The following is a 57,671-nucleotide window of genomic DNA, read 5'->3' on the forward strand; positions in this document are numbered from 1 at the left end:
GGGGGGCGGCGGGCGGCGGGGGGCGCGCCCCCCGCCCCCCCGGCGGGGGGGGGGCCCCCCCCCCCCCCCCCCCCCGGGGGGGGGGCCCCCCCGGCGGGGGGGGCCCCCCCCCGGCGGGGGGCCCCCCCCCCCGGCCGCGTTGTGCCGGGGTCATGGGCGGGGGCCCTGGATTTCCACTGCCGCGCAGCGCCAGCGGAGGTCCGGGCCCTGTTCCAGGCGGAAGGCCATGGCCGTCATGCGGTCGCCCGTGGCGATGCGGGCGAAGGCCTCGATGACGCCCGGGCCCGGGGTGAAGCGGCCGCACTGGCGGACGACCGGGCGCAGGCGGTCGCGGAGGGGGTCGGAAGGGGCCAGGGTGACCAGCTGCTCGTACGCGGGGCCGACGGTGTGGCCCAGTAGCGAGTGGACCGGGCGGCGGCCGCTGAGGACCGCCAGGAGGCGTTCCGCGAACCAGTGGTGCGGGCCGAGGCGCAGGGCCCGGGGCGGTCCCGCCGGGCGCCGCGGATCGTGCCGTCCGGCGGGACGGGTCCGCGCCGGTCCGCCCGGGCGGCGGCGGCTGCCCTCGCCGCCGATCGTGCCGCGCATCGTGGTCTCCATGGTGGCCTCCCTCGCGATCTGCCCGTACCAAGCGGTAACTTGCTGGGGGATCTTCTACGGGTGGCCGAATGCGCTCCGCAACCGGCCCGGGGGCTCCGGCCGGGGCCCGCACGGGTTCACCTATCCGAGTTGCCCGCGGTCCCGGTCGCGGCCTCCGCGGTGCGCGTGCGCGGACGGGGGTGGACGGGGCCGCAGCCCGCGTGCGCAGCCCGAAGGGGTACGCGGGCCGTCACTCTGCCGGTGGTCCGGCGACCGGTCGTATCCTGAGGGGGTTTCCGACTACCGAAAGCAGCCGGCCATGCGCGTGTACGTCCCCCTGACCCTCCCCGGGCTCGCCGAGGCGCACGAGGCGGGTGAGCTGGGCCCCGCCCCGCTGCGGGCGTACGCCGTCACGCCCGGGCTGCGGGAGTGGTACGTCTCGGACGACATCGAGGAGCTGGAGTACGCGGCCCTCAGCCGGGCCGCCGCGGCCTCCCTGCGGCTGATCGCCGCCGACCCGGCCGCACCGCGCCGGCGCGTCGTCGTGGCCCTGGACGTCGCCGACAAGGCCGCCACCGCCACCCCCGGGCTCGACGAGGCCACCCTCGGCCAGGTCGGCCTCGCCGACGCCGTACGGCTCACCGTGGCCGCCGCCGTGCACGTCGACGCCGACGACGCCGAGGCGGACGTCGCCGCGGCCGCCGCCGCGATCGACGCCGCCGACCGCGGTGACGACGACGCGCAGTTCGTCGTCGACGGCGCCGAGGACCACGAGCTGCTCTGGTTCGGCGTCCAGGAGATTCCGGGGCTGCTGAAATGACCTCCGCACCCGCGTCCATACACGCGACCCACATCGTCTGGGACTGGAACGGCACGCTGCTCCACGACATCGACGCCGTGATCGTCGCGACCAACGCCTCCTTCGCCGAGCTCGGCTTCCCGCCGATCACCCTGGAGACGTACCGCGACCTGTACGTCGTACCGGTGCCGAAGTTCTACGAGCGGCTGATGGGGCGCCTGCCCACGGAGGCCGAGTGGGCCGTCATGGACGAGGCCTTCCACCGGCACTACTGGGTCGCGGCCGAGGACGCCGGGCTCGCCGAGGGCGCCAGGGAGCTGCTCCAGGACTGGCAGCGGGACGGGCTCACCCAGTCCCTGCTGTCCCTCGCGCCCCACGACAAGCTCGTACCGCTTGTACGCTCCCACGGCATCGACCGGCACTTCCTCCGCGTCGACGGGCGGACCGGGCCCTCGCACACCTCCAAGGCGGGGCACCTCGTACGTCATATGGCGGCCATGGAGGCCACCGGAGTGAGCGCCACCCGTACGATCCTCATCGGAGACGCGGTGGACGACGCGCTCGCCGCCGCCCACGTGGGTGCGCGGGCCGTCCTCTACACGGGTGGTTCGCACAGCCGCACCAGTCTGGAATCGGCCGGAGTTCCCGTCGTGGACACCCTGGCAGACGCCGTCCGCACCGCTCGCGAGCTGTCCGAATAGGTTCTGGCACGAGCGGGCGACCGCGTCACTGCGCACATCGTCAAACTTCCGTACACACTTTTGTACAGAACCGGCCGGTGACGTGGTGGGGGTCTGGCGAGATAGCCTTGTACCCGTGATCAGCGCGATAGTCATCGGGGGCGCCGAAGCCCCCGGCCTGCGCCCGGCGCACAACCGTGCCCGGGCCCTCGCTGATCCCCGCCACCGGGACCCGATGACGATGTCTCATTCCCTCCCGGTCGGCTCTCTCGACGGCATAGCGTCGACATCGATTCCGGACGGACACCCCGCCCCATCGCGGCGCTACGTCATTCCTTCCTTCACCTACGTCACGCAATGGCGCGCGACAGGAGCCAGAGGACATGCAGACCAAGCTGGACGAAGCAAAGGCCGAGCTGCTGACGCGGGCGGCCCGGGTAGCTGAGAACAGCCCGGCCGGGGGGCTACTTCCGACTGGGTCCGAGCAGGGGGAGCGTCCGGACCAGGACACCGTGCTCGCCTACCTCCAGCGCTACTACCTGCACACCGCCCCCGAGGACCTCTTGGACCGGGACCCGGTCGACGTGTTCGGGGCGGCGCTCTCGCACTACCGGCTCGCCGAGAACCGGCCGCAGGGCACCGCCAACGTGCGCGTGCAGACCCCCACGGTCGAGGAGAACGGCTGGACCTCCAGCCACTCCGTCGTCGAGGTCGTCACCGACGACATGCCGTTCCTCGTGGACTCCGTCACCAACGAGCTGTCCCGGCAGGGCCGGGGCATCCACGTCGTGATCCACCCGCAGGTCGTCGTCCGCCGTGACGTCACCGGCAAGCTGATCGAGATCCTCGGCCCGGACTGCGACGCCCACGGCCCCCGTACCGCGCGTCCGCACGACTCCCTCGTCGAGTCCTGGATCCACGTCGAGATCGACCGCGAGACCGACAAGGCCGACCTCAAGCAGATCACCGTCGACCTGCTGCGCGTCCTGTCCGACGTCCGCGAGTCCGTCGAGGACTGGGAGAAGATGCGCGAGGCCGCGCTGCGCATCGCCGACGGCCTGCCCGAGGAGCCCACCGCCCCGGACCTGCGCGAGTACGAGCTCGAAGAGGCCCGCGAGCTGCTGCGCTGGCTCTCCGACGACCACTTCACCTTCCTCGGCTACCGCGAGTACAACCTCGTCGACGGCGACGCCCTCGCCGCCGTCCCCGGCACCGGCCTCGGCATCCTGCGCTCCGACCCGCACCACAGCGGCAAGGACGACGGCCACCCGGTCTCGCCGTCCTTCAACCGGCTGCCCGCCGACGCCCGCGCCAAGGCCCGCGAGCACCGCCTGCTGGTGCTGACCAAGGCCAACAGCCGCTCCACCGTGCACCGTCCCTCGTACCTCGACTACGTGGGCGTCAAGAAGTTCGACGCCGACGGCAACGTCGTGGGCGAGCGCCGCTTCCTCGGCCTGTTCTCCTCCGCCGCGTACACCGAGTCCGTGCGCCGCGTCCCGGTCATCCGCCGCAAGGTCTCCGAGGTCCTCGAGGGCGCCGGCTTCGCGCCGTCCAGCCACGACGGCCGCGACCTGCTGCAGATCCTGGAGACCTACCCGCGCGACGAGCTGTTCCAGACCCCGGTCGACAAGCTCCGCGAGATCGTCACCTCCGTCCTGTACCTGCAGGAACGCCGCCGACTGCGGCTGTACCTGCGCCAGGACGAGTACGGGCGCTACTACTCCGCGCTGGTCTACCTGCCGCGCGACCGCTTCACCACCGGTGTCCGGCTGCGCCTGATGGACATCCTGAAGGAGGAGCTCGACGGCATCAGCGTCGACTTCACCGCCTGGAACACCGAGTCGATCCTCTCCCGCATCCACTTCGTCGTCCGCGTCCCGCAGGGCAAGGAACTGCCGGTCCTCACCGACGCCGACGTCGAGCGCATCGAGGGCCGCCTCGTCGACGCCGCCCGCTCCTGGGCCGACGGGTTCTCCGAGGCCCTGGTCGCCGAGCTCGGCGAGGAGCGCGCCGCCGAACTGCTGCGCCGCTACGGCACCTCCTTCCCCGAGGGCTACAAGGCCGACCACTCGCCGCGCGCCGCCGTCGCCGACCTGTGCCACCTGGAGAAGCTGGCCGCCGGCGACCGCCCGTTCGCGCTCTCGCTGTACGAGCCGGTCGGCGCGGGCCCCGGCGAGCGCCGCTTCAAGATCTACCGCACCGGTGAGCAGGTCTCGCTCTCCGCGGTCCTGCCGGTGCTCCAGCGCCTGGGCGTCGAGGTCACCGACGAGCGCCCGTACGAGCTGCGCCGCTCCGACCGGGTCAGCGCCTGGATCTACGACTTCGGCCTGCGGATGCCGCTCGCCACGGGCAACGGGGACTCCTACCTCGGCGACGACGCCCGCGAGCGCTTCCAGGAGGCCTTCGCGGCCGTCTGGACCGGCGAGGCCGAGAACGACAACTTCAACACCCTGGTGCTGGGCGCCGGGCTCACCTGGCGGCAGGCCGTCGTCCTGCGCGCGTACGCCAAGTACATGCGCCAGGCCGGCTCCACCTTCAGCCAGGACTACATGGAGGACACCCTCCGCAACAACGTCCACACCACCCGGCTGCTGGTCTCCCTCTTCGAGGCCCGGATGGCGCCCGTCCGGCAGACCGCCGGCAGCGAGCTCGTCGACGCCATGCTGGAGGAGCTGGACGGGGCCCTGGACCAGGTCGCCTCGCTCGACGAGGACCGCATCCTGCGCGCCTTCCTCACCCTCATCAAGGCCACCCTGCGGACCAACTTCTTCCAGCTGAACTCTGCGGGCGAGCAGCACTCCTACGTGTCGATGAAGTTCGACCCGCAGGCCATCCCGGACCTGCCGGCGCCCCGCCCGGCCTTCGAGATCTGGGTGTACTCCCCGCGCGTCGAGGGCGTCCACCTGCGCTTCGGCAAGGTCGCCCGAGGCGGCCTGCGCTGGTCCGACCGCCGCGAGGACTTCCGTACGGAGATCCTCGGCCTGGTCAAGGCGCAGATGGTCAAGAACACCGTCATCGTGCCGGTCGGCGCCAAGGGCGGATTCGTCGCCAAGAACCTGCCGGACCCGTCGGTGGACCGCGACGCCTGGCTCGCCGAGGGCATCGCCTCGTACAAGATCTTCATCTCGGCGCTGCTCGACATCACCGACAACATGGTCGCCGGCGAGGTCGTGCCCCCGAAGGGCGTCGTCCGCCACGACGAGGACGACACCTACCTCGTCGTCGCCGCCGACAAGGGCACCGCGACCTTCTCCGACATCGCCAACGGCGTCGCGGAGTCCTACGGCTTCTGGCTGGGCGACGCCTTCGCCTCGGGCGGCTCGGCCGGCTACGACCACAAGGGCATGGGCATCACCGCCCGCGGCGCGTGGGAGTCCGTCAAGCGGCACTTCCGCGAGCTCGGCCACGACACCCAGACGCAGGACTTCACCGTCGTCGGCGTCGGCGACATGTCCGGCGACGTCTTCGGCAACGGCATGCTGCTCTCCGAGCACATCCGCCTGGTCGCCGCCTTCGACCACCGGCACATCTTCATCGACCCGAACCCGGACGCGGCCACCTCCTACGCGGAGCGCCGCCGCCTGTTCGAGCTGCCGCGCTCCTCGTGGGCCGACTACGACACCTCGCTGATCTCGGCGGGCGGCGGCATCCACCCGCGTACCGCGAAGGCGGTCCCGGTCACCGCGGCGATGCGCGAGGCCCTCGGTATCGAGGCGGGCGTCACCAAGATGACCCCGGCCGAGCTGATGCAGTCGATCCTCAAGTCCCCCGTGGACCTGGTGTGGAACGGCGGCATCGGTACGTACGTCAAGGCGAGCACCGAGACCCACACCGACGTCGGCGACAAGGCCAACGACGCCATCCGCGTCAACGGCTCCGACGTGCGCGCCAAGGTCATCGGCGAGGGCGGCAACCTGGGCCTGACCCAGCTCGGCCGCATCGAGTTCGCCCGCAGCGGCGCCGGCGGCGAGGGCGGCAAGGTCAACACCGACGCCATCGACAACAGCGCGGGCGTGGACACCTCCGACCACGAGGTGAACATCAAGATCCTGCTCAACGCGGTCGTCGCGGACGGCGACATGACCGTCAAGCAGCGCAACAAGCTGCTCGCCGAGATGACCGACGAGGTGGGTCGCCTCGTGCTGCGCAACAACTACGCGCAGAACACGGCGCTCGCCAACGGCGAGGCGCAGGCCCCCAGCCTGCTCCACGCGCAGCAGCGCTTCATGCGCCGCCTGGGCCGTGAAGGACTGCTCAACCGTGAGCTGGAGTTCCTGCCCAACGACCGGCAGATCCGCGAGCTGCTCAACACCGGCAAGGGCCTGACCCAGCCGGAGCTGGCCGTCCTGTTCGCCTACACCAAGATCACGGTGGCGGACGAGCTCATCCACACCGGGCTGCCGGACGACCCGTACCTGGCCCGCCTGCTGCACGCGTACTTCCCGGGCGCCCTGGTGGCGAAGTTCCCGGAGCAGATCGACGCGCACGCGCTGCGCCGGGAGATCATCACCACCCTCCTGGTCAACGACACCGTCAACACCGGCGGTTCGACCTTCCTGCACCGCCTGCGCGAGGAGACCGGGGCCTCCCTGGAGGAGATCGTCCGGGCGCAGCTCGCGGCCCGCGAGATCTTCGGCCTGGCCGAGGTGTGGGACGCGGTCGAGGCCCTCGACAACGAGGTCGCGGCCAGCGTCCAGACCCGGGTGCGGCTGCACTCGCGCCGCCTGGTCGAGCGCGGTACCCGCTGGCTGCTGAACAACCGGCCGCAGCCGCTGGAGATCACCGGGACCATCGGCTTCTTCGCGGAGCGGGTGGCCCAGGTCTGGGCCGAGCTGCCGAAGCTGGTGCGCGGCGCGGACCTGGAGTGGTACCAGTCGGTCATGGACGAGCTCGTTGGCGAGGGCGTTCCGGAAGAGCTGGCGGCCAAGGTGGCCGGGTTCTCCTCCGCCTTCCCGACGCTCGACGTCGTCGCGATCTCGGACCGTACGGGCGTGGACCCGCTGGCCGTCGCCGAGGTCTACTACGACCTCGCCGACCGCCTCGACATCACCCAGCTGATGGACCGCATCATCGAGCTGCCGCGGGCCGACCGCTGGCAGTCGATGGCCCGCGCGTCCATCCGCGAGGACCTGTTCGCGGCGCACGGGGCACTGACGGCGGACGTGCTGTCGGTGGGCGACGGCGACTCGACTCCCGAGGAGCGCTTCAAGGCGTGGGAGGAGAAGAACGCCGCGATCATCGGGCGGGCGCGGACGACCCTGGACGAGATCCGGGGGTCGGACGACTTCGACCTGGCGAACCTGTCGGTGGCGATGCGGACCATGCGGAGCCTGCTGCGGGCGCACAGCTGATCGGTGCCGCTTGCGGAACGCTACGGGCCGGGCCCGGGACCTTTGTCGGTCCCGGGCCCGGCCCGTTGGCGTTGCGTACGGGCGCCGGTGCGGCGACGTTGCCGGGGCTCCGCCCCGGACCCCGCGCCTCAAACGCCGGCGGGGCTATTTTCTGGTGAAGGTCTCGTAGGCGGTGCAGACCTCGTCGGACGGGCCGTCCATGCGGAGGACGCCCGATTCCAGCCAGATGGCGCGGTCGCAGGTTTCGCGGACCGTGTTGATGCCGTGGCTGACGAGGAAGACGGTTCCGGCGTGTTCGCGGAGTTCCTCGATACGGGCCTGGCTGCGGCGCTGGAAGGCCGCGTCCCCGGTGGCCAGTGCCTCGTCGATCATCAGGACGTCGTGGTCCTTGGCGGCGGCGATGGAGAAGCGCAGGCGGGCGCCCATGCCCGAGGAGTACGTCCGCATCGGCAGGGAGATGAAGTCGCCCTTCTCGTTGATGCCGGAGAAGTCGACGATGTCCTGGTAGCGCTCGCGGATCTGCTGCTTGGTCATGCCCATCGCCAGGCCGCCGAGGACGACGTTGCGCTCGCCGGTCAGGTCGTTCATCAGGGCGGCGTTCACGCCGAGCAGCGACGGCTGGCCGTGCGAGAAGATCCGGCCGCGGGCCACCGGCTGGAGGCCGGCGATGGCGGCCAGGAGGGTGGACTTGCCCGAGCCGTTGGAGCCGATGAGGCCGATGGCCTCGCCCTTGTACGCGGTGAAGCTGACGCCCTTGACGGCGTGCACCTCACGGATGCCGGGGGCGGGCTTGCGGGAGAAGATCCGGCTGAGGGCCGCGGTGGCGCCGCCCTTGCGGCCGCCTCCGTTGACCTTGTAGACGACGTGGACCTCGTCCGCGATCACGGTGGGGGTCTTTGTGAGGGTGTCAGCCACGGCCGTACTCCTCCTCTGCCTTCCAGAAGTAGACGAAGCCGCCGACGCCGGCGAGCAGGGCCCAGCCGAGGGCGATCGGCCAGACGTGGTGCGGGAGCGCGTGCGCCGGGAAGCTGTCGATGAGGGCGAAGCGCATCAGGTCGATGTAGACGGCCGCCGGGTTGAGCTTGAGGGCCATCGAGACCCAGTGCGGCAGGTGGTCCGACCTGAGCATCACGCCGATGGACCACATGACGCCCGAGGAGTACATCCACGTGCGCAGGACGAACGGCATCAGCTGGCTGACGTCCGGGCTCTTGCTGCCGATGCGGGCCATGACCATGGCGCAGCCGGCGGCGAAGACGGCCATGAGGAGGAGGGTGGGGATCGCCAGCAGCCAGGACGGGCCGGGGGTCTGGCCGAAGGCCAGCAGCAGGATGATCAGCGCGCCCATGGTGACGAGCAGCTGCTGGAAGAGCTGGACGACGGTGGAGATCGGCAGGCTCGCGCGGGGGAAGTGCAGGGCGCGGACCAGGCCGAGGTTGCTGTGGACGGAGCGGGTGCCGGCGTTGATGGAGCTGCCGATGAAGTCCCAGACGAAGACGCCGGTGATCAGGAACGGCAGGTAGTCGGGCACGCCGTGGCTGGCGTGCATGACCATGCCGAAGATGAAGTAGTAGACCGCCGCGTTGAGCAGCGGTGTCACCAGGTGCCAGACCTGGCCGAGCTTCGCGGTGCTGTACTGCGCCTGCATGCGGGCGGTCGCGTAGGCGGTGACGAAGTGGCGGCGGCCCCAGAGCTGCGCCACGTAGCGGGGGAGCGTGGGGCGGGCGCCGCTGAGGGTCAGGCCGTGGGCGGCCGCGAGGGCCGCGCGTTCCGCGGAGATCGTGGGCTGCGCGGATGCGGTCGGGGGTGCGGTCGCGGTGGTCACAGGGATCGCTTTCGACGGGGGTCGGGGCGTCGCCGGCGATGGAACACGATGGAACGGGTCCGTATCGTCGCTACGGCGACAGTAGGGCGCCACGCGTCGGAACGCAACCGTATCGTCGTGACGAGTGAGTGACGGCGTGCGCCGCTATGCTCTGTGCATGACCACCGAGCCTGCCGCCGCCCCCGCCCGCAGATCCCCCGCCGGGGCCGCCGTCCTGCGCGAGGACGTGACCGAGGCGATCCGGGCGGCGGTGGTCGAGGAACTGGCCGCCGTCGGGTTCTCCCGCATGTCCATCGAGGGCATCGCGCGGCGGGCGGGCGTCGGCAAGACGGCCGTCTACCGGCGGTGGAAGTCCAAGCTGCACCTGGTGCTGGACCTGATCGGCGCCTTCGCGGCGGACGGCCTGCCGGTGCCGCAGACGGGGTCGCTGTACGGGGACGTACGGGCCCTGCTGGAGGTCATGTCGCACGTGCTGCGGCACCCGGTGGCCTCGGCGGTCATCCCCGACCTGCTGGTGGAGGCGGCGCGCAACCCGGAGATCGCGGATGCGGTGCGGGGGGCGTTGCTGGACGGGCAGCGGCGGCTCGCCGCGGGGATCGTCGGAGAGGCGGTCGCGCGCGGGGAGCTGCCGGAGGGGGCCGATCCGGACCGGGCGCTCGACCTGGCGATCGGGCCGCTGTACTGGCGGCAGGTGGTGGTGCGGGACACCGTCCCCGGGGAGTACCTGGACGAACTGGCCCGGTCGGTGGTGGCGGGGCTGCGGGCTGCCTGACCGGCCGCGGAGCTGTCTCCCCCACCCCGCACCTTCCCGAAACCGGGCTCCGCCCGGACCCGGCTGCTTCCTCCGGGCTTCATCCCGCGGGACTCCCGGGGAGGCGCCCTCTGGCGAGGCCGGATTCGCCCTCGGCGGGGCCGGGAAACCCGTTGGGCTGTCCGGGGGACGCGGGATCGATTCTTCGCGGATCGGAGGTTGGGCCGGGCGCGGGCGACGCGGGAGTGTGGCGACGGGAGTGGGCTCGGGGCCCGCTTCCTCCCTTTCCCCTTCCGTGCAAGGAGCAGTCCATGCGTATGCGCAACGCGGCTGTCGCCGCTCTCGGCGCCTTCATGCTGACCCTGACCGTCTCGGCCTCCCCCGCGGCCGCCGCGATCGGCGAGTTCACCTACTCGTACAACGATGCCAACGGCAGGCGGCACATCACCCTGCTGCTCGATCCGGTGAACGACGAGTGCATCGACCTGAAGGAGGTCGCCGACCCCGACGCCAGCGAGCCCGCGTACTCGCCGCGCAACCGCACCAACGAGTGGGCGACCGTCTTCACCGAGCCCGGCTGCGAGGGCGACTTCTTCCGCCTCCGCCCGATCACCGGGTACGGAAACGCGAACCTCAAACTTCGGTCGGTTGCCTTCGGCGGCAGCTGACCTACGGCCAGCGCGACGGACTCACACCGGCCAGCGGCAGGTCGGCGGCCGGGCCGCCCGCCGCCGGGCAAGGGCGGCGGTCCTCCAACGGGACGACCGCCGGGACCGGGTTCGGTTGGCCCAGGAAGACGCGGCGGACCACGCGTTCCGCCGCGTGCCCGTCGTCGTGCGTGGTGAAGCGGGCCCGGAAGGCCGCCCGCAGCTGCGCCGAGCGGGAGCCCTGCCAGTGCCCGGTGGCGAAGATGTCGACCAGTTCGTCCTCGGTCCGGGCGATCGCGCCCGGCGGGAAGGCCCGCAGATCGAAGTAGGTCCCTCGGGCGGCCTCGTACGCCTCCCAGTCGTCCGCGTGGATCACGATCGGCCGGTCCAGCGCCGCGTAGTCGAACATCAGGGACGAGTAGTCCGTCACCAGCGCGTCCGAGGCCAGGCAGAGTTCCTCCACCGAGGGGTGGGAGGAGACGTCCAGCAGGCGCGGGTGCGGCTCGTGGGAGCGGTCCGTGTTCGCGTACGTGAGGTGCGTGCGCGTCAGGATCGTGTAGCGCGGGCCCAGGTCCCGCAGGACCCGTTCGAAGTCCAGGTGGTCCGGCTGGCTGCGCCGGTAGTCGCGGTGCGTCGGCGCGTACAGGATCGCCGTGGTCCCCGGCGCGATGCCGAGGCGCTCGCGCAGCTCCACGACGTCGGCATGGCCCGCCCGGTGGAAGAGGTCGTTGCGGGGGTAGCCGTATTCGAGGGTCGTGTACGAGGACGGGATCGCCTTCTCCCAGACCAGGGTGGAGTGGCGGTTCGCCGAGAGCAGGTAGTCCCACTGGTCGGCGCCGCGCAGCAGGCCCGCGAAGTCCGTGGTCGGGGTGGCCGCCGGCCGGTCCTGGAGGTCGAGGCCGACCCGCTTCAGCGGGGTCCCGTGCTGGGTCTGGAGCAGGACCTGGCCCGGGCGCTTGACGAGCGCGCGGTCGAAGTTGACGTTCGTGACCAGGTAGGTGGCCCTGGCCAGGGCGGTCCAGTACGCCGCCGAGCCCGGCCGCAGCGCCGCCGTCTCCCGGGGGAGGGTCGAGGCGTGGGCCGGGTCGCAGATCCAGGCGGTCCGCATCCGGGGCGCCAGCTCCCGCAGCTTCGCCTCGATGGCCGCCGGGTTGCAGGCGTAGCCGCCGTGCCAGTACGCGGAGAAGACCGCCAGTTCGGGGCGCAGGGGCAGGAGCCGCTGGATGCGGTAGTGGAGGCGCAGGGCCGCTTCGCGCAGGCCCCGCCAGAGGGAGGAGGCGCCTCCGGCCGTGGTGACGGCGGCCGAGCGGAGCGCCGACAGCACGGCGTACGTGCGCCGGACCCCCAGCCGCATCAGGGTGTGCCGCAGCCGGTCCGTGCGGGACAGGGAGAGCGGGAGCGCCCCGCCGCCCGGGACCCGGTAGTGGCGCAGCAGGGCGGAGGCCCGGCCGAAGAACTCGGCGCGGGCGGCGCGCGGGAGGCGGCGCGGGTCGGCGTACATGGCGCAGAAGTGCTCGGCCATCCGCCGGTGCAGGGCGGGGCGCCAGCGCTCCAGCTCGGGGCGGCCGGCGAGGTAGCCGAAGACCCGGTCGTACTGGTCGAAGACGTCCAGGTGGCGGCGGCTGGTCGTGGTGAGGATCGAGCCGGTGCGGCGCTGGCGGTAGTGCACGCAGACCCGGTCCAGGACGGCGACGGACTCCGCGGCCAGCAGGGCCGGATAGGTCCAGGGGGTGTCCTCGTAGAGCCCGGGCGGGAATTCGAGGCCCTCGCGCTCCACGTACTCGCGGCGGTACGCCTTGTTCCACACCACCATCAGCATGCCGAGCAGGGAGGGGCGGTCGGCGAGGCGGAAGCTGGCCGGGCCTTCCTCGGAGAGGTGGTGGGAGAGGCTGTTGCGGACCAGTTCGCCGGTCCAGAAGGTACGGGCGTAGTCGTAGACGAGGACGTCGGGGGAGCCGGTGGCCTTCAGGCGGTCGGTGATGGCCTGCAGGGCGCCGGGGGCGAGGGTGTCGTCGCCGTCGAGGAAGACCAGGTAGTCGCCCGTGGCCCGGGCCAGACCCGCGTTGCGGGCCGGGCCCAGGCCGAGGTTGTCCGCCAGGTGCACGGCGGTGACCCGGGAGTCCCGCGCCGCGTACTCGTCGATGATCGAGCCGCAGGCGTCCGGGGAGGCGTCGTCGACCGCGATCAGTTCCAGATCGGGGTACGACTGCGTCAGGACCGAGTCCAGACTCTCCTGGAGGTACGCCTGGACCTTGTACGCGGGCACGATGACGCTGAACCGGGGCACGGCACATCCAGGGGTCGGCGGGCGGGCATATTGCCCAGCAACCTCCGGCGTGGTGTTCGGGTTACGCAGCGTGTGGCATTCGGGTTACTCAGCGTCAACACCGCATGTCGGGTCGCTCGTCGGTCACTTGATGGCGCCCGCCATCACCCCCGAGACGAACTGCCGCTGGAAGGCGAAGAAGACGACGAGCGGGACCACCATCGACAGGAAGGCGCCGGGCGCGAGCACGTCGATGTTGTTGCCGAACTGGCGGACCTGCTGCTGGAGCGCGACGGTGACGGGCGGGTGCGCCGAGTCCGCGAAGACGAGCGCGACCAGCATGTCGTTCCAGACCCAGAGGAACTGGAAGATGCCGAGCGAGGCGAGTGCCGGGCCGCCCAGCGGGAGCACCACCCGGGCGAACAGCCGGAGTTCGCCCGCGCCGTCGAGGCGGGCCGCCTCCAGCAGCTCGCGCGGGATCTCCGCGAAGAAGTTGCGCAGCAGGAACACGGCGAAGGGCAGCCCGAAGGCGGTGTGGAAGAGGACCACGCCCGCGGTGGTCTCGAACAGCCCGATGGAGCCGAAGAGTTCGGAGACGGGGATCAGCGCCACCTGTACGGGGACGACGAGCAGCCCGACGACGACGAGGAAGAGCCAGTTCCGTCCGGGGAACTCCAGCCAGGCGAAGGCGTATCCGGCGAAGGCGCCGAGGGTCACCACGAGCAGGGTGGCCGGTACGGCGATCGCGATGGTGCTCAGGAGCGAGCCGGTGATCGTGTCGTTGGCCAGCAGCCGCTCGTAGTTGCCGGCGGTCAGCCGGGAGGGTGCGGTGAGGACCTGCCACCAGCCGCCCTTGTTGAGGTCGGTGGGGGAGAGGAAGGAGGAGACGAGCAGTCCGAGCGTGGGCAGCAGCCAGAAGAGCGCGGCGCCGACCAGGAAGAGCCGTAAGGCTCCGCCGGAGAGCCGCGCCACCAGGCCGCCGGAGGTGCCGCCTGCGGCGGGCGCGGCGGCCGGGGGGCGGCCCCCGGCCCGGCCAGCCGGCGCCGGCTCGGCTGCGGCCGGTTGGGCTGCGCCCGGCTCGGGCGCCGTGGCTTCGGCTGCCGTCGGCTCGGGCGCCGTGGCTTCGGCTGCCGTCGGCTCGGCTGCCGCCGGTTCGGCCACGGCGGGTTCGGCTTCCGCCGCTTCGGCCGCGGGCCGGTTGGCTGCCGCCGGGTCGGGCTCGGTCATCGGGAGCCTTCCTTTCGGAGGCGGCGGATGTTCACCAGCATCACCGGGATCACCAGGACCAGGAGGAGGACGGCGATGGCGCTGCCCAGGCCGGGGTCGGCGTCCGTGCCGAAGGAGGTCCGGTACAGCTGGAGCGCGAGCACGTTCGCGTCGTCCTGGACCGCGCCCGGCGCGATCACGAAGACCAGGTCGAAGATCTTCATCACGTTGATGACGAGCGTGACGAGGACGACCACCAGCACGGGCGCGAGCACCGGCACGGTGATCCGGCGGAACACCTGCCACTCGTTCGCCCCGTCCACCCGCGCCGCCTCCAGCAGCTCCCGCGGTACGGCCGCCAGCCCCGCCCCGATCAGCACCATCGCGAAACCGGCCCACATCCATACGTACGCCCCGATGACCGCCGGGGTGACGAGCGTCGGGCCGAGCCACTCCACGCCCGCGTACGCCTCCCGGAAGTTCGACGCGGGCAGCCGCAGCCGCGCCCCGTCGGCCGCCGCGGGCAGGGTGAAGGTGCCGTCGGCGCGGGCCCGGGCCGAGGCCACCACCCTGCCGTCCTTGACCGCCTCGATCCGCATCCCGGAGAAGCCCGACTCCGTGGGGTCCACCACGTTCACCCGGCCGCCCCCGCCCCGGGTGAAGTCCTGCCAGACGGTGCCGGTGACCTTCCCCGGCTCGGGAGCGGAGTTCCCGGCCGTGCGGGTCCCCTCCGGCAGCGCCTCCGGGGCCACCCCGACCAGCGGGAGCAGCGCCGGCACGCCCGCCCGTACGGGAACACGGGTCACGAAGGCGCCCCCGCCCGCGTCCTCCAGCGGCGAGTCCCGGCCCGGGCGGGCCTTGGGGAAGGCCGAGGACTCCGCGAAGGTGTCGTGCACCCCGACCCAGACCGCGTTGGCGACGCCCCGGTCGGGGTCGTGGTCGTAGACGAGGCGGAAGATGATGCCAGCCGCGAGCATCGAGATCGCCATCGGCATGAAGACGAGGAGCTTGAACGCCGTTCCCCAGCGCACCCGTTCGGTGAGCACCGCGAAGATCAGGCCGAGGGCGGTGGCGGTGGTGGGCGCCAGGACCACCCACACCGCCGTGTTCTTCAGGGCCGTACGGATGGTCTCGTCGCTCAGGATCTGCCGGTAGTTGCCGGCGCCGACGAAGGTGCCGCCCGACCGGTCGAAGAAGCTGCGGTAGACCGAGTACCCGATCGGATGCACGACGAGCGCGCCGAGCAGCACGAGGGCCGGCAGGAGGAACGCCGCCGCGATCAGGCGGCGGCGCCGGGCCTCCGCCGAGCGCGCGGTCCGCCCCCTGCCGGGGCGGGTGGCCGTGGCCGTCACGGGGCTAGTTCTCGTAGGCCTTGGCCGCGTCCGCCTCCAGTTTCGCCTGGGCGCCCGCCACGTCCGACGGGTTCGCCAGGAAGTCCTGGAGCGCCTTCCACTCGCCCGCGCCCGGGGTCCCGCCGAAGGCCGCCGGAGCCTGGTCCGACATGTCGAAGCGGAAGTCGTCGCCCGCCGCGATCAGCGCCTTGGCGATGCCCCGCTGGATGTCGTTCGGGTACGCGGACGGGTCGACCGCCTTGTTCGGGGAGACGAAACCGCCCTCGCGGGCCTGGATCTCGGCCGCTCCCGGCGACGCCAGGAAGGTCAGCAGCGCCTGCGCGCCCTTCGACGGCTTCAGCGCGACCGCCACGTCACCGCCCGAGACCACCGGCGCCTTGGCCCCGACCGCCGGGAAGGGGAAGACCAGGGCGTCCTTGCCGACCTTCGCCTCCGTCTGCGCGATGTTGACCGCCACGAAGTCGCCCTCGTAGACCATCGCGGCCGCCGGCCGGTCCCCGCCGGTGAAGGTCTGCGTCACCGACTTCGGGAACTCGGTGGCCAGGGCCCCGCTGGGCCCGCCCGCCAGGAAGTCCTTGCGCCCGAACAGCTCGGCCAGCGTGGTCAGGGCCTGCTTGACGCTGTCGTCCGTCCACTTGATCTGATGCTTGGCCAACTGGTCGTACTTCTCCGGGCCGGCCTGGGAGAGGTAGACGTTCTCGAACCAGTCGGTGAGGGTCCAGCCGTCCGCGCCCGCCACCGAGACGGCCGGAGTGCCGGAGGCCGAGAGGGTGTCCGCCGCGGTGATCAGCTCCTTCCAGGTGGTCGGGGGTTTGACCCCGGCCGCCTCGAAGGCCTTCGCGTTGTACCAGATCAGCGACTTGTTGGCGGCCTTGTAGTAGACGCCGTACTGGGTGCCGTCGACCGCGCCGAGCTTCTTCCAGCCCGCCGAGTAGTTCTTGTCGAGCTGCGCCTGGGCCTCCGGGCCGACCGGCTGCGCCCACTTGTTCTGCACCGCCGAGACCAGCGCCCCGACCTGCGGGAGCAGCGCCACGTCCGGCGGCTGCCCGCCCGCGATCTTCGAACCGAGGAAGGTGACGATCGGGTCCTGGGCCGGTACGAAGGTGACGGAGGCGCCCGTCCGCTTCTCGAACTCCTTCAGGACCTTGGTGAAGTTCTGCTGCTCGGGGCCCGTCCAGACCGCCGAGACCTCCAGCTTCTCGCCGGTCAGCTGCGGTAACGCCAGCTCCGGGGCCGAGGCCGGGGCCGTGCCGCCGTCGGTCGGCTGCTTCGCCTCGCCTTCCCCGCCGCACGCGGTGAGGACGAGGGTGCCCGCCGCCGCGAGCGCCGCCCAGCTGAGTGTCGTACGGCTCGTTCCGTGCCTGCGCATGGCTGTGCCCCCGATGCCCGTGGTGTGTCCCGGACCACAAGGTCTACGCCGACCCGCGCGCCCCCGCAATACCGCCTCGCGGGGGCGCGGCGGGGGGTTACGGCGCGGGCGGGAACAGCACGGGTATCGCCGAGACCAGGTGCGAGGCCCGGTCCAGGGCGCTGGCCAGCAGCGCGAGGTCGGTCGGCCCGTTGCCCAGCTCACGTACCGGGCGGCGGGCCGGCGGATCGCCCATCCGCTCCCACTCCACCGGGACCACGGTCGGCCTCTGGGTCGCCGTCCGCGGGATCCGGCCGGTGACCCGGCCCGCCTGGAACGGCACCGTCCGGCCGTCCGCGTACCGGAGCAGGCCGCGGCCCGGGCCCGGCTGGTCGGGGGCGTCCAGCTCCACGCGCAGGGTCGCCAGCCGGTCCGGTCCGGTGTCGGCCGTCCGGTCCGGGCGGGCGGTGGTCGCCACCAGGTGCACGCCGAGCCGGGCGCCCTCGCGGGCCACCGCCTCCAGGATCCGGACCACCGAACCGGCGGCGGGCCGGCCCGTACTGCCGAGACCGGGCGCGACCAGCGCGTCGAAGTCGTCGACCAGCACCACCAGTCGGGGCAGCGGACTGGCCCCCGCCGGATCGGACCGGGCGCCCGTCGACAGCGACGCGCGCAGCCGCAGCGTTCCGGAGCGCATGGGGTCGAGGTCGCCGAGCAGCTCGCCGGGGGAGGGCTGTCGGGGCGAGACCATCCGGTCGGACAGCTCGCGCCCGGCGTGCCATTCGGAGAAGGGCACACCGTCGAGGAGTTCGTGGCGGCGCTTGAGCTCGGCGCCCAGGGCCTGGGCGAACTCCCGCATGCGCAGCGGATCGGAGGCCACCAGGTGGGCGGAGACGTGCGGGAGTTCGGTGCAGGGCAGCAGCCCGTCGCCGCGCTCGCCGCCGGCCCCGTCGAGGAGGACCAGCCCGAGCCGGTCGGGCCGGGCGGCCGCGGACAGGGAGGCGGCGACCGAGCGCAGCAGCTCGGTGCGGCCGCTGCCGGCGGGTCCCTCGATGAGCAGGTGCGGGCCGTCGTGGACCAGCTCGGCGCCGACCGGGCCGCGCCGACCGCTGCCGAGCACGATCTCGGCCAGGCCGCCCACGCCCTGCCCGTGGTCGGTGGCGGCGGCCCAACGGGCCATCAGGGAGGCCGGGGTGGCCCGGGCCAGCCCGAGCTCGTCCAGCAGCCGGGCCGTGGCGGGCAGGGTGGCGGCGGCGGGCCGGTAGGACTCGGCGGGGCCGCCGTCGGCGCGCAGCGGCGCCAGTGCCCGGGCGAACCGCTCGGCCCAGGCCGCGGAGACGGCGTCGGCGGTGGCGGTGTCGCCGACCGGGGCGGGGCGGCCGCTGCGGACCGCGAAGGTCCGTACGGCCGTGGCCACGTCCCCGCTCAGCAGGGCGACGGAGGCGCAGTCCCGGAAGGCGGGGCTGCTCGCGCAGGCCGCCTCGTACGTCTCGGAGACGGGGGAGGCGGCCGTGGCGGCCGGCGCCTCGGCGAGCGCCAGCACGTGGATGCCGGCGGCCGGGCCGTGCGAGGCAAGCCGCCCGGTGATGTCGCGCAGGGCGCCCGCGCCGGGGTCGCCGTCGACGACGACGAGCGTGTACGGGCCTTCGTACGCGTCGGCGGCCTGCCGCACCTGCTCGGCGTCGGCGGCGGCCCACTGCGCGCCGAGCGGGCTGTCGTCGAGGCGCCGGGTCAGCTCACCGGTGCGGGCGGCGGCCTGGTCGCGGTCGTACGCGAGGAGCAGCCGGCAGTCCTGCCCGTGCCCGGGGCGTACGTGGGGCAGCCAGCCGAGCCAGCCCCAGTCGCGGCGGCGGTCGGCGAGGGGGCGGGCCCGGTCGGTGGAGACGAGCACGATCTCCAGCTGCCCCGGGGCGTGCAGGGCCGCGAGCTGGGAGACGGCCCAGCGGGCCACCCCGGTGAGGCGGGGCCGGGGGCCCGCGATGCCGAGGGCGCCGACGGCGCGCAGCGCGACCCGGCTGCCGGCGCCGAGCCCCAGCTCCAGCAGGGCGGGGTGCCCGGGGGTGCGCGACCACAGCCGACCGGTGGGCCCCAGCGCGGCCAGCAGCAGCGCGGCGGGATCATCCGGATCGGGCACTGCCGCGACGGCGGCGGCCGGCTCGGCCACCGCCTCCGCGACCTCCTCCCCCCGCACCCACTTCCGGGCCCAGGCACCGATGCCCTTCCGCCGCCCGGCTCCGCCGTCCCGGCCCGCGTGGTCGGGGTCGGGGGCGGAGCCCCCGTTTGGGGAAGGGGCGGGGTGGGGGAAGGCACCGTGCGGTTCGCCGCTGCCGCTGCCGCTGCCCGCGGCCGAGCCCGCCCCGCCGTGCGCGCCCGCGCCCCGCGCATCCGCGCCGTGCTCAAGCCCGCTCCCGGGCCCCCAGCCCGCGCCGGAGGCGCCCGGCGCCGAGCCGGAGCTGTGTCCCGCGCCGGAGGTGCCCCCGGCCGGGCCGGAGCCGTATTCACCGCCGGAGGTGCCCGGCGCCGAGCCGAGGCCCCCGCCGGAGGCGGCCGGTGCCGGGCCGGAGGCCGCGGCAGGGGCGGGCCGCGGGAGCGCGAGGTGGCCCTCCAGGTCCGAGGACACCGGCAGGGGAGCGGCGCCCGTGCCCGCCGGGGCGAGCCGCAGCGTGGACTCCCCCACCCGCAGCAGCGCCCCCGGCGGCAGAGCCACCGGCTGGGGGCCCACCGGGGCGCCGTCCAGCGTGGTGCCGTTCGTCGACTCAAGGTCGGCCACCGCCACCCGCCCGTCCCCGAGTACCGTCACCGCGCAGTGCAGCCGCGACACGTCGGGGTCGTCCAGCGGGACATCGGCGTCGGCGGACCGGCCGACCCGGATCTGCCCGCTGTGCAGCAGGTGCACCCCGCCCGCGTCCGGCCCGGACACCACGTGCAGCTGGGGCGCGCCGAGGCCCTCCTCCGGCAGGACGTCCGGCACCGGCCCGTGCAGCGCGAGCACCGCCCCGTCCACGAGCGGCGGCTCCCCCAGCACCCGCCGCTGGGGGTCGAGCCGCTCGGCTCCGGCGTAGAGGATGACCGTGCCCCCCGTATCGGGCCCGCCGACGGTCGCCGCGAGCCCGGAGGCGACCGCGGCCAGCGCGGTCCCGGCGGGCGCGGTGACGAGTACGTCACAGCTCACGGGTGCGGTCGCGGTCTGGTGGCCGCTGCGCGACCCAAGGACGGTCAGCCGGATCTGCATCGCCGTCAGCGGTCCCTTCTGCGCGGTGCGCGGTGTGTGCGCCCGGCAGGGGAAGTACACGGACATGGCTGCCCGCTCACACCCCCCACCCGGCACGGACGCGTCGTCCGGTCAGGTCTGCCGGAAGGCGGGGCTCCCGTCCCGTGCCGTTCCGTACGGGTGCATCCTCGCACCTGCCGCCGACAACACGCCCGGCACCCGCCAACAAATGATCTTGATCGGTCGCGGACCGGCACGGAGGCGAGGAAAGCAGAGGAAAATCGCCCCCGGCATACCCCCCAAACATCACCCTTCGTACATATGTGCGGCAACCAACCTTCGGTACCCGGCGTCTTCCACAGGGACACCCCCTAAAGTGGGCCGGACAGCAGACAACAGCAGGGGAGCGCGAGACGTGCGGCCAGTCGGCAGCAAATATCTGCTCGAGGAGCCGCTCGGGCGCGGCGCCACGGGCACTGTCTGGCGTGCCCGCCAGAGGGAGACCGCCGGCGCCGAGGCGGCCGTCGCCGGACAGCCCGGCGAGACCGTGGCCATCAAGGTCCTCAAGGAGGAGCTGGCCCAGGACGCGGACATCGTCATGCGCTTCCTGCGCGAGCGCTCGGTCCTGCTGCGCCTGACGCACCCCAACATCGTCCGCACCCGCGACCTCGTCGTCGAGGGCGACCTCCTCGCCCTCGTCATGGACCTGATCGACGGCCCGGACCTGCACAAGTACCTCCGCGAGAACGGCCCCTTCACCCCGGTCGCGGCGGCCCTGCTCACCGCCCAGATCGCGGACGCGCTCGCCGCCAGCCACGCCGACGGCGTCGTCCACCGCGACCTGAAGCCCGCCAACGTGCTGGTGGACGAGCGCGGCGGCCAGATGAAGCCGATGCTGACCGACTTCGGCATCGCCCGCCTCGCGGACTCCCCGGGCCTGACCCGCACCCACGAGTTCGTCGGCACCCCGGCCTACGTGGCCCCCGAGTCCGCCGAGGGCCGCCCGCAGACCTCCGCCGTCGACATCTACGGCGCCGGCATCCTGCTGTACGAGCTCCTCACCGGCCGCCCGCCCTTCGCCGGCGGCACGGCGCTCGAAGTCCTCCACCGCCACCTCAGCGAGGACCCGCAGCGCCCCCCGACCGTGCCCGAGGCGCTGTGGACCGTCATCGAGCGGTGCCTGCGCAAGGAGCCGAACGAGCGCCCCAGCGCCGAGAGCCTGGCCCGCGGCCTGCGCGTGGTCGCCTCCGGCATCGGCGTGCACAGCGCCCCCTCCGAGGTGGAGGCCGCCCTCGGCGTCGGCGCGCTGCTCGCTCCCGACCCCTCGCCCGCGCCCGTCCCCGTCACCCCGGGGCCCGCGGACGCCACCCAGGTCCTGCCCGGCGGCGGGGGCGTCGCCTCGCCCATGGGCGCCTACGACCCGAACGCCATGACCAGCGTCATGCCGCCGGTCGGCGCGAACGACGCCACCTCCGTGCTGCCGAGCACCGGCCCCGCCGGGGCCGACCCGACCTCGGTCATGCCGCCGGTGGAGCGCCCCGACCAGCCGCACCCGTGGCAGTCGCAGATGGCCGCCGCCCGCGACCGCAACGAGCAGACGCAGATGCAGTACCTCGACCCGAGCGAGGACCCGCTGCGCCGCCGCCCGCAGCGCCAGGCGCCCCCGCCGCCGCAGTACCAGCCGCAGCAGCCGCCTCCGCAGCAGTACCGGCAGGGTCCGCCGCAGCAGTACCAGCAGCAGCCGCAGTACCGGCAGCCGCCGCAGCAGCAGTACGCGCCGCCGCCCCAGCAGTACCAGCCGCAGCAGCACCAGCCCCAGCCCTACCTGGGGGCACCTCCCGGGCCGCAAGGCCCAGGGGGACAGCCTCAGGCGCCCCGGCAGCAGCCCCCCCAGGGTCCGCCGCCCCGGCAGCAGGCCCCGCGCGAGCCGCGCGAGCCCCGCCGCCGCAGCGCCAACCCGGTGCGGATCCCCGGCCTCGGCTGCCTCAAGGGCTGCCTGGTCATGATCCTGATCTTCTTCGTGGCCGGCTGGCTCATCTGGAAGCTGACCCCGCTCCCGGAGTGGATCGGCACCGGCAAGAGCTGGTGGGACCAGCTGTGGACCTGGGGCTCCGACATCGTCGACTGGATCGGCGCCATCGGGGACGCGGCGGGCTCCGCGGGCTCGGGGCCCAACAAGCCCTGACCGGACCCCTGTAGCGCCGAGTTCGTGGATTTGTCGACTTCCAGGGCAGGTTTTCGCCCGCAGAAGTGAAGGTCACCACGAATCCGGCCCCCTGCTGGCCTCCAACCCCCACCCGGCCGCGTAGCTTTGGGGCGTAGGCCAGCCGCTGAGGGAGCAGTCGTGGCACGGAAGATCGGCAGCCGGTACACCGCGCACCAGATCCTGGGGCGCGGCAGCGCGGGCACGGTGTGGCTGGGCGAGGGGCCGGACGGGCCCGTCGCCGTCAAGCTGCTGCGCGAGGACCTCGCGTGCGACCAGGAGCTGGTCGGACGCTTCGTCCAGGAGCGCAGCGCGCTGCTCGGCCTGGACCATCCGCACGTGGTCTCCGTCCGCGACCTCGTCGTCGACGGCAACGACCTCGCCCTCGTCATGGACCTCGTACGCGGTACGGACCTGCGCACGCGCCTCGACCGCGAGCGCCGGCTGGCCCCCGAGGCGGCCGTGGCCATCGTCGCGGACGTGGCCGACGCGCTGGCGGCGGCGCACGCGGCGGGGGTGGTCCACCGGGACGTCAAGCCGGAGAACGTCCTGCTGGACATGCAGGGGCCGCTCGGGCCGGGCGGCGCGCATCCGGCGCTGCTGACCGACTTCGGCGTGGCCAAGCTGATCGACACCCCGAAGCGGGCCTCGGCGGGCCGGGCCGCGGCCCCGACCACCCGCATCATCGGGACCCCGGACTACCTGGCTCCGGAGATCGTGGAAGGCCTGCCCCCGCGGGCGGCGGTCGACATATACGCGCTGGCCACGGTCCTGTACGAGCTGCTGGCCGGTTTCACCCCCTTCGGCGGGGGGCACCCGGGTGCCGTCCTGCGGCGGCACGTGACGGAGACGGTCGTTCCGCTGCCCGGGATCCCCGACGAGCTGTGGCAGCTGATCGTGCAGTGCCTGGCGAAGGCCCCGGCGTCCCGGCTGCGGGCCTCGGAGCTCTCGGTCCGCCTGCGGGACCTGCTGCCGCTGCTGGCCGGGATGCCGCCGCTGGACGTGGACGAGCCGGACGAACCGGAGCCGGAGCCGGGTCCTTCGGACGAGCCCGCCGCGGATCCGGTACGGCGGCGGGGCGTGGTCCCGCTCGTCCCCGGCTCCGCGACGGACTCCAACCGGGACACCCACACCTCGATGCGGGTGCCCGGGCCGGACGAGCTGGCGGGCGGCGCGCTGGGCACGGCCCGGGTCCCCCGCCCGGCCGGGGGCCACCGGCCCGGCTCCGCCCGGCACCGGGCGGAGGCGGCCCGCAAGCGGCGGCTCGTGCTCAGCGTCTCGGCGGTGGCCCTGGCGGCCGCGATCGGCCTGGGCACGTGGTTCGCCGCATCCGGCGACGACTCCCCGCCCCCACCCCAGGACGGCAAACACTCGGCCCCCGCCAAGCCGTAGGGCTGCCCCCGCGCGCCGCTCCCGGGGCTCGCGCCCGCCCCCCTACGCGGCGATGAGTTCCGGGTGCCAGCGGCGGGCCACCGCCGGGTGGGCGCGGACCCAGCCCTTGAGCTCATTGCGGCCGTACTCCGCGTGGAGGGGGTTCGACGCGTCATGGGCGACCCCCGGCGCATGCCGGAGGTAGTCGCCCGGGACCGTCTCGACGACCGCGTCGAGCCGGGGGTTGTAGAAGAACGGCACCGAGTACCGCTCCACCGCACCCGGCGGGCTGACCACCCGGTGGTCCGTCGCCGTCAGGTAGCCCTCCGTCGCGATCTCCAGCAGCTCGCCCAGGTTCACGACGAAGGCGCCGGGGAGGGGCGGGATGTCCACGTAGCCGCCGTCGCGGACCACCTGCAGGCCGCCCACCGAGTCCTGGAGCAGCAGGGTCAGGAAGCCGTAGTCCTTGTGCGCGCCGACGCCCTGGTCCGCGCCCGACGGCGCCGATCCCGGGTAGCGGATCAGCTTGGTGTGCAGGTGGGGGCGGTCCGCGAAGGCCGCGTCGAAGAAGTCCGAGGGGGCGCCGATCGAGGTCAGGAGCTCCCGGAGGAGCCGGTGGGCCACCCCGGCCAGGCGGGACTGCCAGTCCAGGACCGCCGTACGGAGCTCCGGCAGCGCGGCCGGCCACTGGTTCGGGCCCTCCAGCCACAGGTACGGCGGGTCGTCCGGGCCCACCACCGGTGCCGGCCGCTCCGCCCCGACGTCAAGCTGGTCCCGCCAGTCCGAGGCCCCTCCGGTCAGCTCGTGGCCGATGCGCGTGTAGCCACGGAAGTGCGGGGAGTTCAGATTGCTCACGGCGAGCCGGTCGGCCTCCGGGAGCGCGAAGAAAGCCCTGGTCAGGTCCAGGATGCGGGCGCTTTCGGCGGCGGTGACGCCGTGCCCGGTGAGGTGCAGGAATCCGGTGTCCCTGGCCGCTGCGTGCAGCTGCTTCAGGAAGCCGGCCCGCTGGACCGGGTCGTCGGCCTGGGAGAGGTCCAGGACGGGGAGGGTGGGCTCGGTGTGCGCGGACGGCATGACGGCTCCGTTTCGGGATGTCACGGGGTCCTGTTCCCCAGAGGTGGCGGGGGCCGCGGGTGGGGTGGGCCGCCGGCAGGGTTGGCGCCGGGACCGCGTGAGCCGCGTACAGGACCAAGTCGGATCGGTGTGGATCAGGCTTGGGGACGGTCCGGCGGCTGACAGCTCGTCGTCGTGACACGCATGTGGTCCACATGGCGGCGCTTCACGAGGCGCGTGACGAGGTGAACGGTCATACCGTGAGCGTACGCCCGTGCGAGCGTCCGTCAGTACGGGTGAATCGGCCTGCCCGGACGGCCTGGCCCGGGGACCGGCTACGCTGGACCCGTGGCAGTCGTCGATGTTTCCGAAGAGCTGAAGTCCCTCTCCTCGACCATGGGGTCGATCGAGGCCGTCCTGGACCTCGAGAAGCTGAGGGCAGATATCGCCGTGCTCGAGGAGCAGGCCGCCGCGCCGTCCCTGTGGGACGACCCGGACGCCGCTCAGAAGATCACGAGCAAGCTTTCGCACCTCCAGGCCGAGGTCCGCAAGACCGAGAGCCTGCGCGGCCGCATCGACGACCTCGCGGTCCTCTTCGAGCTGGCCCAGGAGATGGAGGACGCGGACACCCTGGCCGAGGCGGAGGCCGAGCTGGTCGCCGTCCGCAAGGCGCTGGACGAGATGGAGGTCCGGACCCTGCTCTCCGGCGAGTACGCCGAGCGCGAGGCCCTGGTCAACATCCGCGCCGAGGCCGGCGGCGTCGACGCCTCCGACTTCGCCGAGCGCCTCCAGCGCATGTACCTGCGCTGGGCCGAGCGCCACGGCTACGCGACCGAGGTCTACGAGACCTCGTACGCGGAAGAGGCCGGCATCAAGTCGACCACCTTCGTGGTCAAGGCCCCGTACGCCTACGGCACCCTCTCCGTCGAGCAGGGCACGCACCGCCTCGTGCGCATCTCCCCCTTCGACAACCAGGGCCGCCGCCAGACCTCCTTCGCGGGCGTCGAGGTGCTGCCGGTCGTCGAGACCAGCGACCACGTCGAGATCGACGAGTCCGAGCTGCGCGTGGACGTCTACCGCGCCTCCGGTCCCGGCGGCCAGGGCGTCAACACCACCGACTCGGCGGTGCGCATCACGCACATCCCGACCGGCATCGTGGTCTCCTGCCAGAACGAGCGCTCGCAGATCCAGAACAAGGCCAGCGCGATGAACGTGCTCCAGGCCAAGCTGCTGGAGCGGCGCCGCCAGGAGGAGCAGGCCAAGATGGACGCCCTCAAGGACGGCGGCAGCTCCTGGGGCAACCAGATGCGCTCCTACGTCCTGCACCCGTACCAGATGGTCAAGGACCTGCGGACGGAGTTCGAGGTCGGCAACCCGCAGGCGGTGCTCGACGGCGAGATCGACGGCTTCCTGGAGGCCGGCATCCGCTGGCGCAAGCAGCAGGAGCAGACCGCGTAACCCGCGTGCGTGAGGAAGGGCCCGGACACCGACGGTGTCCGGGCCCTTCCCCGTGCGTGTGATCGGTACGTGGTACGCGGCTACGCGGTCTGCTGTGCCACCAGTACCAGAGCTGCCACGAGGATCACCATGAGCGCGATCAGCGCCACGGGGTTCAGGCCGGAGAAGGGGCCCTCCTGCTGGAGGCGCTCCCGGTTCGCCCGGCACACAGGGCAGCGGCCCTGGCTTACGGGTGCGGCGCAGTTCGCGCACACGAGCCGGTCATATGTCATGTGCTCCTCCTCTCGTCCCCATCTCGCTGCGACATCCAATACAACGCGGCAGGGAACGAGACCGTTCCCCCTACCACTGTGCCAGCTTCGACGGGGTTCGGCGCGGCCCGTCCGCTCAATCACACCCCGTACCGTCCGGGACCAGGGGATAAATGGGGCAAGTCCGGATGCCGGGTCCACACCTCGCGCCCGTTCGCGTATGGTCACGCACACCTACTCCCGGCGACCGTGGTGCACCCGTGATCCGATTCGACAGCGTCTCCAAGTCCTACCCGAAGCAGAACCGTCCCGCACTCAGAGACGTCTCCCTCGACATCTCGAAGGGCGAGTTCGTCTTCCTGGTCGGCTCCTCCGGCTCCGGCAAGTCCACTTTCCTGCGGCTCATCCTGCGCGAGGAGCGGGCGAGCCACGGCCAGGTGCACGTCCTGGGCAAGGACCTCGCCAAGCTCTCCAACTGGAAGGTGCCGCAGATGCGCCGCCAGCTGGGGACCGTGTTCCAGGACTTCCGACTCCTGCCCAACAAGACGGTGGCCGAAAACGTTGCCTTCGCGCAGGAGGTCATCGGAAAGCCGCGCGGCGAGATCCGCAAGGCCGTCCCGCAGGTCCTCGAACTCGTCGGCCTCGGCGGGAAGGAGGACCGGATGCCCGGCGAGCTCTCCGGCGGTGAGCAGCAGCGCGTGGCCATCGCCCGCGCCTTCGTCAACCGTCCCGCCCTGCTGATCGCGGACGAGCCCACCGGCAACCTCGACCCGCAGACCTCCGTCGGCATCATGAAGCTGCTGGACCGGATCAACCGGACCGGCACCACCGTCATCATGGCGACGCACGACCAGCAGATCGTGGACCAGATGCGCAAGCGCGTCATCGAACTCGAACAGGGCCGTCTCGTGCGCGACCAGTCGCGCGGCGTCTACGGCTACCAGCACTGAAAGGTCCCTGAGACGCAATGCGCGCCCAGTTCGTCATGTCGGAGATCGGCGTCGGTCTCCGCCGCAATCTCACCATGACCTTCGCGGTCATCATCTCCGTGGCCCTGTCCCTGGCCCTGTTCGGCGGCTCCCTGCTCATGCGCGAGCAGGTGAGCAGCATGAAGGGCTACTGGTACGACAAGGCCAACGTCTCGATCTACCTCTGCAACAAGCAGGACGCCCAGGACGCCGGCGAGGCCGCCGCGAAGTCGGGCGGTACGGGCGTGGGCGCCGCGTGCGGCAAGGGCGCGGTGACCGAGGAGCAGAAGAAGCAGATCGAGACCGAGCTGAAGGGGATGTCCCTGGTCGAGTCCGTCGCCTACGAATCGGCGGACGAGGCGTACAAGCACTACCAGGAGCAGTACGGCCACACCGCCCTGGCCTCCTCCATCACCCCGGACCAGATGCAGGAGTCCTTCCGGGTCAAGCTCAAGAACCCGGAGAAGTACAAGAGCGTCACCTCGGCCTTCACCGGCCGTGACGGCATCTACACCGTCGACGACCAGCGCCAGACCATCGACGAGCTCTTCAAGATCCTGAACTACCTGAACTACGCGGCGCTCGGCATCATGCTGATCATGCTGATCGTGGCCCTGCTGCTGATCGTCAACACGGTGCGCGTCTCGGCGTTCAGCCGCAGGCGGGAGACCGGGATCATGCGGCTGGTGGGTGCCTCCAGCTTCTACATCCAGGTGCCCTTCATCATGGAGGCCGCCGTCGCGGGGCTCATCGGCGCGGTCTTCGCGTGCGCCATGCTCGTCTCCGGCCAGTACTTCGTGATCGACCACGGCGTCGGCCTGCGCGACAAGATCCAGATCATCGACTTCATGGGCTGGGGCTCGGTCATCGGCAAGCTGCCGTTCGTCCTCTTCATCGGCCTCCTGATGCCCTCCATGGCCGCCTTCCTCGCCCTGCGCAAGTACCTGAAGGTGTGACAAGCGCCCCGCGAGCGGTCCGGCCAACCCTCCATGCCGGCGCGGGGCTTGTCCTAGACTCGGCGCCATGCTGGGTCTGCCCGCTTTCTGTCACCGGCCCCGCGACCTGCGTCGCGGGGCCGTTTTGACGTTGGCCTTCCTCGCGGCCGTGGGCACCGCCGGGACCATGGGCTGCTGGGACCGCGAGGACGCCGCGGCCGCCGCGCTCTCCGCCCCTACGGGGGCCACCGCGCCCGAAGCGGCCCGAGCGGCCGGCACCGCCGACCGGGAGGCCGTGGCCCGCGCCGCCGCCGAGGCCGTCGCCGAGGGGAAGTCGGGCAAGAAGGCTGCCCAGGAGGTGGTCAGCCGCAGCGGCGACCGCTGGGGCACCGTCTACGACCAGGGCGAGTACGCCGCATTCGCCGAGGGCCTCGACGGCGCCTGGACCGGCGTCGGGCTCTGGGCCGGGCGCGGCCGGGACGGCATGATCAGGGTCGACAAGGTCCAGCCCGACAGCCCCGCGGCCCGGGCCGGCCTGCGCGCCGGGGACCGGCTGCTCAGCGTCGACGGGCACGCCGTCACCGGCCTGGCCGTCCCCGACGTGATCTCCCTGCTGCGCGGCGAGGCCGGCACCCCCGTCGTGCTGAGCCTCAGCCGCGACGGCGCGGACCTCACCGAGACCCTGCGCCGCGAGCAGCTGCGCACCGAGCCGGTGACCGTGCGGCAACTCCCCGGCGGCATCACCGTCATCAAGGTGGCCTCCTTCACCCGTGGCTCGGGCGAGCGGGTCAAGGCCGCCGTCCGCGCGGCCCCGGCGGGCGCCGGTTTCCTGCTCGATCTGCGCGGCAACCGGGGCGGGCTGGTCACCGAGGCGGTGACCGCGGCCTCCGCTTTCCTCGACGGCGGGCTCGTGGCGACGTACGACGTACGGGGCGACCAGCGCGCCCTCTACGCGGCCCCGGGCGGGGACACCGCCAGGCCGCTGGTGGCCCTGGTCGACGGCGGCACGATGAGCGCGGCCGAGCTGGTGACGGGCGCCCTGCAGGACCGCGGCCGGGCGGTCGCGGTCGGCAGCCGGACCTTCGGCAAGGGCTCGGTGCAGATGCCGACCGAGCTCCCGGACGGCTCGGTCGCCGAGCTGACGGTGGGCACCTACCGCACTCCGGGCGGCCGCAGCCTGGACGGGAGCGGGATCACGCCCGACCTGGCGGCGGGCGAGGGCGCCGAAGAGCGGGCCGCACAGGTATTGGGTGGCCTCGGGGTGGGTCCGTAGTGCGAAAATGACCGCACTATGGCTAAGGAAAAAGGGCGCAAGCTGATCGCCCAGAACAAGAAGGCGCGGCACGACTACACGATCATCGACACCTACGAGTGCGGTCTCGTGCTCACGGGCACCGAGGTCAAGTCCCTGCGCCAGGGCCGGGCCTCGCTGGTGGACGGCTTCGTGTCGGTCGAGGGCCGCGAGGCCTGGCTGTACAACGTGCACGTGCCGGAGTACAGCCAGGGCACCTGGACCAACCACAGCGCCCGGCGCAAGCGGAAGCTCCTCATGCACCGGGAGGAGATCGACAAGCTGGAGCGCAAGGCGGACGAGTCGGGTCACACGATCGTGCCCCTCTCGCTGTACTTCAAGGACGGCCGCGCGAAGGTCGAGATCGCGCTGGCGAAGGGCAAGAAGGAGTACGACAAGCGCCAGACGCTGCGGGAGAAGCAGGACACCCGCGAGACGAACCGGGCGATCTCGGCCATCCGCCGCAAGCAGCGGGGCACCGTTTAACCTCCTGGCACGCGATGGTCCACTTCGCGTAGGATGGCGTCAGCACCGCCCCCCGGGGTGGAGCAGCTTGTTAAAAAAACATGGGGATGATCGGTTTCGACAGCGGATGTCGATGCAGGGGAAGCGAGCCGAGGAAGCGGCAATGATCTCGCTAACCACATGTCGCAAAAAATAATCGCCAACTCCAAGAGCGATAACTCCCGCTTCACCCTCGCTGCCTAATAACAGTGAGCTGAAGCCTCTGTGAGGAGCGTCAGCCCGGAAGTGGTCCCGGTCCGGATCCTGGCGTCAACAAGGGATCTAAACCTCTAGCCCCGGTCACGGGGGTTGGAGGGAAATCAAACAGTGACTGAGCCCGTCGGAGACTTGTCCGTGTGATCTCCGGGGCCGAGAAAAGCGCAGCGGACTGCGCTCGGAGAAGCCCTGCTTCTGCACCGTTGGACGCGGGTTCGATTCCCGCCATCTCCACTCATCCCATGTGGGCGAAGGCCCCCTGACCTGCGAAAAATCTCGCCAGGTAAGGGGGCCTTCGTCATGTGGGAGCACGACGGGAGCACCACCCTTCAGGGAGTGTGATGGATACCGTGGTGTGTCAGGTGCCTGGGTGCGGGGGCTGATCGCTGTCGGCAGTGATGACCTCGATTCGGCAACGCGGCTTCTGAACGCCTCGTTTGATGCGCACGTCCGCCGTCAGCAGGGGGACGCCCAGTGCCTCGGCGAGGGCGACGTACGTGGCGCCGTAGGCGGAGAGGTTGGCGTACAGCTTTCGGATCCGGGGGAGCAGGGGGCCCGTCTCGTGCCGCTGTACGCGCAGCCCCTGGTAGGTCTTGAAGTGCTCGTCGAGGCTCTCGGGGGCGATTTTGGAGCCGCGTGCCATGCCCAGAAGGGCGGAGGCGATCTCGGTGTCCAGCAGGTAGGGAGCCGCGAGAAGGTCTTCCTCGCCGATCCGCCGGCGGGCAGCGGCGCCCCGGGAGCCCCTGTCCGTGAGGAACAGGACCAGGGCGGAGGAGTCCACGACGATCAACGGCCCGCCCTGCCCGCGTCGATGGCGTCGAGGACGTCCTGGATGTCGATGTCCTCCGTGGCATAGCGCTCGGCGCGGTCGGCCATTTCGGCGAGCGTGGGCTGGGTGGCGTCTCGGGTGACCAGGCTTAGCAGGTAGCTCTGGAGGGACTGTCCGGCTTCGGCGGCGCGGACCTTTATGCGGCGGGCGATGTCATCGGGGACTTCCCGGATCGTGAATGCAGTCATGACTGCATTTTAGCGTCAATGCAGTCACTTTGCAGTCGCTCGACAGGTGGGCCGTCCGGTGCTGCCGCTGCCGGTGCTCCCGGCGGGAGCACCAAGGGGTGCCGGATGCTGTCGGATCGTGTCGGATCGTGCCATCTTGTGCGCCCTGAGCTGCGGGAATGTCGCCCTGGCCTGCTGGCGGTAGGGCTTGTGGGCGGGTTCGATTCCCGCCGTCTCCACTCATCCCATGTGGGCAAAGGCCCCGCGGCCTCTCGGCTGCGGGGCCTTCGTCGTACCCCGTCAGTAGTGGTAGCGGGCCTTGAGGATCTTCACTTCCTTGTCGTCCGCCCGGTAGACGAGCCGGTGCTCGTCATCGATCCGGCGGGACCAGTAACCCGACAGCTCACCCTTCAGCGGCTCGGGCTTGCCGATCCCGTTGAAGGGGTCTCGCTGGATCTCGCCGATCAGGCGGGTGATTCTGCGGGCCATCTTGCGGTCGGAGGCGAGCCAGAAGAGAAAGTCCTCCCAGGCGTCGGAGTCGAAGTGGACGCTCCTCACTCCTCGCCCCCTGCCAACTCCCGGAGTTCATCCATGCTCTTGGCGACGGTGGGTGCGCCTGCCCGATCTCGGGCGACGGCCTCCATCAGGCGCTGGGCGTTGGCGGGGGAGCGCAGCAGATAGACGGTTTCCTGCCAGGAGTCGTAGTCGTCTGCGGACATGAGGACGGCGTCGCCATTGCGAGAGGTGATGCGCACCGGGGCGTGATCGGTGTTGACTCGCTCGATGAGCGGGAAGAGGCTCGCCCGTGCTTCGCTGGCGCTTATGGACATGCTCCACACTCCTTTGTCGCTTGTACGGGTTTACGGTACAGGATCGGTACCGGAATCTCGTACGACTCTGGGTGGAGTGGCGCGCATGCCGAGCGGGAGGGCCAGGAGGGCGGCGAAGGCCGGGAGGGCGTAGGCCGCCGTGGGGCCGAGGTGGTCAATCGTGGGGCCTGCCGTGGCCGAGCCGGCCGCTATGCCCGCCAGGATGGCCGTCACCGCGAGGGTCATGCCCTCGTTGAGGCGGCCTTCGGGGGTGCGGGCGTGTACGCGGGACATCGCGGTGACCATCGTCGGGGCCGTGGCCATGCCGGCCAGCAGTAGGGCGGCGGCGAGGGCGGGGACCGAGCCGGTGGCCGCCGCGGCCCACGGCAGGGTCATCAGCGCGGCCAGGGCGCACACGCAGGCCCGCAGCGAGCGGGGCCGCAGGGTGCCGTAGAGCAGGCCGGCCGCGCAGGAGCCCGCCGCCTGGAGGGCGAGCACCGGGCCGGAGCCGGCGCCCAGGCCGTGGGCGTCGAGGTAGGCGATCGAGGTGACCTCCATCGAGCCGAACACCAGGCCCAGGGTGAGGAAGAGGCCGAGCAGCGGTCCCAGCGCGCGGACGGGGGAGCCCCCGCGGGCCCTCGCGGCCCTGGCCACCGGCGGCTCCGTGGCGCGCTGGGCGGTGAAGAGCAGCATGCCGGTGAGGAACAGGGCCGCGCCGGTGAGGGTGCCCGCCTCGGGGAAGACCGCCGTGCACAGGAAGGCCGCCAGGACCGGGCCGAGCATGAAGCACAGCTCGTCGGCGGCCTGCTCGAAGGACATCGCCGTGTGGTGGGCGGCCGGGGCGTCGCGCAGCAGGTGGGTCCAGCGGGCGCGGGACATGCCGCCGATGTTGGGGGTGGTGGCGGTGGCCGCGTACGAGGCGAAGAGGGTCCAGGCGGGGGCCTGCGTACGGACGCACACGATGAGGGAGAGGGAGCCGAGGACCGCGATCAGGGTGGCCGGTACGGCGACCCGGGCCTGGCCGTGGCGGTCGACCAGCCGGGCGGTCCACGGCGCGACCAGCGCGGTGGCGGCGATCCCGGTCGCCGTGACCGCGCCGGCCAGGGTGTACGAGCCGCGCTGCCCGGCGATCATCATGACCGCGCTGACCGCGAACATGCCCATGGGGAGTCGGGCGAGCAGGTTCCCGGCGGTGAAGGCACGGGTGCCGGGCAGGGCGAACAGGCGGCGGTACGGCCCGGGGGCACGGCGGGGGGAAGGGGCCGGCCCCGGGCCTGCGGCCGGAGCCGGGCCCGGGGCGGTGATGACGAGGGTGCCGCCCGTGACGGTCATGCGGGGGGTAGGGGCGGATGTCGTGCGGGGCGCAGGGGCAGCGGTCGTGCGGGACGTGCGGGCAACGGTCAGGCGGGATGTGCGGGCAACGGTCAGGCGGGACGTGCGGGCAGCGGTCGTGTGGGATGCGAGGGCGGCGGTCCTGCGCGGCGTACGGGCGGCGGTCGCGGCGGCAGTGGCGGTGGAGGGCATGAGAGAAGCCTCCGGTTCGGTCCCCGTCACCGTCCAACACCTGTTCGGGAGCCATTCACGCCCCCGCGTTGTTAGTCTCCGGGGGTGAATTCCCGTGACGTGGACCCCCGGCTGCTGCGCGGCTTCGTCGCCGCCGCCGAGGAACTGCACTTCACCCGCGCCGCCGCCCGCCTCTACATCGCCCAGCAGGCCCTGAGCCGGGACGTCCGCCGCCTCGAACAGGCGGTGGGCGCCGCCCTGTTCGTCCGCACCACCCGCACCGTCGAGCTCACCCCCGACGGGGAGCGGCTGCTGCCGCTCGCCCGCCGCGTGCTGGCCGCGCACGAGGAGCTGGCCGCCGCCTTCACCGCGCCCCGTGCCCTCCTCGTCGACCTCAACACCGACGGGCCCTGCACGCCCAGGACCGTGCTGGAGAGTGCCCGTGAACTGGCTCCGGACTGTGAGCTGATGGCCCGGTTCGAGAGCGGACTCACCTACGCCGCCGGCGAGATCGCCGCCGGGCGGCTCGACGTCTCTTTCGGGTACGCCGACGGGCTGGACCCGGCGCTGCGGGCGCGCCTCGCGCACGCGCCCGTACGGTACGAGCCGCTCGCCGTGCTGCTGCCCGAGGGGCACGCCCTGGCCGCGCGGGAATCCGTACCACTGGACGCGCTGGCCGGGGAGACCGTGTACGCGGGCGACGGGAACCCGCGGACCGTCGAGTGGACCGGGCTGGCGCGCGAGCTGTTCGCCGGGCGGGGCATCGAGGTGGCACCGCCCGCGCCGGTGGCCATGGGCAAGGAGGAGTTCCGCCGGGTCATGGCCAAGACCCGCAACCCGGTGCTGGTGACCGTGGACTTCCTCGACATGCCGGGGTGCGTGAAGCGGCCGCTGACCGATCCGGTGCCGCTGTCGCCGCTGTCCATGGTGTGGAGGAAGGGCTTCGCCCATCCCGGGCTGGACGCCCTGCGCGCCGCCGCCGCCGGCCTGGCGGCCCGCCGGGGGTGGCTGGATCCCCTTCCCGGCAGCTGGTTGCCTAAGCGGCTCACACGCGGCCCGGGCGGCGGGTGAGACCAAGGTTTCCCACCGGTCATCCGGCGGGGACCGAGGCCGAAACGCGCCGTTCCTACGGTCGTCACCACGGACGCGACAGCAGTGGAGGCGAGCGATGACGGGTACGAGCGCACCGCGCAAGGGGGGCCGCTGGATCGAGCGGTGGGATCCCGAGGACGAGACGTTCTGGAAGGAGACGGGGGAGCGGGTCGCCCGCCGCAACCTCGTCTACTCCGTGCTCTCCGAGCACATCGGGTTCTCCATCTGGTCGCTGTGGTCCGTGATGGTCCTCTTCATGGGCCCCCAGTACGGGATCGACCCGGCCGGGAAGTTCTTCCTCATCGCGACCGCCACTCTGGTGGGCGCCCTGGTGCGGATCCCGTACACCTTCGCCGTCGCCCGCTTCGGCGGCCGGAACTGGACCGTCGTCAGCGCCCTGCTGCTGCTCGCGCCGACCGTGGCCGCGCTGGTGGTCATGGAGCCCGGGACCTCGTACGGCACCTTCCTGGCCGTGGCCGCCCTGACCGGTGTCGGCGGCGGGAACTTCGCCTCCTCGATGACCAACATCAACGCCTTCTTCCCGCTCCGCAAGAAGGGCTGGGCGCTCGGGCTCAACGCGGGCGGCGGGAACATCGGGGTGCCGGTGGTGCAGCTCGCCGCGCTGCTGGTCATCGGGACCGCCGGGGCCGGACACCCGCGGCTGCTGCTCGCCGCGTACATCCCGCTGATCGTCGCCGCCGCGGCCCTGGCCGCCCTGCGGATGGACAACCTGGCGCCCGTGAGCAACGACACCGGCGCGGTGCGCGAGGCCGTCCGCGAGCCGCACACCTGGATCATGGCCTTCCTCTACATCGGCACCTTCGGCTCCTTCATCGGCTACAGCTTCGCCTTCGGGCTGGTGCTCCAGACGCAGTTCGGCCGCGCCCCGCTCCAGGCGGCCTCGCTGACCTTCATCGGGCCGCTGCTCGGCTCGCTGATCAGGCCGCTCGGCGGGGCGCTGGCGGACCGGTTCGGCGGGGCGCGGATCAGCCTCGCCACCTTCGTGGCGATGGCCGCGGCGACCGGGGTCGTCATCCTCGCCTCGGTACGGGAATCGCTGCCGGTGTTCCTCGTCGGGTTCGTGTCGCTGTTCGTGCTCAGCGGGCTGGGCAACGGGTCGACGTACAAGATGATCCCCGGGATCTTCCAGGCGAAGGCGCTGGCCCGCGGCATGAGCGGCGAGGGCGCGGCCGCCTACGGGCGGCGGCTGTCGGGCGCCGCGATGGGGCTGATCGGCGCGGTGGGCGCGCTCGGCGGGCTCGGCATCAACCTCGTCTTCCGGGAGGCCTTCCTGAGCTCCGGGTCGGGGACGGCCGCCTTCGTGACCTTCCTCGGCTTCTACGCGGTGGCCTGCGCCGTCACGTGGGCGGTATACCTTCGCCGGCCGGCCGCGGTGATCGTTCCGGAGGCCGGGGCGGCCGCGAAGCCGCAGCTCACCTCGGTGTAACCGCGCTTTACCGCGGCGAAATACCGCGGAACCGAGTCTGACACGCCGACTTGTCAGGCTCGGTTCCGCTCGCGCGATGCGCTACCGACCCACTGGGCAAGGCAGGTCACCATGGACGAGGTCAGGAACACCGGCCCGAACACCGGCACGGACACCGGCACCGGCACCGGTCCGCTCGCGGGCTTCACCGTCGGGGTCACCGCCGCCCGCCGGGCCGACGAGCTGATCGCCCTGCTGCGCCGCCGCGGGGCCGCCGTCCTGCACGCGCCCGCGCTGCGGATCGTGCCGCTGGCCGACGACAGCGAACTGCTCGCCGCGACCAAGGAGCTGATCGGCTGCGCGCCCGACGCGGTGGTCGCCACCACCGCCATCGGGTTCCGCGGCTGGATCGAGGCCGCCGACGGGTGGGGGATCGGCGAGGAACTGCTGGAGCGGCTGCGGTCCGCCGAACTGCTCGCGCGCGGCCCGAAGGTCAAGGGCGCCATCCGGGCCGCCGGGCTGGTGGAGGACTGGTCCCCGGATTCGGAATCCCTGGCGGAGGTACTGGAACGGATGCTGGCCGCCGGGGTGGCCGGGCGGCGGATCGCGCTCCAGCTGCACGGGGAGCCGCTGCCCGGCTTCGTCGAGGCGCTGCGGGCCGGCGGGGCCGAGGTGGTCGTGGTCCCGGTGTACCGGTGGATGGCGCCGGAGGACCTGGGTCCGCTGGACCGGCTGCTGGACGCGGTGATCGGCGGCGGGGTGGACGCGGTCAGTTTCACCTCGGCCCCGGCGGCGGCCTCGCTGCTGTCCCGGGCCGAGGAGCGCGGCGTACGGGAACCCGTACTGGAGGCGCTGCGCGGCGGGGTGCTCTCCGCGTGTGTGGGCCCGGTCACCGCGCTGCCGTTGCAGGCGCACGGGGTGGACACGGTGCAGCCGGAGCGGTTCCGGCTGGGCCCGCTGGTGCAGCTGCTCTGCCAGGAACTGCCGGGCCGGGCGCGGGTGCTGCCGGTCGCCGGGCACCGGGTGGAGATCCGGGGGCACGCGGTGCTGGTGGACGCCGAGCTGCGGCCGGTGCCGCCGGCCGGGATGGCCCTGCTGCGGGCGCTGGCCCGGCGGCCGGGGTGGGTGGTCTCGCGGGCGGACCTGCTGCGGGCGCTGCCCGGGGCGGGGCGCGACGAGCACGCAGTGGAGACGGCGATGGCCCGGCTCCGGTCGGCGCTGGGGGCACCGAAGCTGATCCAGACGGTGGTCAAGCGGGGGTACCGGCTGTCGCTGGACGCGGGCGGAGAGGTCAAGTACGGGGGCGCCCCGCTGGGTTGAGCCGGTGCGGGCGGGGCCGCTAGCGTGCCGGGATGATCATTGACGGGGTGGAGATGAGGGGCGTCGCACTCGACGACGCCGCCGGGCTGGCCGAGGCGTTCGCGCGCAACCGGGAGTACATGGCCCCCACGGAGCCGGTGCGGCCGGATTCCTACTACACGGAGCGGGGGCAGCTGGCCCGCATCGAGGAACTGCTCGCGGAGCGGGACGGGGGGCGGCTGGTCCCGTACGTGTTCGTCGAGAAGGCGACCGGAGCGGTCATCGGCGCGATCAACCTCGGCTCGATCGCGCTCGGGCCGCTGTGCAGTGGCGGGGTGGGCTACTGGGTCGATACGGCCTGGCACGGGAAGGGGCTGGCCACGGCCGCCGTGGAGGAGGTCTGCCGGGTCGCCCGCGACGAGGTGGGCCTCCACCGGGTGGAGGCGGGGACCCTGGTCGGGAACCTCGCCTCGCAGCGGGTCCTGCGGAAGGCGGGCTTCGAGGAGTACGGCCTCGCCCCCCGCTACCTGCACGTCGATGGGGCCTGGCGCGACCACCGCCTCTTCCAGCGCTTGCTGCACGACGACCCGCCGGGTCACTAGCGGCCCTGGCGGGCGCCTCGATCGCGGGCAATCCAGCCCGCGTCGTGCGGACGGCAGCAGCCACATCCAGCCCCTCCGGCGTTTGAGGAGCGGGGTGCGGGGCGGAGCCCCGCATCTTCGGCCGGGCGGAGCCCGGCGGGCCCCCGGCGACGGCGCCGCACCCGGCACGTCCGGCCGCCCCGCGCAGCGGAGCGGCAACCGTGGACCCCCGGAGGGAACCGGTTCGGGGGGTTCCGCTGCGAAGCGGCGCGCGGCACTCTGGGGAGGCGCCCCACGACGCGAGGCGGTGACGGGCATGCGGTTCGACTCCGGGCGGGTCTGCCTGGACCTGGTGGCCACATTCGCCCCCCACGAGGGGATCCGGGACGGCGACGAGCTGCGGCTGTGGCTCGCCGGGGCCGGGCTGGTGCCCGATCGGACGCCGCTGGCAAGGGTCGGCCCGGACTGGGCCGAGGCCTTCCGGGCCCTGCGCGCCGATGTGGAGGTCCTCGTACGGGCGGAGCTGCACGGCACCGAGACGGACGAACCGGCCCTCGCCCGGGTCAACGCACTGGCCGCCGGGCCACCCCCGGGCCTGTGTGCCGTACGGGACCAGGAAGGCCACCTCGTACGGGAGCTGTGCGGCGGCGTGGAGTGCGGCGCACTGCTCGCGGCCGTCGCCCGGGACGCCGTGGAGCTGCTGACCGACCCCGGCGAGCGGGCCCTGCTGCGCGCCTGCGAGGGCGACGGCTGCACCCGCGTCTACCTGGACACTTCCCGGGGGCACCGGCGCCGCTGGTGCTCCAGCGAGCTGTGCGGCAACCGCGAGCGCGTCGCCCGGCACCGCCGCCGCACCCGCACGGCGGTGGGGGCGTAGGTCGGTGGCGGGTACGCGTCGTCACGGCGCGGGCGGGTATGCGTCGTCGCGGCGCGGGCGGGCTTCTGCCCCCTCGCGCCCCCGGGGGCCCGAGGGGGGAGAAGCCCGCCCGCGCTGCGGGGGCACGGCGCGTATCCGCGGAACCGGCGTGCGGACAGGGGCTCGGTTCGCGTACGGTTGACGGTCGCCCATGCACGTCAGAAAGGGGCCTTGGTGGCCGCGCAGAATGCCGCTGTCGACAGCACGGCGGATTCCGTCCGAGATCGGGAGATCGCGGTCGAGCAGACGCATCTCGACCAGGTGTACCGACGCCTCGAGGAGAAGATCCACGAGGCCGAGTTCCTGATGAACGACGCGGCCAAGCGCGGCCAGGTGGGGACGCCCGGCGCCCTCGCCGAGCGCGACGCGCAGGTCTTCCGGGCCGGCATCCACCTGAACCGGCTGAACAACGAGTTCGAGGACTTCCTCTTCGGCCGCATCGACCTGGTGCTGGGCAAGGACGGGGAGCGCGGGCCGGACGGCGCCTACACCTCCGTCGAGCCCGCCGACCACGCGATCCGCCCCGACCTCACGGCGGACATCGCCGAGACCCTGCACATCGGCCGCATCGGCGTCCTCGACGCCGACTACTCCCCGCTGGTCATCGACTGGCGCGCGCCCGCCGCCGCGCCCTTCTACCGCTCCACGCCCAAGGACCCCGGCCGCGTCGTACGCCGCCGCGTCATCCGCTCCAAGGGCCGCAAGGTGCTCGGCGTCGAGGACGACCTGATGAGGCCGGAGGTCACGGCCTTCCTCGACGGCCTCGAACTGCCCGCCATCGGCGACGGCGCGCTCATGGCGGCCCTCGGCCGGGCCCGCACCCACACCATGCGGGACATCGTCTCCTCCATCCAGGCCGAGCAGGACCTGGTCATCCGGGCCCCCGCCGCCTCCGTCGCCGAGGTCGCCGGCGGCCCCGGCACGGGGAAGACCGCCGTCGCGCTGCACCGCGCCGCCTACCTGCTCTACCAGGACCGGCGCCGCTACTCCGGCGGCATCCTGATCGTCTCCCCGACCCCGCTGCTCGTCGCCTACACCGAGGGCGTGCTGCCCTCCCTCGGCGAGGAGGGCCAGGTCGCCATCCGGGCACTCGGCTCGCTGGTCGACGGCGCGGAGGCGACCACGTACGACGATCCGGCCGTGGCCCGGATCAAGGGCTCCTCCCGGATGCTCAAGGTGCTGCGCAAGGCCGTACGGGGCGCCCTGGAGCTGGGCAACGCCCCCGAGAGGCTCCGGGTCGTCGCCTTCGGGCGCCGCCAGGAGCTCGAGGCCGACGAGCTGAACCGGATCCGGCAGAACGTGCTCGGCGGCACCGCCCCGGTCAACCTGCTGCGCCCGCGCGCCCGCAAGCTGTTGCTCGACGCCCTCTACGCGAAGACCGGCGGCGCGAGCCGGCACAGCGACCCGGAGCTGGCCGCCGAGCTGCGCTCGGCCTTCGACGAGGACATCTCCACCGAGGACGTGTTCATCGACTTCCTGAACGCGTGGTGGCCCGAGCTGACCCCGCGCGGGGTGCTGGCCTCGATGGCCGACGAGCGCAGGCTCGGCCGCTGGTCGCGCCGGGAGCTGAACCCGCGCGAGACCCGCCAGCTGGCGCGCTCCCTGCGCCGGGTGGGCCCGGACGGCAAGGGCCCCCTGTCGGTGCACGACGTGGCCCTGCTCGACGAGCTCCAGCAGCTGCTCGGCGCCCCCGCGCGGCCGAAGCGCAAGCGGGAGATGGACGTGCTCGACCAGCTCAGCGGGCTGGAGGAGCTGATGCCGACCCGCGAGGAGACCCAGTGGGAGCGGGCCGAGCGGATCGCGGCGGAGCGCACCGAGTACGCGCACGTCATCGTCGACGAGGCCCAGGACCTGACGCCGATGCAGTGGCGGATGGTGGGCCGCCGGGGCCGGATGGGCACCTGGACGGTGGTCGGCGACCCGGCGCAGTCCTCCTGGACCGACCCGGACGAGGCGGCCGCGGCCCGCGACGAGGCCCTGGGGTCCCGCCCGCGCCGGCGGTTCACGCTGACCGTGAACTACCGCAACCCGGCCGAGGTCGCCGAGGTCGCCTCCCGGGTGCTGCGCCTGGCGATGCCCGGCATGGAGCCGCCGTCGGCGGTGCGCTCCACCGGCCTGGAACCCCGTTTCACGGCCGCGCGGGGCGATCTGGGCGCAGCCGTACGGGAGGAGACGCGCAGGCTGCTGGAGCAGGTGGACGGCACGGTGGGCGTGGTCGTGGCCATGGACCGCCGCGCGGAGGCGGCGGGCTGGCTCGCGGACCTCGGCGAGCGGGCGGTGGCGCTGGGCAGCCTGGAGGCCAAGGGCCTGGAGTACGACGCCACGGTGGTCGTCTCCCCGGCGGAGATCGCGGACGAGTCCCCGGCGGGTCTGCGGGTGCTGTACGTGGCGCTGACGCGCGCGACGCAGCAGCTGACGGTGGTCTCGGCGGACCGGGACGAGCCCGACGCGGACGGAGTGCCGGAGCTCCTGCGGAGCGGCCAGGACCGGGGCTAGGGAGTCCCCGGCGGCCGGGGGGGCCGGTACGGCCGATTGGGCCGCAGCCGGATGCGTGGTCCCCGAAGTCGAGCTCGGCACGGGGATGACATCGGGCGATCCTTTGTTAGCCTGGGTACGGCACCGACTCGATCCAAGCCCCCGGGCCCAACCTTCGTCGCTTAGAGCGACCACTTGCCGCGAGGCGAGCATGGCGGGTCGGTGTCATAGACGAATAACCAGGTCCGCGCCCTCCACCAGTGGGGGGCGCGGACCTGTTTTGTACGGACCCCCCATTCCGAACCCCCCTCATATCTCGTATGGTGGAAGAGTTCTTCCGAAATTTGTAGCTGGTTACCTTGTACCGGCTGGTAGGTGGGACGATCGGACAACAGGTCCTGCCACACCTGCCGTGTGCCGGGCCCTGTGCGTACAAGCGAAAACCAGGGACAGAAGAGGAACACGGCCATGGCAACGGCGCCCAGCGTCTCGTATTCGATGACGGTCCGCCTGGAAGTGCCCGCGAGCGGAACCGCGGTCTCCCAGCTCACCACCGCCGTGGAGTCCTCCGGTGGTTCGGTCACCGGCCTCGACGTGACCGCCTCCGGCCACGAGAAGCTCCGGATCGACGTCACCATCGCCGCGACCTCCACCGCACACGCGGACGAGATCGTCGAGAAGCTGCGCGGGATCGAGGGCGTCAGCCTCGGCAAGGTCTCCGACCGAACCTTCCTGATGCACCTCGGCGGCAAGATCGAGATGTCGTCCAAGCACCCCATCCGCAACCGTGACGACCTCTCGATGATCTACACCCCGGGTGTGGCCCGCGTGTGCACCGCGATCGCCGAGAACCCCGAGGACGCCCGCCGCCTCACCATCAAGCGCAACTCCGTCGCAGTTGTGACGGACGGCTCCGCCGTGCTGGGCCTGGGCAACATCGGCCCGATGGCCGCGCTGCCCGTGATGGAGGGCAAGGCGGCCCTCTTCAAGCGGTTCGCCGGCATCGACGCCTGGCCGATCTGCCTCGACACCCAGGACAGCGACGAGATCGTCGCCATCGTCAAGGCCATCGCCCCGGGCTTCGCCGGCATCAACCTGGAGGACATCTCCGCGCCGCGCTGCTTCGAGATCGAGGCCCGGCTGCGCGAGGCCCTCGACATCCCCGTCTTCCACGACGACCAGCACGGCACCGCGATCGTCGTACTCGCCGCCCTCACCAACGCACTTCGCGTGGTGGGCAAGGCGGTTGGCGATGTGAAGGTCGTCATGTCGGGCGCCGGCGCGGCCGGTACGGCCATCCTCAAGCTGCTGCTCGCGGCGGGCGTCAAGAACGCCGTCAGCGCCGACATCCACGGTGTCGTGCACGCGGACCGCCCCGACCTCGTCGACGCGCACGAGGACTCGCCGCTGCGCTGGATCGCCGACAACACCAACCCCGAGGGCTATACGGGCACTCTGAAGGAGGCCGTGGTCGGCGCCGACGTCTTCATCGGCGTCTCGGCCCCCAACGTGCTCTCCGGCGAGGACGTCGCCGCCATGGCGGAAGGCGCGATCGTGTTCGCGCTCGCGAACCCGGACCCCGAGGTGGACCCGGCCGTCGCCCGCCAGACCGCCGCCGTCGTGGCCACCGGCCGCTCCGACTTCCCGAACCAGATCAACAACGTGCTGGTCTTCCCGGGCGTCTTCCGCGGCCTGCTGGACGCCCAGTCCCGCACGGTGAACACCGACATGATGCTGGCCGCCGCGAGCGCCCTCGCCGACGTCGTCGGCGAGGACGAGCTGAACGCGAACTACATCATCCCGTCGGTGTTCAACGACAAGGTCGCGGGCGCGGTCGCGGGCGCCGTCCGCAAGGCCGCCTCGGCCGGGTGACGTCGGCTGTGACCGCGCTCACGGCCGCCTGATACCGGCGCGTCGCGAGATGCGGGCCCGCCGGGCCGCCTCTAGGGTTGCGGGGATGCCCGCGAGGTCTGCGGTCCACAGGGGCGTGTGAGCGAGGGCGTGGACGGAGCGTCACCGCGGCGTGACTGTGGCGCTTTTCGTGTGACCCCGGCGGGTGCCGGATTGGCTTTCCCGCCGCTGGTGGGGGCAGGATGCGTAACCGGGCGAGAGGGTCTGACGTTCAGACCCGGGTCCGGGGACTGTCCGAGGGCCCTGGCAGCATCGGCTTCGATCTCACGCCTCTAAGGCAAGTTGAACACGGGAGTACAACATGAACCGCAGTGAGCTGGTGGCCGCTCTGTCCGAGCGCGCCGAGGTGACCCGCAAGGACGCCGACGCCGTTCTGGCCGCGCTCGCCGAGACCGTCGGCGAGATTGTCGCCAAGGGCGACGAGAAGGTCACCATCCCCGGCTTCCTGACCTTCGAGCGCACCCACCGTGCCGCTCGCACCGCGCGCAACCCGCAGACCGGCGACCCCATCCAGATCCCGGCCGGCTACAGCGTGAAGGTCTCCGCGGGCTCCAAGCTCAAGGAAGCCGCCAAGGGCAAGTAGTCCTGCCCCGGCGCCGAAGGCCGCACAGGCCTTTGGAACGGCAGTAGTACGTAGTACTGGCGAAGGGCGGTCTCCCCACACGGGGAGGCCGCCCTTCGGCCTGCTCCGGGCCGCCCCGCGCCCCTCTGGGGCCCTACGGGGCGCGGGGCGGGGGCCCGGGGACGCCGGAAGCCCCCCGGGCCCTTGTGGGGCCCGGGGGGCTTCGTACGGATAGGCCCGCGGCGTCCGGGAGTTCCGCGCCGCGGGCCACCGGCTCAGACGAGGTCGCCGCCCGGGAGTTCGACCTTCGCGCCGAGCTCCACGAGCTTCTCCATGAAGTTCTCGTAGCCGCGGTTGATCAGGTCGATGCCGTGGACCCGCGAGGTGCCCTCGGCCGCCAGCGCCGCGATCAGGTACGAGAACCCGCCGCGCAGGTCGGGGATGACCAGGTCGGCGCCCTGGAGCTTGGTGGGGCCGGAGACGACCGCCGAGTGCAGGAAGTTGCGCTGGCCGAAACGGCAGGCGCTGCCGCCCAGGCACTCGCGGTACAGCTGGATGTGAGCACCCATCTGGTTGAGCGCCGAGGTGAAGCCGAGCCGCGACTCGTAGACCGTCTCGTGGACGATCGACAGGCCGGTCGCCTGCGTGAGGGCCACCACCAACGGCTGCTGCCAGTCGGTCTGGAAACCGGGGTGTACGTCCGTCTCCAGGGCGATGGCGTTGAGCGGGCCGCCCGGGTGCCAGAAGCGGATGCCGTCGTCGTCGATCTCGAACGCCCCGCCGACGCGGCGGAAGGTGTTCAGGAACGTCATCATCGAGCGCTGCTGCGCGCCGCGCACGTAGATGTTGCCGCCGGTCGCCAGCGCCGCGGACGCCCAGGAGGCGGCCTCCAGGCGGTCCGGCAGGGCCTTGTGGTTGTAGCCGCCGAGGCGGTCGACACCGGTGATCCGGATGGTCCGGTCGGTGTCCATGGAGATGATCGCGCCCATCTTCTGCAGTACGCAGATGAGGTCCTCGATCTCCGGCTCGACGGCGGCGTTGCTGAGCTCGGTGACGCCCTCGGCCAGGACGGCCGTCAGCAGCACCTGTTCGGTCGAGCCGACCGACGGGTAGGGCAGGCGGATCTTGCAGCCGCGCAGGCGCTGGGGGGCCTCCAGGTACTGGCCGCCCTCGCGCTTCTCGATGGTCGCGCCGAACTGGCGGAGCACGTCGAAGTGGAAGTCGATCGGCCGGCCGCCGATGTCGCAGCCGCCCAGGCCCGGGATGAAGGCGTGGCCGAGGCGGTGCAGCAGGGGGCCGCAGAACAGGATCGGGATGCGCGACGAGCCCGCGTGGGCGTCGATGTCGGCGACGTTCGCGCTTTCGACGTGGGTCGGGTCGAGCACCAGCTCGCCCGGCTCGTCGCCGGGGCGGACCGTGACCCCGTGCAGCTGGAGCAGGCCGCGGACGACGCGCACGTCACGGATGTCGGGAACGTTGCGCAGCCGGCTGGGTTCGCTGCCGAGCAGAGCGGCGACCATGGCCTTGGGCACGAGGTTCTTCGCGCCGCGGACACGGATCTCGCCCTCAAGCGGGGTGCCGCCGTGGACAAGCAGGACATCGTCGGTGACGGTCATGAATCTCGCGTTCCGAAGAGATGGGCAGGGGGGCCAGGGAAAAGGGTAAGGGCCACCACCCCCTTGTTCGTAAGGCTGACGCGGCCGTATGACTGTCATGATTGAGACACAGCACCCTGTGTGTCCGCCAGGTGGCGGAGTGTCGCGTTCCGCCCGCGCCGGGCGTGCGCGCTCCTTCCTGCTGCCGTGCGCCCTGAGCTGCGTGCGATCCGATCTCCCCGCCCGCTCCCCGTAACGGGCGAATGTGCGGGATCATGGCGGCATGACCGAGGTGTCCTCCCTCACGGGGCGGCTGCTCGTGGCCACCCCCGCCCTCGCGGACCCGAATTTCGACCGCGCGGTGGTGCTCCTGCTCGACCACGACGAGCAGGGGTCGCTCGGCGTGGTCCTCAACCGGCCGACGCCTGTGGGCGTCGGCGACGTCCTGCTGCCCTGGGCGCCCCTGGCCGGTGATCCGGGCGTGGTCTTCCAAGGCGGGCCGGTGGCCCTGGACTCGGCCCTGGGGGTCGCGGTCATCCCGGGCGAGGATGGCCCCCTCGGCTGGCGCCGGGTGCACGGGGCGATCGGCCTGGTCGACCTGGAGGCCCCGCCGGAGCTGCTGGCCGCCGCCCTGGGCTCGCTGCGCATCTTCGCCGGCTACTCGGGCTGGGGCCCGGGCCAGCTGGAGGGCGAGCTGGGCGACGGCGCCTGGTACGTCGTGGAATCCGAGCCCGGCGACGTGTCCTTCCCGGACCCGGAACGACTCTGGCGGGCGGTACTGCGCCGCCAGCGCAGCGAACTCGCGATGGTCGCCACCTATCCGGACGACCCGTCGCTCAACTGACCCGCACGGGGGTCGGTACCCTGGTCGCATGAGCACTCTTGAGCCCGAGCGCGGGACTGGCACGGGGACCCTCGTAGAGCCGACGCCGCAGGTGTCCCACGGTGACGGCGACCACGAGCGCTTCGCCCACTACGTCCAGAAGGACAAGATCATGGCGAGCGCCCTCGACGGTACCCCCGTCGTCGCGCTCTGCGGCAAGGTCTGGGTACCGGGCCGTGACCCGAAGAAGTACCCGGTCTGCCCCATGTGCAAGGAGATCTACGAGTCCATGGGCCCCGGCGGGGACAAGGACAAGGGCGGCAAGGACAAGTAGTCCGACCCCTCCCGGCGGGACCGGAGGCCCCCGGGGCGCGCAATGACGCGTCCCGGGGGCCTTTCGCGTACTAGGGTCGGCGTCAAGAGCACTCTGCGGAATGAATGTTGCGCAGGGTGCAACAGGCTGCTGCGAAGGGCTGACGCATGGACCTGATTCCCGTACCCCAAGTCGCCGTCTTCGAGGAGGAGGGGCGCCGCTACGCGTTCGGCCCCGAGCCGGTCCTCGCGGCCGGGCCCGGTACGGAGGGCGTGGCGCGGCTGCTGCGCCGGGAGCTGGGCGCGGCCACCGGCTGGAGCCTGCCGCCCGCCGGGTCCGGCGCGGCCGCGGACGTGCGGCTGCGCCTGGATCCGGAGTACGGGGAGCGGCTGGGGCCCGAGTCGTACGGGATCACCGTCGACGAGACCGGCGTCGAGCTGGCCGGTGCGAGCGCGGCCGGGCTGTTCCGGGGTTTCCAGACGCTGCGTCAGCTGCTGGGTCCCGACGCCTACCGCAAGGCGCCGCTGCCCGGACGCGTGTGGAGCGTGCGCCACGCGCGGATCGCCGACAGCCCCCGGTTCGCGTGGCGCGGGCTGATGCTCGACGTCGCCCGGCACTTCATGCCCAAGGACGGCGTGCTGCGCTACATCGACCTCCTGGCCGCCCACAAGCTCAACGTCCTGCATCTGCACCTGACCGACGACCAGGGCTGGCGGATCGAGATCAAGCGCTACCCGCGGCTGACCGGGGTCGGCGCGTGGCGGGCGCGCAGCAGGTGGGGGCACCGGGCCTCGCCGCTGTGGAACGAGACCCCGCACGGCGGCTTCTACACCCAGGACGACGTCCGCGAGATCGTCGCGTACGCCGCCGAGCGGCACATCCGGGTGGTCCCGGAGATCGACGTACCGGGGCATTCGCAGGCGGCGATCGCCGCGTACCCGGAGCTGGGGAACACGGACGTCGTCGACACCTCGGCGCTGGAGGTGTGGGACGACTGGGGGATCAGCGAGAACGTGCTCGCGCCGACCGAGGCCGTGGTCCGGTTCTACGAGGGCGTCTTCGAGGAGCTGCTGGAGCTGTTCCCCGCCGAGGTCTCGCCCTTCGTGCACGTGGGCGGGGACGAGTGCCCCAAGGAGCAGTGGCGGGCCTCCGCGGTCGCGCAGGAGCGGATCCGCGAGCTGGGGGTGGACGGGGAGGACGGGCTGCAGTCCTGGTTCATCCGGCACTTCGACACCTGGCTCGCCGAGCGCGGGCGGCGGCTGATCGGGTGGGACGAGATCCTGGAGGGCGGGCTCGCGCCGGGGGCGGCCGTCTCCTCGTGGCGCGGCTACGCGGGCGGGATCGCCGCCGCCGAGGCCGGCCACGACGTGGTGATGTGCCCCGAGCAGCAGGTGTACCTGGACCACCGTCAGGCGGGCGGGGCGGAGGAGCCGATGCCCATCGGGTACGTGCGCTCGCTGGAGGATGTGTACCGCTTTGAGCCGGTACCGCCGAAGTTGTCCGCGGAGGCGGCGGCCCGTGTGCTCGGTGCGCAGGCCAACGTGTGGACCGAGGTGATGGAGGACCAGGGGCGGGTCGACTACCAGGTGTTCCCGCGGCTGGCCGCCTTCGCGGAGGTGGTGTGGTCGCGGCTGCCGGAGCCGGAGGAGCGTGATTTCGCCTGGTTCGAGGGCCGGATGACGGCGGCGCACTACGCGCGGCTGGACGCGCTCGGCGTCGGCTACCGGCCGCCGGGCGGCCCGCTGCCGTGGCAGCGGCGGCCGGGGGTGCTGGGGCGGCCGATCGAGGGTGCGCCCCCGAACGTGTGACAGGACGGGTGCCGGGACCGGAGGCGAAGAGAAGCGGAACTCTGGCTGGATTTCCGGTGATACGGGGAAAAACGGTCAGCCGGGGGAGTGGGGTGGAGAGCGGGCGGTGCCCGGGCGCGGACGGGGCGGTGCCCGGTGGACGCGTGGCGCGGGGTTCGGGGAGGGGGCGCCCGGTCGACCCTCGCGCCGGACGTCCGCGAAGATGTGCCAGAGTTGCCACCTCCCGGCGGTGAGCACGTACCGTACGGCGGACAGGCGTGAGCGCCGGGACCGGGACATCGGGAAGGGGCAGCTGGGTTGACCACGCACGCACCGCAGGCGGCGCAGTCCGTGACGCTGCCGGCCTCGCTCGAGGAGGCCGTGGCGGCACTCGCCGCCATGCCCGCAGCCGTGCCCGTGGCGGGCGGCACCGACCTCATGGCCGCCGTCAACGCCGGGCTGCTGCGGCCCGCCGCACTGGTGGGCCTCGGCCGCATCAACGAGATCCGCGGCTGGCGGTACCAGGACGGCCACGCGCTGCTCGGCGCCGGCCTGACCCACGCGCGGATGGGCCGCCCGGACTTCGCCGCCCTGATCCCCGCGCTAGCGGCCGCCGCGCGCGCCGCCGGGCCCCCGCAGATCCGCAACGCCGGCACGCTCGGCGGGAACATCGCCAGCGCCGCGCCCACCGGTGACGCCCTGCCCGTGCTGGCCGCGCTGGAGGCCGTGCTCGTCATCGTCGGCCCGGGCGGATCGCGCGAGATCCCGGTGTCGCACCTGCTGGCCGGCCGGGAGATGCTGCGGCCCGGCGAGTTGATCGGCTTCGTACGGGTGCCGCTGCTGCACGCGCCGCAGGTGTTCCTGAAGGCCACGGGGCGTACGGGGCCGGGGCGTGCGGTGGCGTCCGTGGGGCTCGTACTGGACCCCGCGCGCCGGGGCGTGCGCTGCGCGATCGGCGCGGTCGCCCCGATGCCGCTGCGGCCGCTGGAGGCCGAGCAGTGGGTGGCCTCGTTGATCGACTGGGACGGCGAGCGGAGCCTGGCCCCCGAGGCGTTGGAGGCCTTCGGCGAGTACGTCGCGGCCGCCTGTGTCCCGGACCAGGGGGAACCGGTGGCTCCCGGTGTACTGCATCTGCGGCGGACGGTGGCCGTGCTGGCACGCAGGGCCCTGGGGAGGGCGCTGACCTCATGAGCGGGAACGAGAACGAGAACGTGAGCCAGGGCCAGGGGAACGGCGCGGTGGGCTGGGGCTGGGAACCGGTCCCGCAGGGCGGCGAGTACGACTCGGACGCGACGGCCTTCGTCAAACTGCCGCAGGACATGCTGGACGCGCTCGGCACCGGCGAGCCGCTCGCGGCGCCCGGGCACGGGTACGTGCCGCCGCCGATGATCGTGCCGCTCGGCTCGGCCAGTACGGACCCGGCGGCCACGGGCACGTGGACGCTCCCGGTGCAGTGGCCGGAGGCGGGGGCTTCGGTTCCGGCCGACACCGGGGCCGCGGGCGGCGGTGCGCCCGCCGCCGGTTCGGCTCCGGCGCCGGCCCCGGTCGGCGGGCCGATCCCGGCGTCGATCCCGATCCCGGCGTCGGTGGCCGCGGCGTTCGCCGAGGCGGAGCCGGAGCCGGATCCGGGGGCGACCGCGGAGTGGCGGTTCCCGGACGTCGCGCAGGAGCCGGAGGCCGGGGCGACCGGCCAGTGGGCCATGCCCGACATGTCGAACATGCCGAACTTGCCGCATGCGTCCGAACTGCCCGGGCAGACGGGTGAGTTCCGGCAGGGCGCGCCGGCCGCCGACTGGAGCCAGGCCCCGGCGACGCTGCCGGGCGGGGCCCCGGCGCCCTGGGCGAACCACCCCGACTTCGAGGGCGCGCGCGGCTACGCGGCGCAGCAGCCCGCCGGGGACCCGGACGCGGGCCTCCTGCCGGGCACGGACGACGCGGCGGCCTCAGCGGCCGCCGCGACCGCCACGGCCATGGGTGCCGGGCGGCTGCTCGGCGGGCCCGGGGTCGGCGCCCTGGGGCGCGGCCCGCGCGTGCTGGGCGGCCCCGGGGTGGGCACCCCGCTGCCGGAGGGCGAGCCGGTGCATCCGGCTCCGCACGACATCGAGGCCGCCCACGGTCCGGCGGAGACCCCGTTCGAGGGCTCCCGACCCGCGCCGCCGGCGCCGGCCACGGAGACCGACGGGCACGGCTTCACGGCCTTCGGTACGGAGTTCGGGGCCGGTACGGAGTTCACGGCCGGGCCGGAGTTCGCGGCGGGGCCGGGGGGCGCGGCCGGGGCGGAGCATGCGACGGGGGCGGAGTTCGCGGCCGGTGCGGAGTTCGCGGCCGGGTCGGAGTTCGCGGCCGGGTCGGAGTCCGCGGCCGGGCCGGAGTCCGCGGCCGGGCCGGAGTCCGCGGCCGGGCCGGAGTCCGCGGCGGGGTCGGAATTCGGGGCCGGGCCGGACCCGGACGCGGAGTCCGTGGTCGCAGCCGAGGCCGCGCCCGAATCCGAGGCCGTGTTCGCGCCCGAGTCGATGGCCGCGGTCGAGGGGCTGTTCACACCCGGGCCCCCGCACACGCCCGCGGCAGCGTCGGCACCGGAGCCGACCGACACGGACGGGCACGGCTTCGCCGGGGTCGGGTCGGAGCCGACGGCCGCACCGGAGGTCATGGTCACGCCCGCGGCAGCGTCCGTACCCGACGGAACGCGGCCCGAGCCCGCGCCGATCGAGGACACCGCCGACACGGCCGTGGTGGTCCCGGACGAGGACACCGCCGAGGGACTCCCGGCCGAGGGGCCGACGTATGGGCGATTCGAGGATGAGGCGGCCGCCGAGCCCGTCGCCCACCACGAGCACCCCCAGGCCTCCTACGTCCTGCGCGTCAACGGCGCCGACCGGCCCGTCACCGGCGCCTGGATCGGCGAATCCCTCCTCTACGTGCTGCGCGAGCGCCTCGGCCTCGCCGGCGCCAAGGACGGCTGCTCGCAGGGCGAATGCGGCGCCTGCGCCGTGCAGGTCGACGGCCGGCTCGTCGCCTCCTGCCTGGTGCCGGCCGCGACGGCCGCCGGGAGCGAGGTCCGGACCGTCGAAGGTCTCGCGACGGACGGGGAACTCTCGGACGTGCAGCAGGCGTTGTGCAGGTCGGGTGCGGTGCAGTGCGGGTTCTGCGTACCGGGCATGGCCATGACCATCCACGACCTGCTGGAGGGCAACCACGCCCCCAGCGAGCTGGAGACCCGCCAGGCGCTCTGCGGCAACCTCTGCCGCTGCTCCGGCTACGCGGGGGTCATCGACGCCGTGCGCGAGGTCGTGGCCGGGCGCGAGGCGGCGGCCGCCGAGCCCGCGGCTTCGCCCTCGCCGGAGCTGCACATTCCGCATCAGGCAGCGCCCGGCGAGGGCGGCATCCACCACGGAGGCACGGTGTGAGCGGGCAGGACGCGGCGACGGCCACGACGACGGTGAACACCACGGTGACGGCCCTGGCGGCGACCCCCGAGGCCGCGGACCCGCAGGTCCCGCACGGAATCGGCGCCTCCGTCCCCGCCGCCGACACCCGCGCCAAGACCGAGGGCACCTTCCCCTACGCCGCCGACCTGTGGGCCGAGGGCCTCCTGTGGGCCGCCGTGCTCCGCTCCCCGCACGCCCACGCCCGGATCCTCTCCATCGACACCTCGGCCGCCGCCGCGATGCCCGGCGTCCGCGCCGTCGTCACCCACGCCGACGTCCCCGGCGCCACCACCCACGGCCGCCGCATCGCCGACCGGCCGGTCTTCGCCCACGACGTCGTACGCCACCACGGCGAGCCCATCGCCGCCGTCGCCGCCGACCACCCGGACACCGCACGCCTCGCCGCGGCCGCGATCGCCGTCGAGTACGAGCTCCTCGACCCGGTCACCGACCCCGAGCAGTCCTTCGGCGCCGCCCCGCTGCACCCCGACGGCAACCTGATCCGGCACATCCCGCTCCGCTACGGCGACCCGGAGGTCACCGGCGAGGTCGTCGTCGAGGGCCTCTACCGCATCGGCCGCCAGGACCCCGCGCCCATCGGCGCCGAGGCCGGGCTGGCCGTGCCGCGTCCCGACGGCGGCGTGGAGCTGTACACCGCCTCCACCGACCCGCACACCGACCGCGACCTGGCCGCAGCCTGCTTCGGCCTGGAGCCGGACCGCGTGCGCGTGGTCGTCACCGGGGTCCCGGGCGCGACGGCCGACCGCGAGGACGCGGCGTTCCAACTCCCGCTCGGGCTCCTGGCCCTGCGCACCGGCTGCCCGGTCAAGTTGGCCGCCACCCGCGAGGAGTCCTTCCTCGGCCACACCCACCGCCACCCGACGCTGCTGCGCTACCGCCACCACGCGGACGCGGAGGGCCGCCTGGTCAAGGTCGAGGCCCAGATCCTGATGGACGCCGGCGCCTACGCGGACGCCTCCTCGGAATCCCTGGCGGCGGCGGTGGCCTTCGCCTGCGGCCCGTACGTCGTCCCGCACGCCTTCGTCGAAGGCTGGGCGGTACGCACCAACAACCCGCCCTCGGGCCACGTCCGGGGCGAGGGCGCGATGCAGGTCTGCGCGGCGTACGAAGGCCAGATGGACAAGCTCGCGGCCGCATTGGGCATCGACGGCGCGGAACTGCGCCTGCGCAACGTCCTGGCGACGGGCGACCTCCTCCCCACCGGCCAGACGGTCACCTGCCCGGCTCCGGTCGCCGAACTCCTCCGCTCGGTCCGCGACTTCGAGCTGCCCGCCCTCCCGAAGGACGCCCCGGAGGACGAGTGGCTGCTCCCGGGCGGCCTGGAGGGCGCGGGCGAGCCGGGCGCGGTGCGGCGCGGCGTCGGCTACGGCGTCGGCATGGTGCACATGCTCGGCGCGGAGGGGACCGACGAAGTCTCCACCGCCACCGTCAAGGTGGTGAACGGCGCGGCGACGGTCATCTGCGCGGCCGTCGACACCGGCCAGGGCTTCGCCACGCTCGCGCGTCAGATCGTCCAGGAGATCCTGGGCGTCGACGAGGTGACCACGGCCCCGGTCGACACCGACCAGCCGCCGGCGGGCCCGGCGACGCACGGCCGCCACACGTGGGTCTCGGGCGGCGCGGTCGAACGGGCCGCCAAGATGGTCCGCACGCAGCTCCTCCAGCCGATGGCCCACAAGCTGGGCATGTCCACGGAGCTCCTGCAGATCGCGGATGGCCGAATCACGTCGTACGACGGCGCGTTCTCCATGACGGTCGCCGAGGCCATAGAAGGCAAGGAACTCTGGGCGACGGCCCAGTGCCGCCCCCACCCGACGGAACCCCTGGACGCGGACGGCCAGGGCGACGCCTTCGTGGGCCTCGCCTTCTGCGCGATCCGCGCGGTGGTGGACGTGGACATCGAACTGGGCTCGGTCCGCGTGGTCGAACTGGCCGTGGCCCAGGACGTCGGCCGCATCCTCAACCCCCGCCAGCTGGAGGCCCGTATCGAAGCGGGCGTCACCCAGGGCGTGGGCGCTGCCCTGACCGAAAACCTCCGCACGGTCGCGGGCCTGGTCCGCCACCCGGACCTCACGGGCTACGCCCTCCCGACCGCCCTGGACGCCCCGACGGTCCGCATCGTCAAACTGGTCGAGGAACGCGACGTGGTGGCCCCCTTCGGCGCGAAGGCGGCGAGCGCGGTCCCTGTGGTGACGGCGCCGGCAGCGGTAGCCTCGGCAGTACGCGCGGCCACGGGCCGCCCGGTCAACAGGCTCCCGATCAGGCCATCGGCGGCGGTCGCCGTGCCCAACTCATGACCTTGTGACCCGCATTGCACCTGCAACACCGGACTTGGGACTGTCGGTGCCGGTCGCTAGAGTGATCGGTAAGAGTGTTTACGTGCGCGTGCGAACGGGTGCGAACGGGGACGGGGAGTCGGGGAGGCCAACGTGGCAGTGGAGAGTGGGCTGAGTCTGTTCGGAGTCGACAACTCGGCGAACGTCGCGGCAGCGATCAAGGCGCAGGCCGCGTCCCAGGCGGCCGCGGCGGCGACAGCGGCAGCGCTGAAGGTCGAGTACGACTCGCTGACGGAATACAAGAAGATGGTGACCGACCTCCTGGACGACCTCACCGGCTCGAACGCGGACCACAAGAAACTGGCCCACGGCACCCTGCCGGCCGGCAAGCTCGGCCACGGCTTCCCGGAGGCGGAGGCCCTCTTCAAGTCCTACGACACCGTCATCACGGAGCTGCAGAAGCTGTCGAAGGGGTTGGCGGACCAGATCGAGGCGCTGGGGATCGCGATCTCGACGGCGGGCAAGGGTTTTGGTGACGTGGACGACGACACCAAGCGTCGGATGGTCGCCATCGCCGAGACGGCGAAGGAACACTACGTACCGGAGCGCGACCCGTATCTGGAGGAGCAGCGCAGGCTGGCGGCCTCGCAGCACCCTGGTACCGCGACTCCTGGTGCCGGTGGCAACGCGACGGGGGGTAACCACTGATGGCAACGGCAACGCGTTTTGATGGCTATTCGCACCAGAAGCTGCGCGAGATGATCGCTTCGCTGGACCCGGTTGCGGTCAAGGATCGGGCCGATCAGCTGGCGAAGGCGTCCGAGGACATCAAGAAGATCGGCGAGAAGCTCAAGAACCACCGTGTCAGCGGCTGGGAGGGCCAAGCCGCCACGGACTTCCAGGAGTGGGTGGGCCGGGCGGGCAATGCGACGCTCCGGCTGAGCGAATACAGCGCGACAGGCTCCAAGTGGATGGCTGACGCCGTCCAGACGATGACCGAGGCGACGAAGATGCCCGTGTACGACACGGCCGCCGCCAAGAACCTCGAGGCCGCCAAGCAGGCCCACAACGACCCTGACGCGCCGATGGTCGCCAAGCAGGAGGAAAAGAAGCTAGAGGACGACCACCTCGAGGCCGTCAGGCTGATGAACAACCTGGCGCAGAAGTACGAGCAGTCGTCTACTCACATGAACGCGGCGGAGATCCCGACGTTTCCGCCGCCGCCGCAGGCGTTTGTTCCGAGCGATCACTTCGGCGCCGCAGACATGGCGAGGCCAGGCGGAGAATCCGGCGGAGCTGGTTCCGCCGGCTCGTCATATGTGTCCTCGGCCCCTGGTGGCGGCAGCTCTAACGAACCAGGCTGGGTCCCTGGCCATCAGGCGCAGCCCGACAACACGCCGCCTCGAACGACGGGTCCGGCGCCTCTGCCCCTGCCCGGAATTCCGGATCCTGACGTGGACGTGGACCTCGACCACGTGGCGACGCTGCCGCCGCCCACGACGACCTTGCCCCCGACGACGGGTACGCCCCTTCCTCAGGTGCCCGTGGGTCCCGGCGGACCCAGCCCCGTTGTCCCGATCCCGCCCGTCACCCTCCCGCCGATCAGTGGGCCGATGCTGCCCAACATCGGTCCCGGTGGCCAGGGACCGTTGCAGGGTCTTGGCAAGGTCGGGCAGGTCCCCGGCCTGCCCCCGCGGGACAGCGGGATCCTGGGCGGCCGCCAGGTGCCGACCAGTGGCCCCAACGCGGGCCTCCCGCGTGGCACGGTCATCGGTACGGAAGGCACTCAGGCCGGACGTGCCATGGGCGGCACTCAGGCCGGCCGTGCCATGGGCGGCATGACGGGTGGTGGCATGGGCGGCGGCGCCCACGGTGGCGTCGGTGGCTCCCCGGTGGGCCGTCGGCTGGCATCGGAGCCGGGAGGTATCGTCGGCGGGCGTCAGTCCGTCGTGGGCGGTGTCCCGGCCAAGGGTGGTCAGCCGTTCACGCAGGGCGGCTCCGGGCTGGTGCGGAACACCGCTGCTGGTACTGGCGCAGGCGCGCACACGCCGAGCAGGCAGCGCGAGGACCGGGGCGGCGACCGCCCCGACTACCTGGCCGAGGACGAAGAGACCTGGCAGGGCAACCGTCGTGTTGTTCCGCCGGTGGTCGATTGAGCAGAACGGACGTTGTACGGGATGCACATGCGTAAGGCGACCTCGGCCCTGGTGGGCCTGCTGTTGGCCGGGGTCGCCGCGACCCCGGCCCACGCGGAGACCATTCGGTCCAAGCAATGGCATCTCGACACGATGAAGGCTGACGACATCTGGAAGGTCAGCACCGGGAAGGGCATCACCGTTGCGGTGATCGATACAGGCGTCGACCAGATCCCGGAACTCCAAGGACAAGTCCTTTCAGGTAAAGCCTTCCCCGTCGGCGATGTCGAAGTAGGCCGAGACAATGACTACTTCGGCCATGGCACCGGCATCGCTGCCATGATCGCAGCCACTGGGAAGCACCCAAGCGGTGATGGGGCTTACGGTCTTGCGCCTGGAGTTAAGATCCTCCCGATCCGGGTGCCTGACATGCTTGAAGGGGCAAACACCCCCGCTTGGGTCGCGGCCATTCGGTATGCGGCAGACTCGGACGCCAAGGTCATCAATATTTCCCAAGGTAGATCCGGCACGCCGGAGGACGACCGGGAGCGCGCCGAGGCGGTGAAGTATGCGCTCTCGAAGGGGAAATTGATCTTTGCTGCTGTCGGCAATTCTGGTGATTCGACCAACGAGATCGAATATCCGGCTGCGACACCCGGAGTGGTCGGCGTAGGTTCCGTGGACGCCAAGGGTGAGCCGACCAAGGAATCCCAGCACGGACCGCAAGTCGACATGGCTGCACCTGGAATCGACATCGTCACTGCGTGCAAGGGTCAGACAGGGCTGTGCAAGACCCACGGCACCAGTGACGCGTCAGCCCTCGCCTCCGCCTCAGCCGCCCTCCTCTGGTCCGCCCACCCCAACTGGACCAACAATCAGGTCCTCCGCGTCCTCCTGAACACCGCCGGCAAGCCCACCGACGGCGCCGAGCGCAACGACTACATCGGCTACGGCATCGTCCGGCCCCGGATCGCGGTCCCCAACCCCGGCGACCCCGGCCCGGCCGACGTGTATCCGCTGCCCGACCTGGCAGCCGCCGAGGGTGCCAAGAACCCCTCGCCCTCCACCGACGGCAAGGCCCCCGACTCGGCGGCCACCAAGCCGGCGCCCCAGGCCGAGGAGAAGAAGAGTGGCAGCACCCTTCCCTGGATCGCCCTCGGTCTGGGAGCCTGCGTGCTCATCGGCGGAGCCGTCACCGCGGTCGTCGTGAGCCGCAACAGGCGATGACCGCTAGCCGCTAACTGATAACCGCTGACCGATCCTGCCCCCCCACGTACAGGAGTTCACGCGATGTCGTTCGACGAGGAATGGTCGGCGGCACGCGCCACGGCCGCCGCCAACGTCTCCATGCGGCTCAACCACGTACCCGTAGAGCCCGGCGGCGGTGGCGGCGGTGACCTGGAGCTCAACCAGGACCACATCGGCGCCATCGGCTCCGAGGCTTACAAGCTGCACACCCGC

General features: G+C 72.6%; 46 protein-coding genes and 1 other RNA gene (1 of these 47 running past the window's edge). 31 read left to right on the forward strand and 16 right to left on the reverse strand.

From position 1 onward, the window contains the following. Window positions 1–150 precede the first annotated feature (150 nt). Complete coding sequence (locus ACGFYU_RS24920; protein ID WP_393829691.1) at window positions 151–585, reverse strand: Rv3235 family protein; 435 nt, start codon at window positions 583–585, stop codon at window positions 151–153. 310 nt (window positions 586–895) lie between these two features. Here ACGFYU_RS24920 and ACGFYU_RS24925 point away from each other — a divergent pair, with 310 nt between their 5' ends. From ACGFYU_RS24925 to ACGFYU_RS24935, 3 genes are all read left to right on the forward strand, one after another. Beyond that, window positions 896–1,396 (forward strand): DUF6912 family protein, encoded by a 501-nt coding sequence (locus ACGFYU_RS24925; protein ID WP_393829539.1) that lies wholly within the window; start codon window positions 896–898, stop codon window positions 1,394–1,396. Continuing rightward, window positions 1,393–2,076: an HAD family hydrolase gene (locus tag ACGFYU_RS24930; protein ID WP_393829540.1), complete on the forward strand. Its 684-nt coding sequence runs from the start codon at window positions 1,393–1,395 to the stop codon at window positions 2,074–2,076. The genes ACGFYU_RS24925 and ACGFYU_RS24930 overlap by 4 nt, the downstream gene beginning before the upstream one ends. Before the next feature lie 362 nt (window positions 2,077–2,438). Beyond that, window positions 2,439–7,406, forward strand: a complete 4,968-nt coding sequence (locus ACGFYU_RS24935; RefSeq protein WP_393829541.1) for an NAD-glutamate dehydrogenase — start codon at window positions 2,439–2,441, stop codon at window positions 7,404–7,406. Window positions 7,407–7,550: 144 nt separating this feature from the next. On the opposite strand, the gene ACGFYU_RS24940 is transcribed toward ACGFYU_RS24935, so the two are convergent. Together ACGFYU_RS24940 and ACGFYU_RS24945 are read right to left on the reverse strand one after the other, a co-directional pair. Next, window positions 7,551–8,321, reverse strand: coding sequence for an ABC transporter ATP-binding protein (locus ACGFYU_RS24940; protein WP_393829542.1), 771 nt, complete (start codon window positions 8,319–8,321; stop codon window positions 7,551–7,553). Then, window positions 8,314–9,231 carry an ABC transporter permease gene (locus ACGFYU_RS24945; RefSeq protein WP_393829543.1) on the reverse strand — a complete coding sequence of 306 codons (918 nt, stop codon included), beginning with the start codon at window positions 9,229–9,231 and terminating at the stop codon, window positions 8,314–8,316. Before ACGFYU_RS24945 ends, ACGFYU_RS24940 begins: the two co-directional genes overlap by 8 nt. A gap of 157 nt (window positions 9,232–9,388) precedes the next feature. Between ACGFYU_RS24945 and ACGFYU_RS24950 the strand changes: the two genes are divergently transcribed. Both ACGFYU_RS24950 and ACGFYU_RS24955 read left to right on the forward strand, forming a co-directional pair. Further along, entirely contained in the window at window positions 9,389–10,003 is a 615-nt protein-coding gene (locus tag ACGFYU_RS24950; protein ID WP_393829544.1) for a TetR/AcrR family transcriptional regulator, read from the forward strand. 290 nt (window positions 10,004–10,293) lie between these two features. Next, the gene (locus tag ACGFYU_RS24955) at window positions 10,294–10,650 is read left to right on the forward strand and encodes a hypothetical protein (protein WP_393829545.1); all 357 of its coding nucleotides are present in this window, start codon (window positions 10,294–10,296) and stop codon (window positions 10,648–10,650) included. Between the two features lies 1 nt (window position 10,651). Here the strand turns inward: ACGFYU_RS24955 and ACGFYU_RS24960 are convergent, their stop codons facing one another. The 5 genes from ACGFYU_RS24960 to ACGFYU_RS24980 all read right to left on the reverse strand — a co-directional run bounded on the left by ACGFYU_RS24960 (window position 10,652) and on the right by ACGFYU_RS24980 (window position 20,033). Then, entirely contained in the window at window positions 10,652–12,916 is a 2,265-nt protein-coding gene (locus ACGFYU_RS24960; RefSeq protein WP_393829546.1) for a CDP-glycerol glycerophosphotransferase family protein, read from the reverse strand. A gap of 123 nt (window positions 12,917–13,039) precedes the next feature. Then, the gene (locus ACGFYU_RS24965) at window positions 13,040–14,122 is read right to left on the reverse strand and encodes a carbohydrate ABC transporter permease (RefSeq protein ID WP_393829547.1); all 1,083 of its coding nucleotides are present in this window, start codon (window positions 14,120–14,122) and stop codon (window positions 13,040–13,042) included. After that, the gene (locus ACGFYU_RS24970; protein WP_393829548.1) at window positions 14,119–15,453 is read right to left on the reverse strand and encodes a carbohydrate ABC transporter permease; all 1,335 of its coding nucleotides are present in this window, start codon (window positions 15,451–15,453) and stop codon (window positions 14,119–14,121) included. The genes ACGFYU_RS24965 and ACGFYU_RS24970 overlap by 4 nt, the downstream gene beginning before the upstream one ends. Before the next feature lie 4 nt (window positions 15,454–15,457). Further along, window positions 15,458–16,822, reverse strand: a complete 1,365-nt coding sequence (locus ACGFYU_RS24975; protein ID WP_393829549.1) for an ABC transporter substrate-binding protein — start codon at window positions 16,820–16,822, stop codon at window positions 15,458–15,460. 97 nt (window positions 16,823–16,919) lie between these two features. After that, window positions 16,920–20,033, reverse strand: a complete 3,114-nt coding sequence (locus ACGFYU_RS24980; RefSeq protein ID WP_393829692.1) for an FHA domain-containing protein — start codon at window positions 20,031–20,033, stop codon at window positions 16,920–16,922. A gap of 394 nt (window positions 20,034–20,427) precedes the next feature. Between ACGFYU_RS24980 and ACGFYU_RS24985 the strand changes: the two genes are divergently transcribed. Further along, window positions 20,428–22,197, forward strand: a complete 1,770-nt coding sequence (locus ACGFYU_RS24985; protein ID WP_393829550.1) for a protein kinase — start codon at window positions 20,428–20,430, stop codon at window positions 22,195–22,197. A 159-nt stretch (window positions 22,198–22,356) separates the two neighbouring features. Next, on the forward strand, window positions 22,357–23,607 hold the full coding sequence (locus ACGFYU_RS24990) for a serine/threonine-protein kinase (protein ID WP_393829551.1): 1,251 nt from the start codon (window positions 22,357–22,359) through the stop codon (window positions 23,605–23,607). Between the two features lie 42 nt (window positions 23,608–23,649). Here the strand turns inward: ACGFYU_RS24990 and ACGFYU_RS24995 are convergent, their stop codons facing one another. Next, the gene (locus tag ACGFYU_RS24995; RefSeq protein WP_393829552.1) at window positions 23,650–24,660 is read right to left on the reverse strand and encodes an isopenicillin N synthase family dioxygenase; all 1,011 of its coding nucleotides are present in this window, start codon (window positions 24,658–24,660) and stop codon (window positions 23,650–23,652) included. A gap of 327 nt (window positions 24,661–24,987) precedes the next feature. Here ACGFYU_RS24995 and prfB point away from each other — a divergent pair, with 327 nt between their 5' ends. After that, the gene (gene prfB / locus ACGFYU_RS25000) at window positions 24,988–26,097 is read left to right on the forward strand and encodes a peptide chain release factor 2 (protein ID WP_393829553.1); all 1,110 of its coding nucleotides are present in this window, start codon (window positions 24,988–24,990) and stop codon (window positions 26,095–26,097) included. An 80-nt stretch (window positions 26,098–26,177) separates the two neighbouring features. Here prfB and ACGFYU_RS25005 read toward each other — a convergent pair whose 3' ends face one another. Then, the gene (locus ACGFYU_RS25005) at window positions 26,178–26,369 is read right to left on the reverse strand and encodes a hypothetical protein (protein ID WP_215018373.1); all 192 of its coding nucleotides are present in this window, start codon (window positions 26,367–26,369) and stop codon (window positions 26,178–26,180) included. Window positions 26,370–26,608: 239 nt separating this feature from the next. Here ACGFYU_RS25005 and ftsE point away from each other — a divergent pair, with 239 nt between their 5' ends. From ftsE to ssrA, 5 genes are all read left to right on the forward strand, one after another. After that, window positions 26,609–27,298 (forward strand): cell division ATP-binding protein FtsE, encoded by a 690-nt coding sequence (gene ftsE / locus ACGFYU_RS25010; protein WP_393829554.1) that lies wholly within the window; start codon window positions 26,609–26,611, stop codon window positions 27,296–27,298. A gap of 17 nt (window positions 27,299–27,315) precedes the next feature. Next, entirely contained in the window at window positions 27,316–28,272 is a 957-nt protein-coding gene (gene ftsX, locus ACGFYU_RS25015; protein ID WP_393829555.1) for a permease-like cell division protein FtsX, read from the forward strand. Window positions 28,273–28,339: 67 nt separating this feature from the next. Next, window positions 28,340–29,524: a S41 family peptidase gene (locus tag ACGFYU_RS25020; RefSeq protein WP_393829556.1), complete on the forward strand. Its 1,185-nt coding sequence runs from the start codon at window positions 28,340–28,342 to the stop codon at window positions 29,522–29,524. A gap of 18 nt (window positions 29,525–29,542) precedes the next feature. Then, window positions 29,543–30,028 carry an SsrA-binding protein SmpB gene (gene smpB / locus ACGFYU_RS25025; RefSeq protein ID WP_393829557.1) on the forward strand — a complete coding sequence of 162 codons (486 nt, stop codon included), beginning with the start codon at window positions 29,543–29,545 and terminating at the stop codon, window positions 30,026–30,028. Between the two features lie 82 nt (window positions 30,029–30,110). Next, window positions 30,111–30,499, forward strand: a transfer-messenger RNA (tmRNA) gene (gene ssrA, locus ACGFYU_RS25030). Between the two features lie 121 nt (window positions 30,500–30,620). Here ssrA and ACGFYU_RS25035 read toward each other — a convergent pair. The 5 genes from ACGFYU_RS25035 to ACGFYU_RS25055 all read right to left on the reverse strand — a co-directional run bounded on the left by ACGFYU_RS25035 (window position 30,621) and on the right by ACGFYU_RS25055 (window position 33,399). After that, complete coding sequence (locus ACGFYU_RS25035) at window positions 30,621–31,043, reverse strand: type II toxin-antitoxin system VapC family toxin (RefSeq protein WP_393829693.1); 423 nt, start codon at window positions 31,041–31,043, stop codon at window positions 30,621–30,623. Between the two features lie 5 nt (window positions 31,044–31,048). Further along, window positions 31,049–31,279 carry an antitoxin gene (locus ACGFYU_RS25040; RefSeq protein ID WP_381785588.1) on the reverse strand — a complete coding sequence of 77 codons (231 nt, stop codon included), beginning with the start codon at window positions 31,277–31,279 and terminating at the stop codon, window positions 31,049–31,051. Between the two features lie 279 nt (window positions 31,280–31,558). After that, window positions 31,559–31,816, reverse strand: a complete 258-nt coding sequence (locus ACGFYU_RS25045; protein WP_393829558.1) for a Txe/YoeB family addiction module toxin — start codon at window positions 31,814–31,816, stop codon at window positions 31,559–31,561. Next, window positions 31,813–32,088 carry a type II toxin-antitoxin system Phd/YefM family antitoxin gene (locus ACGFYU_RS25050; RefSeq protein WP_393829559.1) on the reverse strand — a complete coding sequence of 92 codons (276 nt, stop codon included), beginning with the start codon at window positions 32,086–32,088 and terminating at the stop codon, window positions 31,813–31,815. Before ACGFYU_RS25050 ends, ACGFYU_RS25045 begins: the two co-directional genes overlap by 4 nt. Before the next feature lie 30 nt (window positions 32,089–32,118). After that, window positions 32,119–33,399 (reverse strand): MFS transporter, encoded by a 1,281-nt coding sequence (locus ACGFYU_RS25055; RefSeq protein ID WP_393829560.1) that lies wholly within the window; start codon window positions 33,397–33,399, stop codon window positions 32,119–32,121. 276 nt (window positions 33,400–33,675) lie between these two features. Between ACGFYU_RS25055 and ACGFYU_RS25060 the strand changes: the two genes are divergently transcribed. The 8 genes from ACGFYU_RS25060 (at window position 33,676) to ACGFYU_RS25095 (ending at window position 43,853) form a co-directional block, all read left to right on the forward strand. Then, a complete protein-coding gene (locus ACGFYU_RS25060) occupies window positions 33,676–34,641 on the forward strand; it encodes a LysR family transcriptional regulator (protein ID WP_393829561.1) in 966 nt (321 codons plus the stop codon). A gap of 97 nt (window positions 34,642–34,738) precedes the next feature. Beyond that, window positions 34,739–36,109 (forward strand): nitrate/nitrite transporter, encoded by a 1,371-nt coding sequence (locus ACGFYU_RS25065; RefSeq protein ID WP_393829562.1) that lies wholly within the window; start codon window positions 34,739–34,741, stop codon window positions 36,107–36,109. Between the two features lie 111 nt (window positions 36,110–36,220). After that, window positions 36,221–37,408 (forward strand): uroporphyrinogen-III synthase, encoded by a 1,188-nt coding sequence (locus ACGFYU_RS25070; RefSeq protein WP_393829563.1) that lies wholly within the window; start codon window positions 36,221–36,223, stop codon window positions 37,406–37,408. A 32-nt stretch (window positions 37,409–37,440) separates the two neighbouring features. Next, a complete protein-coding gene (locus tag ACGFYU_RS25075; protein WP_393829564.1) occupies window positions 37,441–37,989 on the forward strand; it encodes a GNAT family N-acetyltransferase in 549 nt (182 codons plus the stop codon). Window positions 37,990–38,284: 295 nt separating this feature from the next. Further along, complete coding sequence (locus ACGFYU_RS25080) at window positions 38,285–38,845, forward strand: CGNR zinc finger domain-containing protein (protein WP_393829565.1); 561 nt, start codon at window positions 38,285–38,287, stop codon at window positions 38,843–38,845. 213 nt (window positions 38,846–39,058) lie between these two features. Then, complete coding sequence (locus ACGFYU_RS25085; protein WP_393829566.1) at window positions 39,059–41,380, forward strand: HelD family protein; 2,322 nt, start codon at window positions 39,059–39,061, stop codon at window positions 41,378–41,380. A 447-nt stretch (window positions 41,381–41,827) separates the two neighbouring features. Further along, entirely contained in the window at window positions 41,828–43,231 is a 1,404-nt protein-coding gene (locus ACGFYU_RS25090) for an NAD-dependent malic enzyme (protein ID WP_393829567.1), read from the forward strand. 340 nt (window positions 43,232–43,571) lie between these two features. Then, window positions 43,572–43,853, forward strand: a complete 282-nt coding sequence (locus tag ACGFYU_RS25095) for an HU family DNA-binding protein (protein ID WP_007264399.1) — start codon at window positions 43,572–43,574, stop codon at window positions 43,851–43,853. A gap of 254 nt (window positions 43,854–44,107) precedes the next feature. On the opposite strand, the gene murA is transcribed toward ACGFYU_RS25095, so the two are convergent. Next, the gene (gene murA, locus ACGFYU_RS25100) at window positions 44,108–45,448 is read right to left on the reverse strand and encodes a UDP-N-acetylglucosamine 1-carboxyvinyltransferase (RefSeq protein WP_382690994.1); all 1,341 of its coding nucleotides are present in this window, start codon (window positions 45,446–45,448) and stop codon (window positions 44,108–44,110) included. A gap of 262 nt (window positions 45,449–45,710) precedes the next feature. Between murA and ACGFYU_RS25105 the strand changes: the two genes are divergently transcribed. From ACGFYU_RS25105 to ACGFYU_RS25150, 10 genes are all read left to right on the forward strand, one after another. After that, the gene (locus ACGFYU_RS25105) at window positions 45,711–46,271 is read left to right on the forward strand and encodes a YqgE/AlgH family protein (RefSeq protein ID WP_393829568.1); all 561 of its coding nucleotides are present in this window, start codon (window positions 45,711–45,713) and stop codon (window positions 46,269–46,271) included. A 28-nt stretch (window positions 46,272–46,299) separates the two neighbouring features. Beyond that, window positions 46,300–46,584 (forward strand): DUF3039 domain-containing protein, encoded by a 285-nt coding sequence (locus ACGFYU_RS25110; RefSeq protein ID WP_030010729.1) that lies wholly within the window; start codon window positions 46,300–46,302, stop codon window positions 46,582–46,584. A 146-nt stretch (window positions 46,585–46,730) separates the two neighbouring features. Beyond that, window positions 46,731–48,371, forward strand: a complete 1,641-nt coding sequence (locus ACGFYU_RS25115) for a beta-N-acetylhexosaminidase (RefSeq protein ID WP_393829569.1) — start codon at window positions 46,731–46,733, stop codon at window positions 48,369–48,371. 297 nt (window positions 48,372–48,668) lie between these two features. Next, window positions 48,669–49,541 (forward strand): FAD binding domain-containing protein, encoded by an 873-nt coding sequence (locus ACGFYU_RS25120; protein WP_393829570.1) that lies wholly within the window; start codon window positions 48,669–48,671, stop codon window positions 49,539–49,541. Continuing rightward, entirely contained in the window at window positions 49,538–51,757 is a 2,220-nt protein-coding gene (locus ACGFYU_RS25125; protein ID WP_393829571.1) for a 2Fe-2S iron-sulfur cluster-binding protein, read from the forward strand. Before ACGFYU_RS25120 ends, ACGFYU_RS25125 begins: the two co-directional genes overlap by 4 nt. 44 nt (window positions 51,758–51,801) lie before the next feature. Beyond that, a complete protein-coding gene (locus ACGFYU_RS25130; protein ID WP_393829694.1) occupies window positions 51,802–54,096 on the forward strand; it encodes a xanthine dehydrogenase family protein molybdopterin-binding subunit in 2,295 nt (764 codons plus the stop codon). A 132-nt stretch (window positions 54,097–54,228) separates the two neighbouring features. After that, window positions 54,229–54,783, forward strand: a complete 555-nt coding sequence (locus ACGFYU_RS25135; RefSeq protein WP_393829572.1) for a hypothetical protein — start codon at window positions 54,229–54,231, stop codon at window positions 54,781–54,783. Further along, on the forward strand, window positions 54,783–56,231 hold the full coding sequence (locus ACGFYU_RS25140; protein ID WP_393829573.1) for a WXG100 family type VII secretion target: 1,449 nt from the start codon (window positions 54,783–54,785) through the stop codon (window positions 56,229–56,231). The genes ACGFYU_RS25135 and ACGFYU_RS25140 overlap by 1 nt, the downstream gene beginning before the upstream one ends. Before the next feature lie 27 nt (window positions 56,232–56,258). After that, complete coding sequence (gene mycP / locus ACGFYU_RS25145; RefSeq protein ID WP_393829574.1) at window positions 56,259–57,437, forward strand: type VII secretion-associated serine protease mycosin; 1,179 nt, start codon at window positions 56,259–56,261, stop codon at window positions 57,435–57,437. Between the two features lie 63 nt (window positions 57,438–57,500). Next, window positions 57,501–57,671, forward strand: partial view of a hypothetical protein gene (locus ACGFYU_RS25150; RefSeq protein ID WP_393829575.1) — the beginning only. 252 nt of this gene lie beyond the right edge of the window; only the first 171 of its 423 coding nucleotides appear in the window; it begins with the start codon at window positions 57,501–57,503; its stop codon lies beyond the right edge, outside the window.

Source organism: Streptomyces sp. NPDC048337 (genome assembly GCF_043201175.1).
Lineage (GTDB): Bacteria > Actinomycetota > Actinomycetes > Streptomycetales > Streptomycetaceae > Streptomyces.

Coding starts and splice junctions, on each gene's coding strand:
- ACGFYU_RS24920 (WP_393829691.1), bottom strand. CDS start 585: ATGCGCGGCACGATCGGCGGCGAGGGCAGCCGCCGCCGCCCGGGCGGA.
- ACGFYU_RS24925 (WP_393829539.1), top strand. CDS start 896: ATGCGCGTGTACGTCCCCCTGACCCTCCCCGGGCTCGCCGAGGCGCAC.
- ACGFYU_RS24930 (WP_393829540.1), top strand. CDS start 1,393: ATGACCTCCGCACCCGCGTCCATACACGCGACCCACATCGTCTGGGAC.
- ACGFYU_RS24935 (WP_393829541.1), top strand. CDS start 2,439: ATGCAGACCAAGCTGGACGAAGCAAAGGCCGAGCTGCTGACGCGGGCG.
- ACGFYU_RS24950 (WP_393829544.1), top strand. CDS start 9,389: ATGACCACCGAGCCTGCCGCCGCCCCCGCCCGCAGATCCCCCGCCGGG.
- ACGFYU_RS24955 (WP_393829545.1), top strand. CDS start 10,294: ATGCGTATGCGCAACGCGGCTGTCGCCGCTCTCGGCGCCTTCATGCTG.
- ACGFYU_RS24965 (WP_393829547.1), bottom strand. CDS start 14,122: ATGACCGAGCCCGACCCGGCGGCAGCCAACCGGCCCGCGGCCGAAGCG.
- ACGFYU_RS24975 (WP_393829549.1), bottom strand. CDS start 16,822: ATGCGCAGGCACGGAACGAGCCGTACGACACTCAGCTGGGCGGCGCTC.
- ACGFYU_RS24980 (WP_393829692.1), bottom strand. CDS start 20,033: ATGCAGATCCGGCTGACCGTCCTTGGGTCGCGCAGCGGCCACCAGACC.
- ACGFYU_RS24995 (WP_393829552.1), bottom strand. CDS start 24,660: ATGCCGTCCGCGCACACCGAGCCCACCCTCCCCGTCCTGGACCTCTCC.
- ACGFYU_RS25005 (WP_215018373.1), bottom strand. CDS start 26,369: ATGACATATGACCGGCTCGTGTGCGCGAACTGCGCCGCACCCGTAAGC.
- ftsX (WP_393829555.1), top strand. CDS start 27,316: ATGCGCGCCCAGTTCGTCATGTCGGAGATCGGCGTCGGTCTCCGCCGC.
- ACGFYU_RS25020 (WP_393829556.1), top strand. CDS start 28,340: ATGCTGGGTCTGCCCGCTTTCTGTCACCGGCCCCGCGACCTGCGTCGC.
- smpB (WP_393829557.1), top strand. CDS start 29,543: ATGGCTAAGGAAAAAGGGCGCAAGCTGATCGCCCAGAACAAGAAGGCG.
- ACGFYU_RS25040 (WP_381785588.1), bottom strand. CDS start 31,279: ATGACTGCATTCACGATCCGGGAAGTCCCCGATGACATCGCCCGCCGC.
- ACGFYU_RS25050 (WP_393829559.1), bottom strand. CDS start 32,088: ATGTCCATAAGCGCCAGCGAAGCACGGGCGAGCCTCTTCCCGCTCATC.
- ACGFYU_RS25055 (WP_393829560.1), bottom strand. CDS start 33,399: ATGACCGTCACGGGCGGCACCCTCGTCATCACCGCCCCGGGCCCGGCT.
- ACGFYU_RS25065 (WP_393829562.1), top strand. CDS start 34,739: ATGACGGGTACGAGCGCACCGCGCAAGGGGGGCCGCTGGATCGAGCGG.
- ACGFYU_RS25070 (WP_393829563.1), top strand. CDS start 36,221: ATGGACGAGGTCAGGAACACCGGCCCGAACACCGGCACGGACACCGGC.
- ACGFYU_RS25075 (WP_393829564.1), top strand. CDS start 37,441: ATGATCATTGACGGGGTGGAGATGAGGGGCGTCGCACTCGACGACGCC.
- ACGFYU_RS25080 (WP_393829565.1), top strand. CDS start 38,285: ATGCGGTTCGACTCCGGGCGGGTCTGCCTGGACCTGGTGGCCACATTC.
- ACGFYU_RS25090 (WP_393829567.1), top strand. CDS start 41,828: ATGGCAACGGCGCCCAGCGTCTCGTATTCGATGACGGTCCGCCTGGAA.
- ACGFYU_RS25095 (WP_007264399.1), top strand. CDS start 43,572: ATGAACCGCAGTGAGCTGGTGGCCGCTCTGTCCGAGCGCGCCGAGGTG.
- murA (WP_382690994.1), bottom strand. CDS start 45,448: ATGACCGTCACCGACGATGTCCTGCTTGTCCACGGCGGCACCCCGCTT.
- ACGFYU_RS25105 (WP_393829568.1), top strand. CDS start 45,711: ATGACCGAGGTGTCCTCCCTCACGGGGCGGCTGCTCGTGGCCACCCCC.
- ACGFYU_RS25110 (WP_030010729.1), top strand. CDS start 46,300: ATGAGCACTCTTGAGCCCGAGCGCGGGACTGGCACGGGGACCCTCGTA.
- ACGFYU_RS25115 (WP_393829569.1), top strand. CDS start 46,731: ATGGACCTGATTCCCGTACCCCAAGTCGCCGTCTTCGAGGAGGAGGGG.
- ACGFYU_RS25125 (WP_393829571.1), top strand. CDS start 49,538: ATGAGCGGGAACGAGAACGAGAACGTGAGCCAGGGCCAGGGGAACGGC.
- ACGFYU_RS25140 (WP_393829573.1), top strand. CDS start 54,783: ATGGCAACGGCAACGCGTTTTGATGGCTATTCGCACCAGAAGCTGCGC.
- mycP (WP_393829574.1), top strand. CDS start 56,259: ATGCGTAAGGCGACCTCGGCCCTGGTGGGCCTGCTGTTGGCCGGGGTC.